This window comes from Kribbella alba, assembly GCF_039529635.1.
Classification (GTDB): domain Bacteria; phylum Actinomycetota; class Actinomycetes; order Propionibacteriales; family Kribbellaceae; genus Kribbella; species Kribbella alba.
In genome coordinates this window covers 1,240,344-1,297,024 of sequence record NZ_BAAANE010000004.1, presented here as the reverse complement: position 1 = coordinate 1,297,024, position 56,681 = coordinate 1,240,344, and the positions used below count along the sequence as shown (strand labels likewise).

The 56,681-nt window shown below is 68.4% G+C and carries 53 protein-coding genes and 1 riboswitch (2 of these 54 cut by a window edge); of the genes, 33 read left to right on the top strand and 20 right to left on the bottom strand.

Annotated features, from left to right (window positions below; translation table 11 throughout):
* The 3 genes in view from ABD210_RS12965 to ABD210_RS12955 are tightly spaced (at most 2 nt apart) and all read left to right on the top strand, a layout consistent with a single transcriptional unit that may run on beyond the window.
* On the top strand, window positions 1-220 hold the 3' end of the coding sequence (locus ABD210_RS12965; protein ID WP_344111433.1) for a thiamine pyrophosphate-dependent enzyme. It extends 869 nt beyond the left edge of the window; only the last 220 of its 1,089 coding nucleotides appear in the window; its start codon lies off the left edge, out of view; it ends in the stop codon at window positions 218-220.
* A 2-nt stretch (window positions 221-222) separates the two neighbouring features.
* Entirely contained in the window at window positions 223-1,209 is a 987-nt protein-coding gene (locus tag ABD210_RS12960; protein WP_344111432.1) for an alpha-ketoacid dehydrogenase subunit beta, read from the top strand.
* Window positions 1,206-2,747: a dihydrolipoamide acetyltransferase family protein gene (locus ABD210_RS12955; protein WP_344111431.1), complete on the top strand. Its 1,542-nt coding sequence runs from the start codon at window positions 1,206-1,208 to the stop codon at window positions 2,745-2,747. Before ABD210_RS12960 ends, ABD210_RS12955 begins: the two co-directional genes overlap by 4 nt.
* Window positions 2,748-3,639: 892 nt before the next feature.
* Here ABD210_RS12955 and ABD210_RS12950 read toward each other — a convergent pair.
* Both ABD210_RS12950 and ABD210_RS12945 read right to left on the bottom strand, forming a co-directional pair.
* The gene (locus ABD210_RS12950; RefSeq protein WP_344111429.1) at window positions 3,640-4,347 is read right to left on the bottom strand and encodes a TetR/AcrR family transcriptional regulator; all 708 of its coding nucleotides are present in this window, start codon (window positions 4,345-4,347) and stop codon (window positions 3,640-3,642) included.
* 222 nt (window positions 4,348-4,569) lie between these two features.
* Complete coding sequence (locus ABD210_RS12945; protein WP_344111428.1) at window positions 4,570-5,367, bottom strand: S1 family peptidase; 798 nt, start codon at window positions 5,365-5,367, stop codon at window positions 4,570-4,572.
* A 199-nt stretch (window positions 5,368-5,566) separates the two neighbouring features.
* On the opposite strand from ABD210_RS12945, the gene ABD210_RS12940 reads away from it, so the two are divergent.
* Both ABD210_RS12940 and ABD210_RS12935 read left to right on the top strand, forming a co-directional pair.
* Window positions 5,567-6,778 (top strand): glycoside hydrolase family 113 protein, encoded by a 1,212-nt coding sequence (locus ABD210_RS12940; RefSeq protein WP_344111427.1) that lies wholly within the window; start codon window positions 5,567-5,569, stop codon window positions 6,776-6,778.
* A 191-nt stretch (window positions 6,779-6,969) separates the two neighbouring features.
* The gene (locus ABD210_RS12935; RefSeq protein ID WP_344111426.1) at window positions 6,970-7,152 is read left to right on the top strand and encodes a DUF3099 domain-containing protein; all 183 of its coding nucleotides are present in this window, start codon (window positions 6,970-6,972) and stop codon (window positions 7,150-7,152) included.
* A 3-nt stretch (window positions 7,153-7,155) separates the two neighbouring features.
* Here ABD210_RS12935 and ABD210_RS12930 read toward each other — a convergent pair whose 3' ends face one another.
* The gene (locus ABD210_RS12930; protein ID WP_344111425.1) at window positions 7,156-8,118 is read right to left on the bottom strand and encodes a cation diffusion facilitator family transporter; all 963 of its coding nucleotides are present in this window, start codon (window positions 8,116-8,118) and stop codon (window positions 7,156-7,158) included.
* 255 nt (window positions 8,119-8,373) lie between these two features.
* On the opposite strand from ABD210_RS12930, the gene ABD210_RS12925 reads away from it, so the two are divergent.
* The 5 genes from ABD210_RS12925 (at window position 8,374) to ABD210_RS12905 (ending at window position 13,978) form a co-directional block, all read left to right on the top strand.
* Window positions 8,374-8,943 carry a helix-turn-helix domain-containing protein gene (locus tag ABD210_RS12925; RefSeq protein WP_344111423.1) on the top strand — a complete coding sequence of 190 codons (570 nt, stop codon included), beginning with the start codon at window positions 8,374-8,376 and terminating at the stop codon, window positions 8,941-8,943.
* Window positions 8,944-9,025: 82 nt separating this feature from the next.
* Window positions 9,026-10,234, top strand: coding sequence for an NAD(P)/FAD-dependent oxidoreductase (locus ABD210_RS12920; RefSeq protein WP_344111422.1), 1,209 nt, complete (start codon window positions 9,026-9,028; stop codon window positions 10,232-10,234).
* The gene (locus tag ABD210_RS12915) at window positions 10,231-12,081 is read left to right on the top strand and encodes an FAD-dependent oxidoreductase (RefSeq protein WP_344111420.1); all 1,851 of its coding nucleotides are present in this window, start codon (window positions 10,231-10,233) and stop codon (window positions 12,079-12,081) included. Before ABD210_RS12920 ends, ABD210_RS12915 begins: the two co-directional genes overlap by 4 nt.
* Window positions 12,078-12,980: a dihydrodipicolinate synthase family protein gene (locus ABD210_RS12910; protein WP_344111418.1), complete on the top strand. Its 903-nt coding sequence runs from the start codon at window positions 12,078-12,080 to the stop codon at window positions 12,978-12,980. The genes ABD210_RS12915 and ABD210_RS12910 overlap by 4 nt, the downstream gene beginning before the upstream one ends.
* Window positions 12,977-13,978, top strand: a complete 1,002-nt coding sequence (locus tag ABD210_RS12905; protein WP_344111417.1) for a proline racemase family protein — start codon at window positions 12,977-12,979, stop codon at window positions 13,976-13,978. The genes ABD210_RS12910 and ABD210_RS12905 overlap by 4 nt, the downstream gene beginning before the upstream one ends.
* Window positions 13,979-14,025: 47 nt before the next feature.
* Here the strand turns inward: ABD210_RS12905 and ABD210_RS12900 are convergent, their stop codons facing one another.
* From ABD210_RS12900 to ABD210_RS12880, 5 genes are read right to left on the bottom strand one after another with little or no spacing between them, the layout of a single operon-like run.
* Entirely contained in the window at window positions 14,026-14,865 is an 840-nt protein-coding gene (locus tag ABD210_RS12900; RefSeq protein WP_344111416.1) for a 5-oxoprolinase subunit C family protein, read from the bottom strand.
* Window positions 14,862-15,476, bottom strand: coding sequence for a 5-oxoprolinase subunit B family protein (locus ABD210_RS12895; protein WP_344111415.1), 615 nt, complete (start codon window positions 15,474-15,476; stop codon window positions 14,862-14,864). The genes ABD210_RS12900 and ABD210_RS12895 overlap by 4 nt, the downstream gene beginning before the upstream one ends.
* A complete protein-coding gene (locus ABD210_RS12890) occupies window positions 15,476-16,237 on the bottom strand; it encodes a LamB/YcsF family protein (protein ID WP_344111413.1) in 762 nt (253 codons plus the stop codon). The genes ABD210_RS12895 and ABD210_RS12890 overlap by 1 nt, the downstream gene beginning before the upstream one ends.
* 25 nt (window positions 16,238-16,262) lie before the next feature.
* The gene (locus ABD210_RS12885) at window positions 16,263-17,591 is read right to left on the bottom strand and encodes an NRAMP family divalent metal transporter (RefSeq protein WP_344111411.1); all 1,329 of its coding nucleotides are present in this window, start codon (window positions 17,589-17,591) and stop codon (window positions 16,263-16,265) included.
* A gap of 43 nt (window positions 17,592-17,634) precedes the next feature.
* Entirely contained in the window at window positions 17,635-18,975 is a 1,341-nt protein-coding gene (locus ABD210_RS12880) for a hypothetical protein (protein WP_344111409.1), read from the bottom strand.
* Between the two features lie 149 nt (window positions 18,976-19,124).
* Here ABD210_RS12880 and ABD210_RS12875 point away from each other — a divergent pair, with 149 nt between their 5' ends.
* The 10 genes from ABD210_RS12875 (at window position 19,125) to ABD210_RS12830 (ending at window position 29,421) form a co-directional block, all read left to right on the top strand.
* The gene (locus ABD210_RS12875) at window positions 19,125-19,856 is read left to right on the top strand and encodes a GntR family transcriptional regulator (RefSeq protein ID WP_344111408.1); all 732 of its coding nucleotides are present in this window, start codon (window positions 19,125-19,127) and stop codon (window positions 19,854-19,856) included.
* A gap of 33 nt (window positions 19,857-19,889) precedes the next feature.
* Window positions 19,890-20,897 (top strand): LLM class flavin-dependent oxidoreductase, encoded by a 1,008-nt coding sequence (locus tag ABD210_RS12870; protein WP_344111407.1) that lies wholly within the window; start codon window positions 19,890-19,892, stop codon window positions 20,895-20,897.
* A gap of 32 nt (window positions 20,898-20,929) precedes the next feature.
* Window positions 20,930-21,718 carry a putative hydro-lyase gene (locus ABD210_RS12865; protein ID WP_344111406.1) on the top strand — a complete coding sequence of 263 codons (789 nt, stop codon included), beginning with the start codon at window positions 20,930-20,932 and terminating at the stop codon, window positions 21,716-21,718.
* Between the two features lie 26 nt (window positions 21,719-21,744).
* Window positions 21,745-23,166 (top strand): aminopeptidase P family protein, encoded by a 1,422-nt coding sequence (locus ABD210_RS12860; protein ID WP_344111405.1) that lies wholly within the window; start codon window positions 21,745-21,747, stop codon window positions 23,164-23,166.
* Window positions 23,167-23,386: 220 nt separating this feature from the next.
* The gene (locus ABD210_RS12855; RefSeq protein WP_344111404.1) at window positions 23,387-23,611 is read left to right on the top strand and encodes a hypothetical protein; all 225 of its coding nucleotides are present in this window, start codon (window positions 23,387-23,389) and stop codon (window positions 23,609-23,611) included.
* A gap of 182 nt (window positions 23,612-23,793) precedes the next feature.
* Entirely contained in the window at window positions 23,794-24,126 is a 333-nt protein-coding gene (locus ABD210_RS12850) for a DUF3817 domain-containing protein (RefSeq protein WP_344111403.1), read from the top strand.
* A 126-nt stretch (window positions 24,127-24,252) separates the two neighbouring features.
* A complete protein-coding gene (locus ABD210_RS12845; RefSeq protein ID WP_344111402.1) occupies window positions 24,253-26,259 on the top strand; it encodes an erythromycin esterase family protein in 2,007 nt (668 codons plus the stop codon).
* Between the two features lie 18 nt (window positions 26,260-26,277).
* A complete protein-coding gene (locus tag ABD210_RS12840) occupies window positions 26,278-26,937 on the top strand; it encodes a dienelactone hydrolase family protein (RefSeq protein WP_344111401.1) in 660 nt (219 codons plus the stop codon).
* A 188-nt stretch (window positions 26,938-27,125) separates the two neighbouring features.
* Window positions 27,126-27,218: riboswitch (glycine riboswitch) on the top strand.
* A 75-nt stretch (window positions 27,219-27,293) separates the two neighbouring features.
* Window positions 27,294-28,667 (top strand): L-serine ammonia-lyase, encoded by a 1,374-nt coding sequence (locus ABD210_RS12835; RefSeq protein ID WP_344111400.1) that lies wholly within the window; start codon window positions 27,294-27,296, stop codon window positions 28,665-28,667.
* A 139-nt stretch (window positions 28,668-28,806) separates the two neighbouring features.
* Window positions 28,807-29,421: a hypothetical protein gene (locus ABD210_RS12830; protein ID WP_344111399.1), complete on the top strand. Its 615-nt coding sequence runs from the start codon at window positions 28,807-28,809 to the stop codon at window positions 29,419-29,421.
* A 32-nt stretch (window positions 29,422-29,453) separates the two neighbouring features.
* Here ABD210_RS12830 and lysX read toward each other — a convergent pair whose 3' ends face one another.
* Window positions 29,454-32,807 (bottom strand): bifunctional lysylphosphatidylglycerol synthetase/lysine--tRNA ligase LysX, encoded by a 3,354-nt coding sequence (lysX, locus tag ABD210_RS12825; protein ID WP_344111398.1) that lies wholly within the window; start codon window positions 32,805-32,807, stop codon window positions 29,454-29,456.
* 59 nt (window positions 32,808-32,866) lie between these two features.
* Between lysX and ABD210_RS12820 the strand changes: the two genes are divergently transcribed.
* Window positions 32,867-33,691, top strand: coding sequence for an alpha/beta fold hydrolase (locus ABD210_RS12820; protein WP_344111397.1), 825 nt, complete (start codon window positions 32,867-32,869; stop codon window positions 33,689-33,691).
* 103 nt (window positions 33,692-33,794) lie between these two features.
* On the opposite strand, the gene ABD210_RS12815 is transcribed toward ABD210_RS12820, so the two are convergent.
* The gene (locus tag ABD210_RS12815; RefSeq protein ID WP_344111396.1) at window positions 33,795-35,024 is read right to left on the bottom strand and encodes an ROK family transcriptional regulator; all 1,230 of its coding nucleotides are present in this window, start codon (window positions 35,022-35,024) and stop codon (window positions 33,795-33,797) included.
* A gap of 158 nt (window positions 35,025-35,182) precedes the next feature.
* Window positions 35,183-35,476, bottom strand: a complete 294-nt coding sequence (locus tag ABD210_RS12810; RefSeq protein ID WP_344111394.1) for a helix-turn-helix transcriptional regulator — start codon at window positions 35,474-35,476, stop codon at window positions 35,183-35,185.
* Here ABD210_RS12810 and ABD210_RS12805 point away from each other — a divergent pair.
* From ABD210_RS12805 to ABD210_RS12785, 5 genes are all read left to right on the top strand, one after another.
* Window positions 35,454-36,914 carry an NAD-dependent succinate-semialdehyde dehydrogenase gene (locus tag ABD210_RS12805; protein WP_344111393.1) on the top strand — a complete coding sequence of 487 codons (1,461 nt, stop codon included), beginning with the start codon at window positions 35,454-35,456 and terminating at the stop codon, window positions 36,912-36,914. The genes ABD210_RS12810 and ABD210_RS12805 overlap by 23 nt on opposite strands.
* 120 nt (window positions 36,915-37,034) lie before the next feature.
* Window positions 37,035-37,802 (top strand): 3D domain-containing protein, encoded by a 768-nt coding sequence (locus ABD210_RS12800; protein WP_344111392.1) that lies wholly within the window; start codon window positions 37,035-37,037, stop codon window positions 37,800-37,802.
* Between the two features lie 151 nt (window positions 37,803-37,953).
* Window positions 37,954-39,312 (top strand): APC family permease, encoded by a 1,359-nt coding sequence (locus tag ABD210_RS12795; RefSeq protein WP_344111391.1) that lies wholly within the window; start codon window positions 37,954-37,956, stop codon window positions 39,310-39,312.
* Window positions 39,309-39,728, top strand: a complete 420-nt coding sequence (locus ABD210_RS12790) for a hypothetical protein (protein WP_344111390.1) — start codon at window positions 39,309-39,311, stop codon at window positions 39,726-39,728. The genes ABD210_RS12795 and ABD210_RS12790 overlap by 4 nt, the downstream gene beginning before the upstream one ends.
* A complete protein-coding gene (locus tag ABD210_RS12785) occupies window positions 39,728-40,954 on the top strand; it encodes a glutathionylspermidine synthase family protein (RefSeq protein ID WP_344111389.1) in 1,227 nt (408 codons plus the stop codon). Before ABD210_RS12790 ends, ABD210_RS12785 begins: the two co-directional genes overlap by 1 nt.
* Window positions 40,955-41,023: 69 nt before the next feature.
* Here the strand turns inward: ABD210_RS12785 and ABD210_RS12780 are convergent, their stop codons facing one another.
* The 7 genes from ABD210_RS12780 to ABD210_RS12750 all read right to left on the bottom strand — a co-directional run bounded on the left by ABD210_RS12780 (window position 41,024) and on the right by ABD210_RS12750 (window position 50,401).
* Window positions 41,024-41,485: a hypothetical protein gene (locus tag ABD210_RS12780; RefSeq protein WP_344111388.1), complete on the bottom strand. Its 462-nt coding sequence runs from the start codon at window positions 41,483-41,485 to the stop codon at window positions 41,024-41,026.
* A 260-nt stretch (window positions 41,486-41,745) separates the two neighbouring features.
* A complete protein-coding gene (locus ABD210_RS12775; protein WP_344111386.1) occupies window positions 41,746-44,223 on the bottom strand; it encodes a glycoside hydrolase family 2 protein in 2,478 nt (825 codons plus the stop codon).
* Window positions 44,224-44,333: 110 nt separating this feature from the next.
* Window positions 44,334-46,346 carry a glycoside hydrolase family 36 protein gene (locus tag ABD210_RS12770; protein ID WP_344111384.1) on the bottom strand — a complete coding sequence of 671 codons (2,013 nt, stop codon included), beginning with the start codon at window positions 46,344-46,346 and terminating at the stop codon, window positions 44,334-44,336.
* The gene (locus ABD210_RS12765; protein WP_344111383.1) at window positions 46,346-46,954 is read right to left on the bottom strand and encodes an SGNH/GDSL hydrolase family protein; all 609 of its coding nucleotides are present in this window, start codon (window positions 46,952-46,954) and stop codon (window positions 46,346-46,348) included. The genes ABD210_RS12770 and ABD210_RS12765 overlap by 1 nt, the downstream gene beginning before the upstream one ends.
* Window positions 46,951-48,048 (bottom strand): Gfo/Idh/MocA family protein, encoded by a 1,098-nt coding sequence (locus ABD210_RS12760; RefSeq protein WP_344111382.1) that lies wholly within the window; start codon window positions 48,046-48,048, stop codon window positions 46,951-46,953. Before ABD210_RS12760 ends, ABD210_RS12765 begins: the two co-directional genes overlap by 4 nt.
* Window positions 48,045-48,791: a sugar phosphate isomerase/epimerase family protein gene (locus ABD210_RS12755; RefSeq protein ID WP_344111381.1), complete on the bottom strand. Its 747-nt coding sequence runs from the start codon at window positions 48,789-48,791 to the stop codon at window positions 48,045-48,047. Before ABD210_RS12755 ends, ABD210_RS12760 begins: the two co-directional genes overlap by 4 nt.
* Window positions 48,792-48,997: 206 nt before the next feature.
* Window positions 48,998-50,401, bottom strand: coding sequence for an NAD(P)-binding domain-containing protein (locus tag ABD210_RS12750; RefSeq protein WP_344111379.1), 1,404 nt, complete (start codon window positions 50,399-50,401; stop codon window positions 48,998-49,000).
* Between the two features lie 89 nt (window positions 50,402-50,490).
* On the opposite strand from ABD210_RS12750, the gene ABD210_RS12745 reads away from it, so the two are divergent.
* From ABD210_RS12745 to ABD210_RS12725, 5 genes are read left to right on the top strand one after another with little or no spacing between them, the layout of a single operon-like run.
* Entirely contained in the window at window positions 50,491-50,853 is a 363-nt protein-coding gene (locus tag ABD210_RS12745; protein WP_344111377.1) for an ArsR/SmtB family transcription factor, read from the top strand.
* A gap of 48 nt (window positions 50,854-50,901) precedes the next feature.
* A complete protein-coding gene (locus ABD210_RS12740; RefSeq protein ID WP_344111376.1) occupies window positions 50,902-51,597 on the top strand; it encodes an arsenate reductase/protein-tyrosine-phosphatase family protein in 696 nt (231 codons plus the stop codon).
* 9 nt (window positions 51,598-51,606) lie between these two features.
* Window positions 51,607-52,281, top strand: a complete 675-nt coding sequence (locus ABD210_RS12735; RefSeq protein ID WP_344111375.1) for an arsenate reductase ArsC — start codon at window positions 51,607-51,609, stop codon at window positions 52,279-52,281.
* Complete coding sequence (locus tag ABD210_RS12730) at window positions 52,278-53,039, top strand: aquaporin (protein WP_344111374.1); 762 nt, start codon at window positions 52,278-52,280, stop codon at window positions 53,037-53,039. The genes ABD210_RS12735 and ABD210_RS12730 overlap by 4 nt, the downstream gene beginning before the upstream one ends.
* The gene (locus ABD210_RS12725; RefSeq protein ID WP_344111372.1) at window positions 53,036-53,437 is read left to right on the top strand and encodes an arsenate reductase ArsC; all 402 of its coding nucleotides are present in this window, start codon (window positions 53,036-53,038) and stop codon (window positions 53,435-53,437) included. The genes ABD210_RS12730 and ABD210_RS12725 overlap by 4 nt, the downstream gene beginning before the upstream one ends.
* A 675-nt stretch (window positions 53,438-54,112) precedes the next feature.
* Here the strand turns inward: ABD210_RS12725 and ABD210_RS12720 are convergent.
* Complete coding sequence (locus ABD210_RS12720) at window positions 54,113-54,607, bottom strand: hypothetical protein (protein ID WP_344111370.1); 495 nt, start codon at window positions 54,605-54,607, stop codon at window positions 54,113-54,115.
* Between ABD210_RS12720 and ABD210_RS12715 the strand changes: the two genes are divergently transcribed.
* Together ABD210_RS12715 and ABD210_RS12710 are read left to right on the top strand one after the other, a co-directional pair.
* Window positions 54,588-55,028 carry a hypothetical protein gene (locus tag ABD210_RS12715; RefSeq protein ID WP_344111368.1) on the top strand — a complete coding sequence of 147 codons (441 nt, stop codon included), beginning with the start codon at window positions 54,588-54,590 and terminating at the stop codon, window positions 55,026-55,028. The two genes, ABD210_RS12720 and ABD210_RS12715, sit on opposite strands and share 20 nt — an antisense overlap.
* Window positions 55,029-55,261: 233 nt before the next feature.
* Window positions 55,262-56,278: a LacI family DNA-binding transcriptional regulator gene (locus tag ABD210_RS12710; RefSeq protein ID WP_344111366.1), complete on the top strand. Its 1,017-nt coding sequence runs from the start codon at window positions 55,262-55,264 to the stop codon at window positions 56,276-56,278.
* Here ABD210_RS12710 and ABD210_RS12705 read toward each other — a convergent pair.
* Window positions 56,268-56,681 carry the 3' end of a molybdopterin-dependent oxidoreductase gene (locus ABD210_RS12705; protein ID WP_344111364.1) on the bottom strand. The gene runs 1,692 nt beyond the window's last position, so the window shows 414 of its 2,106 coding nt (coding positions 1,693-2,106); its start codon lies beyond the right edge, outside the window; it ends in the stop codon at window positions 56,268-56,270. The two genes, ABD210_RS12710 and ABD210_RS12705, sit on opposite strands and share 11 nt — an antisense overlap.

Sequence of the window (56,681 nt, the reverse complement as noted above, 5' to 3'; positions counted from 1 at the left end):
TGAGGCCTACCTCGTCCAGCGGGGTCTTCTCGATGATGCGCAGAAGCAGGCCGCAGCGGCTGCTGCGGACGAGGCCGCCGAGGAACTACGGATCGGCCTGATGCAGGAGGTCCAGCCTGATCCGGCGGAGCTCTTCGAGCATCTGTACGCGGAGAAGACGCCGCAGTTGAAGGAGCAGGCCGCGTTCCTGCAGGACGAGCTGACGCGAGAGGAGGCCTGATCATGACGCACGTGAAACTCACGATGGCGCAAGCGCTGAACCAGGCGTTGCGCGATGCGATGAAGGCCGACGACACCGTGCTGATGTTCGGCGAGGACGTCGGCGCTCTCGGCGGGGTCTTCCGGATCACCGACGGGTTGACCGCGGAGTTCGGCGAGGAGCGTTGTTTCGACACTCCGTTGGCCGAGTCCGGCATCGTCGGGATGGCCGTCGGCCTCGCGATGAACGGAATGCGCCCTGTCGTGGAGATGCAGTTCGACGCGTTCGGCTACCCGGCCTTCGAGCAGGTGGTCAGCCACGTCGCGAAGATGCGGAACCGCACCCGCGGCAAGGTCACGCTGCCGATGGTGATCAGGATGCCGTACGCCGGTGGTATCGGCGGGGTGGAACACCACTGCGACTCGTCCGAGAGCTACTACGCGCACACACCGGGCCTGACCGTGGTCGCGCCGGCCACCGTGGCGGACGCGTACACCTTGTTGCGCAGGGCAATCGAGTTCCCCGACCCGGTGATCTTCCTGGAGCCGAAGAAGCTGTACTGGGCCAAGGAAGAGGTCGACCTGACCGTCGACGAGGCCGGGATCGGGAAGGCCGTCGTACGCCGGACAGGAAGCGATGCGACGCTGATCGCGTATGGCCCGTCTGTGCCGATCGCGCTGGAAGCCGCCGAGGTGGCTGCCGCTGAAGGACGCCGGCTGCAGGTGGTCGACCTGCGTTCGATCGTGCCGTTCGACGACGAGACCGTCTGCGCGGCGGTCCGCAGTACGGGCCGGGCCGTGGTGGTCGCCGAGGCGAGCGGGTTCGCGAGCGTGTCCTCCGAGATCGTTGCCCGGGTCACCGAACGGTGCTTCCACTCGCTGGCGGCGCCGATCCGCCGGGTGACCGGGTTCGACATTCCGTACCCGCCGCCGAAGCTGGAGCGCCACCAGTTGCCGGGCGTGGATCGCATCCTCGACGCGGTGGACGATCTGCAGTGGGAGGACTCGTGACGACCCAGACCTTCCTGCTGCCCGATCTGGGTGAAGGCCTGACCGAGGCCGAGATCGTCCGCTGGCTGGTTGCCGTGGGCGACGTTGTTGCCGTTGACGCGCCGGTCGCCGAGGTCGAGACCGCCAAGTCGATCGTCGAGGTTCCCTCTCCGTATGCGGGCGTGGTCGCTGAGCTGCACGGTGTCGAGGGCGGCACAGTCGATGTCGGGAAACCTCTCATCACGATCGCCGCTGAGCCTGTCCCCGCGGCGGAGACCTACCGCCAGGAGGAGAAGGCCGGCTCAGGCAACGTCCTGATCGGCTATGGAACCCCACAAGCGGGTGGTGTGGCGCGGCGACGGAGATCTCGCGGTGTGAACGGTTCCGTGGGATTGGCCGAGACGGTTGTCGCCGAGCCCGTGCGGCCCGCGGTTCCGTTGGTGATTTCACCGCTGGTACGGCGACTGGCCCGCGACGCGAAGGTGGATCTGCATGCGTTGACAGGGTCCGGCGCCGGCGGGGTGATCACCCGACGCGACGTCGAGGCGGCGATCACCTTGAACGAGCCGGCATCAGCGACGGCTCCGGCTGAGGCCGCGCCGTCGACTGCTCCGGCGCATGCCGAGGCGGCAATTGCTCCCGCGCAGGCCGTGCCGGTAACTGGTCCCGCGCAGGCCGTGCCGGTAGCTGGTCGTGCCGAGGCCGTGCCGGCAACTGCTCCCGCGCGGGCGGAGCCGGCAACTGGTCGTGCTGAGGCCGTGCCGGCGACTCGTCGGACTGAGGCCGCGGTGGATGCGCTGGCGGCTGGGGCTGCGGTGGTTGCGGCGTCCGGTGGCGCTGCGGGGGCGGATTTGCGGACTGGGTTGGGTGAGCTGCGGCGGATTCCGATGAGTGGGTTCCGGAAGGCTGTGGCTGCGACTCTGAGCCGGAGTCGGGCTGAGATTCCCGAGGCGACCACCTGGGTGGACGTGGACGCGACCGAGCTGATGGAGCTGCGGGAGTCCTTGCGTACGGCAACCGATCCGGGACCCGGTCTGCTGGCGTTGATGGCTCGGTTTGTGGTGGCCGGGCTGCAGAAGTACCCGGAGCTGAACGGTTTCGTCGACACCGAGCATGAGGAGCTGGTCCAGTACGACGGAATCAACCTCGGCCTGGCGGCGCAGACCGAGCGCGGACTCGTAGTACCGGCTGTTGCTGGTGCGCACGCGATGACCACGCGCGGGTTGGACGCGGAGATCCGGCGGTTGACGGCGTCGGCGCGGGACGGGCGGCTGACGGCTCGGGAGTTGTCGTGCGGCACGTTCACGCTGAACAACTACGGCAGTTTCGGCGTCGACGGCAGCGCGGCGATCATCAACCACCCGCAGGTCGCGATCCTCGGCGTCGGTCGCATCATCGACCGGCCCTGGGTCGTCAACGGCGAGATCACCGTCCGCAAACTCACCCAGCTCTCCCTCGTCTTCGACCACCGAGTCTGCGACGGCGGCCTGGCCGCAGCGTTCCTCCGTTTCGTAGCCGACGCCTTCGAACACCCCACCTCAGCCTTCGCCGACCTCTGACACAAACACCTCCCACACCGGTCCGGATGCCAGTTCCCGCCTCGACTTGCTGTGGGCGCGGCCAGTTCCCGGGTCGACCCGCCCTCGGCGCGGCCTGTTCCCGGCTTGGCTCGCTCGGATCCGCGACTTCCCGGTTCGACTTGCCGTGGGTGCGGCCTGTTGCCGGGTCGACCCGCCCTCGGCGCGGCCACTTCCCGGCTCGACCCGCCCGGATCCGCTCACTACCCGGATGGACCCGCCGAATTTCCTCGGTCGGTACGGCGCGTCGGTCCGGTAGGTGGAGACCTGGAGGCGTGTCGAGCCGGGAAGTGGAAGCCGGTCTGGCCGGTGGAGCCGGGGACCGGGGTGCGCCTACTCGTCTGCCCGGTGGGCCTCAACCCGGCTGTGCGGTCGTTAAGATCCGTGCTCGTCCATACGGCTCGGGAGTCTGCCTTCGACCGCACGAGCCGCGGGAGTGGGTCACTTTGTGCACCGCCCAGTCAAGGGCGTGCAACTGACTGAGCCGTGGCCCAAAGTGGCTCGGCCCTGGCTCTAGGCGCCCGACCGCAGTCTTGGACGCCGGACCTCGGCCCTCGGCCCTCGGACCGTAGTCCTCCTCGGACGGCGGATCTCGCACCTCGTGCCTCGCCCTCGGCCCTCGTGCCTCGGCCTTCGACGCCGGCCCTCGCTCCTCGGCCTTCGACGCCGGCCCCCCTCTCGGATCTCGGACCTCGGCGCCGGCCCTCGACCTCGGCCCTCGGCCCTTGGGGCCTCGGATCTCGGCCCGCAGCCCCCGCCCCCCGGGCGTCGACCCTGACCCCCGGCCGTCGACGCCGGACCCCAGCCCTCGCATCTCGGCCCCCGCCCCCGGGGCCGAGGGTCGGTAGTCGCTCGTCGTACCTGGGTAAGCGGGTCAGGAGAGTTGGCGGGGGCGGAGGCCGATGAGGATGGCTCGTAGGCCGGCGGCGAAGCGGGCTTGCGGGCCTGAGAGGTCTTCGCGGTTGAGGTAGGCGGCGAGAGTGGCCGCGCCTACGCCCAGCTGGTCGCCGGCGGCGGATGTCCATTGGCGTTCGGTCAGGCCGCTGCGGCGCACTGTCGCGGTCCAGGCGGCGTCCGTGACAGCTGCGCCGACCACATAGTGGAAGACGGCCGACACCGCAGCGTCCAGGTGGACGCCTCTGAAGCGAGCCGCGCTCAAGATGGTCAGGATTCGCTCGGCATACGCCTGGTAGTTCGGCCCCAGCCCGGCGTGGCTCGCCAGCAACTGCGGTGCCCACGCGTGCTCAGCTAGCACCTCGTACGCCGCCAGCGCCAGGACCGTCAGCTGGTCGCGCCAATCGCCGTCGTCAGCCGGTACGAGGGCTTCGCCGATCACCGCGTCGACCGCTAGCTCGAGCAGGTCGTTCTTGTTTGCCACCCGCCAGTACAGCGCGGACGTCGCGGCCGTGCCGAGCTCCGCCGCCATCCGGCGCATCGACAGCTTCTCCAGGCCATCTCGATCAAGGATCCCGATCGCCGCCCGGACGATGTCGTCCCGGCTCAGCGGCGCTCGCGTCTCCGTCGCCTCGGCGCGCAGCCAGACCGATCCCAGCACCGTCTTCTCGTCTGCTTCACGCGCCACACAGCGAAACAATACAGTGTTCCACACTTTAAAACGCTGTATCAGCTCCTTGCGTCCGAGGAAGTCGAGGGCCTGCCCGCCAGTCGTTCGGACGCAAGCGGTGAGGGAGGAGGCGGTGAGGGAGGAGGCGGTGAGGGCGCAGGCGGGGAGGGCGCAGGCGGTGGGGGCGCAGGCGGTGGGGGAGGAGGCCGGTCCCCGTGGGACCGGCCTCCTCGGCGGGAGTCAGCTGTTGATCTGCGTCTGCAGGGCTGTCGCGTACGTCGCGACCTCGGCGTACACGCCCGGGTTCCCGGCGTCGGCGCAGCCGATACCCCACGAGACGACGCCGAACAGCCGGCCGTTCAGGACGAGCGGGCCGCCCGAGTCGCCCTGGCAGGAGTCCTTGCCGCCCTGCTTGTACCCGGCGCAGATCTCGCCATTCGCCACGTAGCCCTCGCTGGCGTACACCTGACCGCAGTACGAGTCGCCGAGCACGGGGACGAGCACCTTCTGGAAGCGATCCGCCGGACCGGTGCCCTCGGTATCGCCCCAGCCGTACACCGTCGACTGGGCGCCGACTGCATCCGCTGCGCGGCTCGTCTCGAGCGGGAGAGTGGCGACGCCGGTGAACGGCGTGGTCAGCGTCAGTACTGCGACGTCGTGGCCGCCGACCTGGCCGTACTGCGGGTCCTTCCAGATCTTGGAGATCTTCGAGGTCTTGCCAGTCGTCGTGTTCAGGTTGTCCCGGCCCTGGATCGCCGTGTACGTGCTGATCGGCTGGGTGACGCAGTGTGCTGCGGTGACCAGTTTGTTCGCCTTCACCAGGGTGGCGCCGCAGTACTGGCCGCTCGGGACCGGGGACCGGCTGTTGTTCAGCGCGATCGCCCACGGCGCCTGCGCGGTGCTGGCCAGCGAACCGCCGACGATGTTCGTCGAGGGTGGTGGCGTCCGGGCCTCGGCCGTGCCGACGGCGCCGGCCGAAGCCACGGCGACGACGGCGGCGACCAGAGCCGCGCGGGCGAACTTGAGTTTTCCTGTCATGCCTCACACTCCAGGGTGATCTCGGGCTGCTCGGGCGAAGCAGCCTCTGACGCAGAAGAGTCACTCGTGCACGCTGGGTAGCGCAAGCGATTGATTGGGCACATCGGTGACGGCGCAGTGCTGTGTCACCGACTTAAGTCGCACGAGCCGGGACCTCGGAACGATGAATCGCCCGCCGCGACGCCGAAAACTCGTGCCCATGACCGAAGACAGCAGCACTCCCACGTCCTCCGGGCGGATCAACCGGACCCAGTTCCTGCAACGAGCAGCCGCCCTCGGCCTGCTCACGACCGTCGGTTCATCCCTGCCCGCCGCCGCCACCCGTGGCCCGGCCTCCGGAACCGCCGCGGCAGAGCCCGCAGTACAAGCGAGAGGCGCGGCGCAAGGGCCGGTACTGCGGGGGCTCGGGTTCAAGGGGGTTGCGTATGACACCGGCACCGGGTTCATCGGTGATGACAGCCGCGTGCTCTGGCGGACGAGCATCATGCGCGGCGAGATCAGAGCGATCCGCGAGCGGCTGCACGCGAACTGGGTGAGTATCTACGGCAGCGACGTCAAGCGAATGACCGAGACCGCGACCGAGGCGCTCCGGCAGGGCCTGAAGGTGTCGATTCAGCCCAGGTCGTTCGACGAGCCGCAGGAGGCCGCGCTGGAGAAGTTGCGTCAGACGGCTGTCGTGGCAGAGCGGCTGCGGCGTCGCCACGGACCCGAGGTGATCCTCGTCATCGGCTGCGAGTTCATGCTGTTCACGCCGGACATCGTGCCGGGGGCGAACTTCTTCGAGCGGGTGGAGTACCTGACCAAGGGCGAATTCGACCTGAGAGAGTTGCAGCGGAAACTCCTTGCCTACACGGCAAAAGCGGTCTCCGTTGCCCGGGGCAACTTTCGTGGGCGGATCACCTACGGTGCGGCTTCTGACCTTGAGCAGATCGACTGGTCGCTGTTCGACATCGTGGGCCTGGACTACTACTCCTACCACGAGGATCGGGCGGACCACTCGAAGGAACTGGCGCCGTTCCGGCGGTGGGGAAAGCCGATCCTGATCCTGGAGTTCGGCTGCTGCACCTTCACGGGTGCGCCCGAGCTGGGTGGGATGGGCTGGGAGATCGTCGACTACGAGGTGGACCCGCCGCAGATCAAGGACGGGTATGTCCGGGACGAGCAGGCGCAGGCCGACCACCTGCGCACCATGCTCGAGGTCTTCGAAGCCGAAGGGTTCCTGGGCGCCTCGCCGTACACGTTCATCTCACCCGACGCCCCGCATCGGCCAGAGCGGAAGTACGACGAGGACATCGCCGCTTTCAGTCTGTGCAAGGTGATCCGGCGACGCTCGGACGATCCGGCCTCGTCTTACCGGTGGGAGCTGAAAGAGTCGTTCACTGCCGTGAGTGGGTTCTACTCCAGGAGGTGAGACCTCAGGCGATGAAGGTGTTCGGGTGGGTCCCGGTGCGTTGGTCGGGGTCGGGGGTGGCGATCGAAGCGAGGTCTAGTACTGCGTCCAGGTAGTCGGCGACCTCGTCGCGGTTTCGGGCGAGCCGGCAGTTGGGTCCGGGTGGTCGTGCGGGAGGAGGACACTGGGATCAACGCGACAGGGGGTGCCTGATGGCACGAAGACGCAACAACCGGAAGGCCTACTTCTGGCTGATGGGGACCTGTATCGGGTTGATCGCCATCGCCTGGTTCGTGGTCCGGTTGTTCTCGATCCCGGTCGCGATCGGGATGAGCGCGGTGGCCGCTGTGATCCCGCCCGTCGCAGTCGTGGTCGCCAACCGCCCGGAGGACTGAGAATCAGGGCTGGGAGAGGCGGTCCGCTGGGGTGGGGTCCAGGAAGAGATGGCGGACGATGGGGAATTCCTGCCGGAGCTGCTGATCGATCTGCTCGGCGAGTAGTTCGACCGTGGCCGCGGAAGCGGAGTCGTCCAGGTCGACCTGGGCCACCACGAGTACCTGGTCGGGGCCAAGTCGCATGGTGAGGACATCGAGGACCTCGTCGATACCGGGACTCTTGGCGATCTCGGCGCGGATCCGCTCCACCAACTCGTCCGGCAGTCCCTTGCCGATCAGCATCGTCATGTTGTCGCGGCCGAGCACGAAGGCGATCACGATCAGCAGGACGCCGATGGCGATCGAGGCGGCGCCGTCGAAGTACTCCACGCCGGTGACCGCGCTGAGGGTGACCCCGATGGCGGCCAGCACCAGGCCGATCAGCGCCGCCGTGTCCTCGAAGGCGACCGTCTTGACGGCTGGTTCGGCGTCCTCTCGCAGGTGTTGGAGCGTCGGGACCCGGCGGGCCGCGGCCTCCCGGCGTAGCTGCCGAAACGCTTTGAGCCAGGAGATGCCTTCGAAGACGAACGAGACGCCGAGGACGGCGTAAACGATCACCAGTTCCGCGATCGGTTCAGGGTGGACGAGCGCGCGGATGCCTTCGATCATCGAGAAGCCGGCGCCGAGGACGAAGATGCCGACCGCGGCCAGCAACGACCAGAAGTACCGCTCCTTGCCGTAGCCGAAGGGATGGCGTGCATCGGCCGGTCGCCGGCTCCGCCTCAGCGCGGCCAGCAGAAAGACTTGGTTGAGAGTGTCTGCCACCGAGTGCGCGGCCTCAGCGAGCAGGGCCGTCGAACCAGAGAGCAGCCCGGCGATGGCCTTGGAGATCGCTATCGCCAGATTGGCCGCGCCGGCCAGCAGTACAGTGCCCTCGGATTCGTCAGCCATCAACCCGTCGCAGTGCCCGATCAGCTCGTCGCCCAAACTGCCGTGTCGTCCTGAACTCGATGAATGGGGTGGCAAGAGGATCCGGCGCGGCACGCGTGGTCGGGGTCAGCATCCGGCCGACGGTGGATCTGCATGGCAACACGTGCCCGTCGCGCCGGACCGCGATCATCCCCTGACGTTTGTGGCATGCTCCGGGCTGTGTCAGGTCAAGGATCGGTTCGCGGGCCGTCGGGTCGAGGGGCGGCAGGTCAAGGGGCGTCGGGTCCGGCGGCAGGTCAGGGCGCGGGCCGGGTGCTCGGGGCGAACCTGCGCGCGCGGCGGGACGAGCAGGGCATCTCGCTGTCGGAACTGGCGCGCAGGTCCGGGATCGCCAAGGGCACGCTGTCTCAGTTGGAGTCCGGAGCGGGCAATCCCACCATCGAGACGGTGTTCAGTCTGTCGAACGCTCTCGGCGTCCCGGTGTCCTCTCTGCTGAACGAGCCGCCGGCATCTGACCTGGTCGTCGTCCGCTCGGCCGAGGTCGACGTGCTGAGCGGCGACGCGGTCGATCTGCGCATGCTGCGCCGGCTGGAGCACCCGGGCAGTCTGTTCGAGATCTACGACCAGCGGATCCGGCCGGGCGCCATCCAGCACTCGACGGGTCACCCCGGCACCGAACACCACGTCGTACTGTCTGGCCGGTTGCGGCTCATGAGTCGCGGGCGGACACACGAGATCGGGCCGGGAGACTACTTGGCGTTCCGGGCTGACGGGCCGCATGAATACGAGGCCCTGGACGGCCTGGTCGCCTCGGTGCTGTTGCTCGAGTACCCCTCTGACCTGACCACCCCCGCGCTCACCGCGATCCATCCACCGGCCTGAAGTCCTGAACCCATTGACCGCGGGACCCGGGCGAGCCTACGCTCGAAGCGTTCATTTTACTGAACGCTAGCGAGGTGCCCGGATGTCCCTGTCGATCGACGCCGACGTGGTTGTCGTCGGCGCGGGCATCGTCGGCGCCGCCTGTGCCGAGGCCCTGTCGGCGGCAGGCGTGCGGGTGGTCGTGGTCGACCGTGGCGCCCCGGCCGGTGGAACCACCGCGGCCGGCGAGGGCAACATCCTCGTCTCCGACAAGGAACCAGGTCCCGAACTCGACCTGGCGATCGCGTCCCGCCGCGAGTGGCCCGCAGTACTGGCTCGGCTGCCGGAGACGGTCGCGGATGTGGAGTGGGAGTCCAAGGGTGGGCTGGTCGTGGCGACCACCGACCCCCAGCCGCTCGAGGACTTCGCCGCTGCCCAGCGAGAGGCGGGCGTCGATGCCCAGGTGATCACGCCGGCGGATGCCTTCGAGCTTGAACCTCTGCTCACTCGTGCGGTGACGGCCGGCGTCTACTACCCCGAAGACGCTCAGCTTCAACCAGTGCTCGCGGCCACGGCTCTGCTGGCCGCAGTACGGGCTGGTGGCGGCGAGGTGCGGGCTGGCGTCACCGCTTTGTCCGTACGCCGGTCCGCGGCGGGGCGGGTGATCGGGTTGGAGACGAATGCCGGCGTGATCCGCTGTTCGGCGGTGCTGAATGCGTGTGGACCCTGGGCTGGTTCGTTCAGCAAGTCGGCCGGCGGTCCGATCCAGGTGCTGCCGCGGCGGGGGATGATCCTCGTGACCGCGCCGCTGCCCGAATGCGTACGGCACAAGGTCTACGACGCGGACTATGTGGGCGCGGTCGGCAGCGGTGAGGCAGACCTGCAGACCTCGACGGTGGTGGAATCCACCCGGGGCGGCACAGTCCTGATCGGGTCTAGCCGGGAGCGGATCGGGTTCGACGACACCATCAGGGTTCGGGTGCTTCGAGAGTTGGCGCGCAAGGCGATCGGCCTGTTCCCGTTCCTCGGCGATGTGCCGGTGATGCGTGCGTATGGGGGATTTCGGCCGTATGCGCCGGACCACCTACCGGTGATCGGGCCGGATCCCCGCATCGAAGGACTCTGGCACGCGACAGGCCACGAGGGTGCGGGCATCGGCCTGGCGGCATCCACCGGCCGGCTGATCACCGAACTCTTCCTCGGCCTTCATCCTCATGTCGACCCCAAGCCCTTCCGGGTGGACCGCCCAGCCGTCCTCTCGCCCGCGCCCGCGGAACCGGTCGCCGCGCGGACCTCCGGCGGGACCTCATGAGCCCGTTTCTCCGGTCCCCGGAAGGCGATCCGGCCCAGCCGCACCCGGAGGACGCCGTACGGATCGTTGTCGACGGCGAGCCGGTCGACGCCCTTCCCGGCCAAACCGTCGCAGCAGCCTTGATGGCGACCGGCCGCGACTCCTGGCGAACGACCCGTACTACGGGCCGCCCGCGCGGCGTCTTCTGCGGTATCGGCGCCTGCTTCGACTGCCTGGTCGTCGTCAACGGAATCCCCGACGTCCGAGCCTGCCAACGAACCATCACCCCCGCCGACGCCATCACCACCCAACCCGGCGCGATCCTTCCCCACCCAACCCTTGCGTCCGAACAACCGCGGGGCGGGACCCTCACCCCTTCGGACGCAAGCGGTGGCGGCGTGGTGGTCGTCGTGGGGGCGGGGCCTGCTGGGATGAGCGCTGCGCGGGCGGCTGCTGATGCCGGGGTCGAGGTGTTGTTGGTGGACTCCGGAACCCAGGTGGGCGGACAGTTCCATCGGCAGTTGCCGCAGGAGTTCCACGCGGCGCGACCCGAACGCCTTCAACACAACTGGACCACCTTCACCCGCCAACGCGACCGTATCGCCACCCACAACCGAATCACCCACCTCGCTGAGACTTCGGTCTGGGCGATCGAACCGGGAACCGCCCGCGAGGGGGATGGCACGCTGCGGTTGTGGTTGCAGACCGGGGCTGCGGATGCGCCCGGTCGGCGAGTTCAGGCTGTCGAAGCCGAGGCTGTGGTGCTGGCGGCGGGTGCGTATGACCGGGTGCTGCCCTTCCCCGGCTGGGACCTGCCGGGCGTCTACAGCGCGGGTGCGGCGCAAGCTCTCGCGAAAGGCCAACGGATCGGGATCGGCAACCGGGTTGTCATCGCCGGCACCGGACCGTTCTTGCTGCCGGTCGCGGAATCGCTGCTGAGCGTTGGTGCAGAGGTCGTTGGGCTGCTGGAGGCCAACAGGCTGCCGACGATCCTCAAGGGCTGGCTGACCGACCCGCTCGTTGCCTTGAGCAAGCTCAGAGAAGCGTTCGCCTACGCCGCACTGCTCGGCCGCCGCGGCATACCTCTTCATCATGGGCGAGCCGTGATCGCCGCTCACGGACAAGACCGGGTGGAAGCCGTCACCACTGCCAAGCTCGACCGGACCTGGCGGGCGATCCCCGGCACCGAGCAACAGCTGGAAGTCGACGCCGTGTGCGTCGGTTTCGGCTTCACCGCTCAACTCGAACTGGCGGTCGCGGCGGGTTGCAACCTCGGCGCCGGACCCGACGGAGGTCCAGCGGTCGTTGTCGACGCCAACCAGCAGACCTCTATCCCCGGAGTCTTCGCCGCCGGAGAACTCACCGGCATCGGCGGAGCAGACCTGGCGGCTGCCGAGGGCCAAGTCGCGGGCGCATCCGCTGCAGCACTCCTAATGACCTCACGTCAAGCTGTAGCGGGCGACGGCAGGTCGCGTCCAGCCGCAGCGGAGCGGACGGAGTCGAAAGCAGCTGTTGCGGCCCGGCGGAAAGTTGCCAAGGGCAAGAGGTTTGCGGTTGCGCTGGCGAAGGCGTATCCGGTTCAGTCGGACTGGCAGAGCTGGAGCGACGAATCCACGGTGGTCTGTCGCTGCGAGGAAGTCCGCCGGGGTGAGATCGAGGACGCTCTGGACCAGCGGGATGTCAACGGAATGCGCAGCCTCAAGCTGACCACCCGCGTCGGGCTGGGGCTGTGCCAGGGCCGCGTCTGCTCCCGCACCGCCGCAGACCTCGCCGCTACGCGCCAGGCCGTAGTGCGGGCTGACTACAGCAGGCCGGTTGCCCAGCCGGTTCGGCTCAGGGATTTGGCCGATATTCAGGAGGAAATGTGAGCGAGAAGCTTGATGGCGTGATTGTGGCGACCGCACTGCCGTATGCGGAGGATGCGGGGGCGCCTGCGGGCTTGCGGCCTGACTTTGATCGGTATGCGGAGCACTGTCGGTGGTTGATCGAGAGCGGCTGTCGTGGCGTCGGGCCGAACGGATCGTTGGGCGAGTACAGCTCGTTGACCGATGACGAGCGGCGGCAGGTTGCCAGGACTGCGATCGAGGCTGTCGGCAACGACGGGATCGTCGTGGTCGGCGTGCACGGTGCCGGGGCTCACCAGGCGCGGAGCTGGGCGGAGAAGGCGGCTGAGGATGGGGCTGACGGCGTGCTGTGCCTGCCGCCGACGATGTACCGGGCGAACCGGTCCGAGGTGATCCACCACTACACCGAAGTCGCCAAGGCCGGTTTGCCGGTGATGATTTACAACAACCCCCACGACACCAAGGTCGACCTGACGCCGGAGCTGCTCGGCGAGCTCGCGCAGATCGAGAACCTCGTTGCCGTGAAGGAGTTCTCCGGCGATGTCCGGCGCATCCTCGAGATCCGCGAACTGGCGCCGAGCCTCACCGTCGTCGCGGGCGCCGACGACCTGACCTTGGAGGCGCTGCTGATGGGCGCGACCGGTTGGTTCGCGGGATTCCCGAACGTGTTCCCCGCGGAGTCCGTCCGGCTCTTCGACCTCGCAGTACAAGGGGACTTGCCGGCAGCAAGGGCGCTCTATGAGCCGCTGGTCGCTGCATTCCGGTGGGACTCGCGCGTCGAGTTCGTCCAGGCGATCAAGTTCGGCATGGACTACATCGGCCGGTACGGCGGTCCGTGCCGCCCGCCGCGCGGGCCGCTCGTGCCCGAGCATCTCGCCCAGTTGGAGCAGGACATGAAAATGGCAGTGGAGTCACTGGCATGAGGTCCATCCGCACCCTGAGCGCGATCGACTCCCACACCGAGGGCATGCCGACCCGCGTCATCACCGGCGGCGTCGGCGTCATCCCCGGTACGACGATGGCCGAGCGGCGCGAGTACTTCCTCGCGCACGACGACGACCTCCGCTTGTTCCTGATGAACGAACCGCGCGGGCACTCGGCGATGAGCGGCGCGATCCTGCAGCCCCCGACCCGGCCCGATGCCGATTGGGGTGTGCTCTACATCGAGGTGTCCGGGTGCCTGCCGATGTGTGGGCACGGCACGATCGGGGTCGCCACCGTGCTGGTCGAGTCCGGCATGGTCAAGGTCACCGAGCCGATCACCCAGGTCCGGCTGGACACCCCGGCCGGGCTGGTCGTCGCGGAGGTTGCTGTGAGCAACGGTCGGGCCGAGCACGTGACGATCCAGAACGTGCCGGCCTACTCGCATGCGCTGGATGCCACGGTCAAGGTCGACGGCCTGGGGGAGATCACCTACGACCTGGCCTACGGCGGCAACTTCTACGCGATCCTGCCCTTGGAGCAGCTCGGCATCCCGTTCGACCGGGCGGAGAAGGATCGCATCCTGCAGGCGGGGCTGGACATCATGGACGCCATCAACGCGACCGACCGGCCGGTGCACCCACTGGATCCGGGGATCAGCGGTTGCAAGCACGTCCAGTTCACCGCGCCGGGGGAGGATGGCAGCCACTCTCGCAACGCGATGGCAATCCATCCCGGCTGGTTCGACCGGTCGCCGTGCGGCACCGGGACCTGCGCGCGGATGGCGCAACTGCACGCCCGTGGTCAGCTCGGCCTGGACCAGGACTTCGTCAACGAGTCCTTCATCGGCACGCGCTTCACCGGCCGCCTGCTGTCGGAGATCGAGGTCGGCGACCGGCCGGGCGTCGTCCCCACGGTGACCGGGCGTGCTTGGATCACCGGCATGGGCCAGTACCTCCTAGACCCCACTGACCCGTTCCCCACCGGCTTCGTGCTCTGAACCAGAACGACCAGTGCCCCGCTTCCAGCGTCCTTTGACGCTCGGCACTAGCCGACGAACCGCAACGACTGACCGGGGCGGAGCTGGCCGCAGGCGTCGAGGTCCGCGCCGGCGACATAGGCGATGACGGGATAGCCGCCGGTGACCGGGTGATCGGCGAGGAACAGGACCGGCAGACCGGACGGCGGCATCTGCAGCGCGCCGAGTTCCATCCCCTCGCTCGGCAGCTCACCGTCGCGGGCACGTTCCAGCGGCACACCCTCGAGCCGTACGCCGATGCGGTTGCTGTCGCTGCTGACGGTGTAGGGCTGGCTGGTCAGCGAGTTCCATCCTGCCTCGGTGAACCAGTTCTGCCTGGGCCCGGGCAGAACCCGCACCCTGACCTCGCCGCCCGGTGGATCAGCGACCGGTGCGAGGTCGACGCCGGGCATCGGGCCGTGCTCCTTGCCGGCGGTCAGCACGGTCCCGGCTTTCAGTGGTTCGGGACCCAGTCCGGAGAGGAGATCGGTGGACCGTGAGCCGAGCACTGGTTCCACGTCCACCCCGCCGCGGATCGCGACGTACGTCCTCAGGCCGGTCCGTGGGACGCCGAGCTGCAGGGTCTGACCGGCTCGCAGGCTGGCCGGGGCATTGAGGGGAACGCCCGGGCAGGGAGCGCCGGTGACCGCGAAGACCAGGTCTGATCGGGCCTCGAGAGCGAGACCGCCGAAGGTGACCTCCAGAACGGCCGCGTCCTCACTGTTGCCGACGAGCCTGTTCGCCAGCCGGTATGAGGCTTGGTCACAGGCACCAGAGCGGCCGATGCCGAGAGCTGCCTGACCGACCCGCCCGGCATCCTGCACCGTCGTCAGCGGACCTGTTCGGACTACTACGAAGCGCGGCGTCATCTGGGGCCTACGTCGACGAAGCGGACGCGTCGCCCGGGTTGCAGGAGCGCGGCGGGGTCACGGTGCAGGTCGAACACAGCGACCTCCGTCCGGCCGAGGAGCTGCCAGCCGCCCGGGGACTCGCGGGGGTAGACGCCGCTGAACTCGCCGGCCAGCGCCACGGACCCGGCCGGCACCTTGGTCCGGGGAGACTCGCGCCGCGGCACGTCCCAGTGGGACTGGCCGGTGAGATAGCCGAATCCGGGTGCGAACCCGCAGAACGCCACCATCCACTCGTCGGCCGTGTGCCGCCGGATCACCTCGGGAACGTCGCACCCGAGCAGTCTGGCGACGTCCTCCAGGTCGGCGCCGTCGTACACGACAGGGATCTCGATCAGCTCGCCGCTGGCCCGGCGGTCCCTGCGCGGCACCGTGTCGCGCAGGAACCGCTCGAGCCGCACCAGGTCGGTGCGCTCTGGGTCCGTCACCACCATGACGGTCCGGGCCGCCGGCACGATGTCGACGACACCGTCCGGCGGCTCGGCCAGCAGTGCCGCGTAGTAGCCGAGGACCTCGTCGAGGTCGTCGAGCTCGACGAGGAGCGCGGTACTGCCGCAGGGCAACAGTCGCATCAGGCGGCGAACGGGGTCAGCTCAACACCCGCGTCCCAGAGGCTCTGCCGGACCTGCTGGGCGATCTGTACCGCGCCGGGCGTGTCCCCGTGCACGCAGATGGACCCCGGCTGCAGCTTCAGCTCGCCACCTTCGACGTCCGCGATCGGTGCGCCCGTCGCCATCGCCACACAGCGCCGGGCGATCTCGGAGCCGTCGTGCAGCACCGATCCGGGCAGCCGGCGGGACACCAACGTCCCCTCCGGCGTGTACGCGCGGTCGGCGAAGGCCTCGTGTACGACGGTCAGCCCGGCCTCCTCGGCGAGCCGGAGCCAGGTCGCGCCGGGCAGACCCAGCACCGGCAGGGTGCGGTCGTAGTCGGCGATCGCCCCGACGACCGCCGCGGCCTGCTCCTCGTGGTGCCCGATCGTGTTGTACAACGCTCCGTGCGGTTTCACGTACCGGACCTCCGACCCGGCGATCCGGGCGAACGCGTCCAGCGCGGCGATCTGGTAGATCACCTCGTCCCGTAGCGCCGCCGGTTCGATGTCGATGAACCGGCGACCGAAGCCCGGCTTGTCGGCATACCCGACGTGAGCACCGATCGCCACGTCGCGATCGGCCGCCCGCCGGCAGACCGCCCGCATGATGGACGGGTCACCGGCGTGGAAACCGCAGGCGACATTGGCGCTGGTGACGACGTCGAGCAGGGCGTTGTCGTCGCCCATCGCCCAGCTGCCGAAGCCTTCGCCGAGATCGGCGTTCAGATCGACGGTGTTCATGAGGTTCTCCAGGCGTCCGGGATCGTTAGCTGAACAAGTCGATGACGGGGCGGACCGAGCGCACCGCCAGGTAGATGGTGAGCAGCCAGGCCGCGGCGCCGATGCCGAGCAGCCAGGCCGGGTATTTGTACCCGTTGAGCAGGTCCTTGCGCCGCCATGCCACCCAGAGAAGCACACCGATCCCCACCGGCAGCAGCAGGCCGTTGAAGGCGCCCGCGAAGACGAGCAGGGTGGTCGGTGCGGTGCCGACGGACAGGTAGATCACCGTGGTGACGATGATGAAGCCGACCACCAACGCGGTCCGGACCCGGTCGCTCGTCTTCGTCCGGGAGGTGATGAAGGAGACCGTCGTGTAGGACGCGCCGATCACGCTGGTGATGGCGGCGGCCCACAACACGATGCCGAAGACGCGCAGCCCCACCTCGCCGGCGGCATGCTGGAACGCCGACGCGGCCGGGCTCTTGGGGTCCAGTGTCGCGCCACCGGCCACCACCCCGAGGATCGCCAGGAACAGCACGATCCGCATCACCCCGGTGATCAGGATGCCGGTGACCGAGCCGCGGGTGATGTCCCGGATGTGCTCGGGCCCGGTGATGCCGGAGTCCAGCAGCCGGTGCGCACCGGCGTACACGATGTAGCCGCCGATGGTGCCGCCGATCAGCGTGGTGATGGCGAGGAACTCGACCCGCTCGGGCATCACCACGTTCTTCAGCGCCTCGCCGACCGGCGGGCCGGACGTGATGGCGATGTAGGTGGTCAGCAGGATCATCAGCGCGCCGAGCACGAAGACGACCCGGTCCATCGCCAGGCCGGCCCGCTTCGAGACGAAGATGCCGATGGCAACGAGTGCGGACAGTGCGCCGCCGAGCTTGGGGTCCAGGCCGAGCATCGCGTCGGTGCCGAGACCGGAGCCGGACACGTTGCCGACGTTGAAGACCAGGCCACCCGCGAACAGCAGCGCCGCCATCACCCAGCCGAGCCCGGGAGCGACCAGGTTGCCGAGCTCCTGCGCCCGTCGCCCGGAGACACCGATCACCCGCCAGACGTTCAGCTGCAGGGCGATGTCGACCAGGATCGACGCGGCGATGGCGAAGGCGAACGCGGCACCGAGCTGCACTGTGAACGTCGTCGTCTGGGTGATGAAGCCCGGCCCGATGGCGGAGGTGGCCATCAGGAACATCGCGCCGATCAGCGTCGACCGCGTGCTGGCCTTCATCGCCGAGCCGGCCGCCGGGGGCTGAGTGGTAGGTCGGCCGGACCGGCGGACCGGACGTTGGCTGGTGGGCCTGGTCTGCGGCCTGGTTTGCGGCCTGGTTTGCGACTTGGTCGGCGGCTTGGAGGGTGGCTTGGCCATAGTGCTCTCCTGATCTCAGCGGGCGGGAGGAGGGACCGCGGCGTCAGCGCCGGACGGCCTTACCGGCGGCCTCGGCGAGTGCGACGGTCTGATCCACGACAGCCTTGCGATCAGCCTCGAACTCTGGGCTGGTCAGTGCGCTCTGGTCGGTCGGGTACACCAGCGAGGAGATGTGCAGGTGGCCGCCAGGGAGGTTTTGGTGGCCGGTGCCCAGCCGGAGCCGATTCGTGCGATACATGGACTCGTTGGACAGGTAGTTGCCGCCCGGTGCGCTGGCAGCGTGCGACCCCGGCGACGGGTCCGGAGCGGTCCGCAGCGCGGCGGGGTCGGGGTAGGTGCCGGCGGGCCACTCGGTGATCCCCGGGTTCAGCTTGACCGGCCACGGACCGGTGCCGGCGTCGATCATCGCCTGGTAGGGCAGGGTGGTCCGGATGAACTGCGGGGACGGCTGCGGTTGCGGCCAGAGCGCCGCCGCCGAGGTGGGTCCCCAGTTCAGCGACCGGTTGTTGTCGGGCGAGCCGCCGCGGAAACCGCCGGCCCACTTCTCGATGTTCATCTGACCGCGGCCGGTCTGGCTGATCGTCATCAGCGCATCGATCGAGCCCTGGTACCGCGGGTCCTTGCGATCCACCAGCCACGGGCCGAAGGCGTCCTCCACGATGCCCTGGTCGAAGTCGGTCCAGTTCACCGGGAACACGACGGACTGCAGTGTGACGAGGCCGTGTTTGGTCTGCACCGTGCGCCCGTCGAGCTGGAGCGCGGAGGCTCCGGACGGGTTGGAGTTCCGCAGGCTGTCGTCGAGGCTGTAGGTGTCGAAGCCGCTGACCAGCATCCGGGTGCCGTTCTTGGGGAACGAGACCTGATCGATGCCGCGCGAGGCGTAGCTGAACTGCCGCAGGATCGCCTGCCGCTGCAGACTGGTGATCGCGAAGCCGGGCCGCCATTCGCGGACCGCGCGGCTCATGGAGGTCCGCGCCCAGTAGAGCGGGCGGTCGTCGTAGCGGTCGATGGTGCCGGAGGTCAGCCGTCCCTGCGCCCGGTCCACAGCCGTGCGCCAGAGCGAGGCTCCGGCGGCCTTGATGGCGGCACTTGCTTCGCTCACGCTCTGGTAGCCGCAGAGCCGGTCGGCGAAGCCGTCGACGATGCCCTCGAAGCCCGCCGCCTCGATGAAGTCGCGGGCGACCGGGGTGGTCCGGCCGGGCAGGCTGAAGGTGGTCCGCTGCTCCTCGACGGTCAACACCGCGCCGGGCGCGACGCAGGCGGAGGACGGTCGGGCGGACTGGGGTTGGGACACGGTGTTGTTTCCTCCGGTGCTCGCAAGGGCGGCCACGGTAGCGACGTTCAGGGCGAGCAGCGCGGCCGGGAAGAGCCTTTTGCGGATCATTCGCACGTCTCCAGGGGGTGGATGGCTGCAGTCTGTGGGCGATCGACCGCAGCTCGTGACTCCCGAGCGTAGATATTGTTCAACAATCCTGCAAGACTTCTGTTCAACGCAGTTTCGCTCCGGCGCAGTGATTGGGTGATGATGCGAGGGTGTCCAGCTTCAGTGAGATCCGACCGCCCGCCGAACACGGAACGGACACGTCCTGGCTCCGCGAAGTCGCAGGTGATGCCGCGCTCTTCGAGCGCAGCAGCTCCGCGGAGCGGGTCGCCGACGTGCTTCGCCGCCGGATCACCGAAGGCGCCCTGCCGCCCGGCACCCAGCTGTCCGAAGAGCTCCTCAAGGAAGCGCTCCAGGTCAGCCGGAACACGTTGCGCGAGGCTTTCCGCCTGCTCACCCACGAAGGTCTGCTGGTGCACAAGATGCACCGCGGCGTCTTCGTCCCCGAGCTCACCGAGGTGGACGTGGTCGACCTCTACCGCCTCCGCCGGGTGCTGGAGTGCGACGTGGTCCGGTCTCTGGTGGACAGCCACCCTGACAGGCTGGATCCACTGCGCGGCGACGTCGAGGCGAGTGAGTCAGCCGCTCTGGTGGGTGACTGGATCGCGGTCGGTACTGCGAACATGCGGTTCCACCAGCACCTCGTCGGCCTGGCGGACAGCACCCGGCTCGACGAGATCACCGGCCGCTTGCTCGCCGAGCTCCGGCTGCTCTTCCACGTCATCGCCACACCGCAAGCGCTGCACGAGCCCTACATCGGCCGGAACCGAGCCCTCCTCGAGCTGCTCGAAGAGGGGCAGTACCAGCGAGCCGCCGATCAGCTCAACCAGTACATGCTCGACTCCGAAGCGGGCCTGCTCGCTGCCTTCCGCGGTCGAGGTTGAGCTCAGCGGAGCCGGTGACTCCCGGAGCGACCGATGACCGGCCTCCAGGTGGACATCCGCGTTCCGGTCGGCCGCCCGCTGCCCGAGCTCGCCGAGTTCGCGGCCTACACCGAAGCCGCCGGGCTCGACGGCATCGGCGTACCTGATCACCATCACACCGGGCGGGACGCCTACCTGGTGCTGGCGGCGATGGCGCTGCGGACCGAGCGGCTGTCGCTCTACCCGGCCACCTCGAACGTGGTGACCCGGCACCCGCTCGTCTCTGCGGCCCTGACCAATTCGCTGGACGAGCTGGCACCGGGCCGGGCGATGATCACCGTCGCGCCCGGATTCCTGTCGGTGGAGAAGGCCGGTGAACCGAAGGCCCGGCGGGCGCGACTGGGCGAGATCGTGCTGGCTTTGCGCGGCCTGCTCGGTGAGGGCAGGACGCGGTTCGACGGGCACGAGCTCGAGCTCTTCCACCGGCCGCAGTCGGGTTCGCGGGTGATCGTGCTCGCCTCGGGGCCCAAGCTGCTGGAGCTGGCTGGTGAGGTCGCGGACGGCGTGATGATGCTGGTCGGTCTGCACCCCGGCAGCGTCGAGGCCGCTCGGCGGCATGTCCGCATCGGCGCCGAGCGGGCCGGTCGGGATCCGAAGTCGATCGAAGAAATCTTGATCGTGCCGTTCGGGCTCGGCGATGCCGCGACGGTGCGCGCTTGGCCGCGCGGGTGGTTCCGTCCGGGACAGCCTTGGTTGCGCTACCCGAGCGCGTCCAACCTGACCTGGCTGCGGCACGCCGGCATCGAGGTTCCGGACGGACCACCTGAGGACCTCGACGACGACCTGGCCGATCGGATCTGCACGGCGTACGGGTTGTTCGGTACCGCCGAGCGGTGCGCCGATCGGCTCGTGCAAGCCCACGCCGAGCTCGGGATGAGCCGCGTCTTCCTCTTTCCCGCCCACAGCTGGGACACGACGTACGACCTGCCCCGTGCGGAGGTGGACGCGTTCGGCAAGACCATCGCTCCGGCCCTGAGGGCGGCCGGCCTGTCCGCCCCGTGAACCGTCCATCCGCGAACCCTGAGGAGAAACCGATGACCGCTCTCGTCGACGCCGCCAGCCCCGTCGGGGCGCGCCGGCTCTACCGTGACGGCCTGGTGGTCCCGACCACCGGCCATGCGCCGGGCTTCACTCAGGCCAACCTGGTGATGCTCCCGCAGGACTGGGCCTACGACATGCTGCTGTTCGGCCAGCGCAACCCCCAGCCCGTCCCGCTGCTGGACGTCACCGACGCGGGATCCTTCCGTACTGCGCTGGCGCCCGACGCTGATCTCCGGACGGATCTACCGCGTTATCGCGTCTGGCGGGACGGGGAACTCGTCGACGAACCCACGGACGTGGTGGACCTGTGGCGGGACGACCTCGTCACGTTCCTGATCGGATGCAGCTTCAGCTTCGAGACGGCACTTCTCGAGGCGGGGGTCCCGGTCCGGAACCTCGAGCAGGGGCGCAACGTGTCGATGTTCAGCACGCGGGTCCAGTGCCGTCCGGCCGGGCGTCTGAACGGTCCACTGGTCGTCTCGATGCGGCCGGTTCCCGCCGCACTGGTGGCGACCGCAGTACAGGTGACCGGGCGGATGCCGCAGGTCCACGGGGCGCCGGTGCACGTCGGTTCGCCGGGGGAGTTGGGGATCGCTGACGTGGCTCGGCCGGACTTCGGGGAGCCGGTGGAGTTCGAACCGGGGGACGTGCCGGTTTTTTGGGCTTGCGGAGTGACGCCACAAGCTGCGTTGATGTCTTCACGGCCCCCGTTCGCGATTACCCATGCCCCCGGGCACATGTTCGTGACCGACGTGCCGGACAGCGCCTATCGAATGCCATGACCACCAGGCTCTAGGGGGAGCAGCGGATGAGTGACGACCGGACCGAGGAACAGCGCAAGTCGTACCGACCCATCGATGCGGTCGGGTTCCGCGAGTCGATCAGCCGGAACTGGGGACCCGTGGACCGGTCGGTGGTGGTGCCAAAAGGTCTGGCGGAGGCCGCGGGCGAACATCGGCGGCGGCTGACCGAGGCCCTGCCCGGTCGCCGGATCGCGCTCGGCGCCGGCCGCGCCCCGGTCCGCTCGAACGACACCGACTTCGGCTTCCGCGCGGACAGCGACTTCGTCTGGCTCACCGGCTGTCAGGCCGAAGGGGCCGTGCTGGTGATCTCGGGCGACGGCGACTCGACGCTCTACCTGCGTGAGACCGCCGGCCCGGACGAGGTCGACTTCTTCGCGAACGCGCGCGACGGCGAACTGTGGATCGGCCCGGTGCCGGGGCTGAAGGACTGGTCCGACGCGCTGCAGATCCCCTGCCGGCCGATCGAGGAACTCCCCTCGGCCGTGCGTGGCGCCGTACCGTTCATGCTGGCGACGTACGGCGTGGAGCCGATGCTCGACGCGCTCGTCCAGACCTCGCCGACCGACGGCAACGCGTTGCGGCAGACGCTGGCCGAGCTGCGCCGGATCAAGGACGACTGGGAGATCGACCAGTTGCGCGAGGCGGTCGCCGCGAGCGTGCTGGCGTTCGCGGACGTGGCCCGGGAGCTGCCCGAGGCGGTCCGTGGTGGCGGCGAGCGGTGGCTGCAGGGCACGTTCGACCGGCGTGCGCGAACCGCCGGCAACGGTCCCGGCTACGCGTCCATCGTTGCTGCCGGCAACCACGCGCCGGTGTTGCACTGGGTGCGGAACGACGGGGCCGTTCGCGAGGGTGACGTCATCCTGCTCGATGCCGGGGTGGAGACGCGCACTCTGTACACGGCCGATGTCACCCGGACCTTCCCCGTGACGGGCGAGTTCAGCCCGGCCCAGCGGCAGGTGCACGACCTGGTCCACGCCGCACATGTCGCCGCACTGGACGCGGTCCGCCCGGGTGCGCCATACAGGGCCTTTCAGTACGAGGCGATGCGGGTGCTGGTGGATGGGCTGCGCGACTGGGGCGTGCTCGACGTGTCGCTGGACGAGGCGCTCGGGCCGGATGGGCAGCAGCACCGGCGATATGTCGTCTGTGGGCTCGGCCATTACATCGGGCTCGATGTGCACGACTGCGACGCCGCCCGCCCGGAGACCTATTTCGCGGCCGACCTCGAAGTAGGCATGGCGATGGCGGTCGAGCCGGGTCTCTACTTCCACCCGAACGACGAGACGCTGCCCCCTGAACTGCGCGGCATCGGCGTACGGATCGAGGACAACGTGGTGGTTCATGCCGACCGCACCGAGATCCTCACAGCCGACCTCCCGATCACCACGGACGGCCTCGAACAGTGGGTCCGAACTCAACTACGCTGACCGCGACAGCGTGACTACCTTCCGAAGTGAAGCGATCACTTAAAATAATCTGGTCACAAGCAGTAACACTTCTGGGTTCGCCCACGATGTAGCGAGCGGGGGAGGGTCGAACTCGGCCCGGCGCGTGGCAGTGGGGGGCCGCGGCTACGCGCCGGCCGGGCCGACCCCGACTGGGACCCGGGGGGGACCCAGGTGGTCCCAGGCACGGGGGAGTTTTCCGATGAACTTGCGAGTGCGAGTGGTGCATCATGCGTGCGCCGGCCAGTATCACTGGTACGCCGACATCGACGACGCGGACGATCCGCAGCCCGACGATCCCTTCTGGTACGTCGATCGCTGCCTGAGCCAGACCGAAGCCTTGGAGACAGCCTGCGCTCAGCTGCTGTCGCTGGCGGAGGACGACTCTCTGACCAGGGTCCAGGAAGCCAACCTCGTCCACGTCTGACTCTGCGCTGACACACCACAGGCTGGAGACCGTGGTGTGCCAGCGCAGTTGCTTGGGAGTCAGCCGATCGGCTGTACTGCGGGACAGGCGGTCCCGCGCGCGGGCACCTTCCCAGGCACATCGCGGGCTGACCTCTTGCCGGTCCCTCGGGCTCCTTGGGGGACTTGTTAAGGTCTCGAGTGATGACTGAGACGACGACCGTTGTTGAGAGCCCGGCCGGATCGAAGCAGGCGAGGTGGTTCCAGGCAGTGGCGATCGCCGAGGCGATCTCGTGGACCGGGCTGCTGATCGGCATGCTGTTCAAGTACGTGCTGTCAGACAACGAGATCGGCGTGAAGGTCTTCGGGCCGATCCACGGCACGATCTTCATCGCCTACGTGATCACCGTGGCCGTGGTGCGCAAGCCGCTGCGCTGGACGTGGTCCACCACGCTCCTGGCTTTGGCCGCGAGCATCCCGCCCCTCTTCACCTGGTTCTTCGAGCTCTGGGCTCAGCGCACCGGCCGGCTCAGCTGACCTCGAGCACCGCAGGATCACCGACCCAGGCGGTCTTGCGATTCCGCGCCATTGCGGCGTTTGCACTCGTGCGTGTCCGGGAACCACGGCCGGAAGCAAGCATCCGAGGGTGAGCAGGTGGCAGACATGGTCGACCGTGTCTTCCGTGACCGCAGGGACGCCGGGCGAGTCCTGGCCAAGCTCCTGGAGCACCACAGAGACAAGCCCGACGTGGTGGTCCTCGCTCTGCCTCGGGGAGGCGTACCGGTGGGGTACGAGGTCGCCACAGCACTCGGCGCACCGCTCGACGTGTTCCTCGTCCGCAAGCTGGGCGTGCCGGGCCGCGAGGAAGTGGCGATGGGGGCGATCGCCAGCGGTGGGATCGTGGTCATCAACGACGACGTCGTGCGCGGCCTGCGGATCGGCGCCGAACAGCTCCAGCAGATCGCCGAACGAGAGGCTCGCGAGTTGCTGCGCCGGGAGGCGGTCTACCGCGACGGGCGGCCGGCGCCCGACCTCAGCGGGAAGACCGCGATCCTGGTCGACGACGGCCTCGCGACCGGCGCAAGCATGCACGCAGCGGTAGAGGCCTTGCGAGAGCGACTGCCCGCCCGCATCGTCGTGGCGGTGCCCGCGGCGCCGGAGTCCAGCTGCCGCGAACTCGAACGAATGGTGGACGAGGTTGTCTGTGCCAGCACCCCGACGCCGTTCCTCGCCGTCGGGGAGTCCTACTGGGACTTCACCCAGACCACCGACGAGGAGGTGCGCGAGCTGCTGCAGGCGGCGGTGGCGCCGTCGCCGGAACGGTCGGGCGCAGCGGAGCCGTCGCCCGCAGCGTTGGTTCGCGCACAGGCCCGGCCGGTCGCGGAGGGCGTGCCTGCTACGGACACGTTGATGTCCATCGTGGGCGACGCCCAGTTCGTCCTGATCGGCGAGGCCTCACACGGCACGCAGGAGTTCTACGAAGCCCGGGCGGCCATCACCCGGCGACTGATCGAGGAGAAGGGGTTCAACGCGGTGGCGGCTGAGGCGGACTGGCCGGACGCGTATCGAGTGAACAGGTACGTCCGCGGGCGGTCCGACGACGCGGCGGCCGAGGAGGCGCTCCGCGACTTCTCCCGCTTCCCCACCTGGATGTGGCGGAACACCGCCGTGCTCGACTTCGTCGGCTGGCTGCGCGAGTACAACGACCACCTCGAGGAAGGCGCCATGGCGGGCTTCTACGGGCTGGACCTGTACAGCCTTCGCCGATCGATGGAGGAGGTTGTCGCCTACCTGGAAGAGGTGGACCCCGCCGCCGCGGCCCGGGCCAGGGAGCGGTACTCCTGCTTCGATCACTCCTCTGGGGACGACGGCCAGTCGTACGGTTACGCGGCGGCATACGGAGCGGGTGAGTCGTGCGAGGAGCAGGCTGTCGCACAACTCGTCGAGCTGCAGCGGCTCGGGAACGACACCCGCGGCGAAGACGCGCTGCTCCCCGAGGACGAGCTCTTCTACGCCCAGCAGAACGCCACGGTCGTGCGGGACGCCGAGGTGTACTACCGGACGATGTTCGGCGGGCGGTCGAGCTCCTGGAACCTTCGCGACCGCCACATGGTCGACACACTGGACGGCCTCACCCGTCACCTGTCCGGGCAGCGGGGTGGGACGGCCAAGATCGTCGTGTGGGCGCACAACTCCCACGTCGGGGACGCCCGGGTCACCGAGTCCGGGATGCGGGGCGAGGTCACCGTCGGCCAACTGATGCGCGAACGCCATCCTGACGCCTGTCGGCTGATCGGGTTCACCACCCACACGGGCACGGTGACCGCGGCCGACGACTGGGGCGGACCGGCCGAGCGCAAGTGGGTGCGGCCGGCGCTTCCCGACAGCGTCGAAGACCTGTTCCACGAGACCGGCGAGAAGGAGTTCCTACTCGCCTTCCAGGTCGCGCCGAAGGCCGCCGAGCTGCTGAGCGCGGCCAGGCTCGAGCGCGCGATCGGTGTCATCTACCGGCCCGAGACGGAGCGGCAGAGCCACTACTTCCGGTGTCGCGTCTCCCATCAGTTCGACGCGGTCATCCACATCGACGAGACGCGAGCGGTCGAGCCGCTGGAGCGGACGGCCCGCTGGGAGACCGGCGAACTGCCCGAGACGTATCCGTTCGCCGTGTAATCCCTAGGAGTCCTGGCGATGCCGACCGTGGAACAAAGTGTGCAGATACCGGTCGCGGGTGTCGAACTCGATGCCGACGTCACCGTGCCGGAGCAGGCCCGCGGTGTTGTCGTGTTCGCGCACGGCAGCGGCAGCAGCCGCCACAGCCCGCGCAACCGGTATGTCGCCGAGCAACTCCGCAATGCCGGCCTGGCCACTGTCCTGGCCGACCTGCTCACCCGTGAGGAGGAGGAGATCGACGCCCGTACTGCGGAGGTCCGGTTCGACATCGACCGTCTGGCGGTCCGAACCAGCGCACTGGCTGACTGGGTGACCGAGCAGGAGACCACCGCGGGGCTCAGCATCGGCCTGTTCGGCGCCAGCACCGGTGCCGCAGCCGCCCTGGTGGCCGCTGCGGCGCGACCGGAGGAAATTGGTGCCGTGGTCTCGCGCGGGGGCCGTCCTGACCTGGCCGGTGAGTGGCTACGGCTGGTACGCCAACCCACTTTGCTGATCGTGGGAGAACTCGACGCCAAGGTCATCCAGCTGAACCAGCGCGCCCGGGAGAAGCTCAGCGGCCTCAGCCGGCTGATGATCGTCCCGCACGCGTCCCATCTCTTCGAGGAGCCGGGAACCCTCGAGAAGGTCGCCCAGTTGGCTTCGGCCTGGTTCGTCGAGCACCTGGCCGGACGCGACTGAGTACGGCGCGCCGGCCGGTTTCGGACGTCGGTAGTACGCGCGGTGGTTGTCAGGCGAGCAGCGTCCGCTGCGGCGCGGCATCCCGGATCCATCGCTGGAGGGAAGCGGCTCCACCGTCGGATTGACGCGCGCGGCGGGCTCGCCGTACGGTCACGGCGTCCGACAACCCAAACTGCACAGCAGCCGCATGAACCCGTGCGGGAGAGACCTGGGCTCGACCCAGGCGCCGTAGGAGCAACTCTCCCCAAGAATCTCTCAGGCACCCTCACCGCACGGGCGAGGCACCTCTGGAAGGCAGCAGCCTGACAGAGCGGGGAGGCATACCGACCGGTCGATGACGACCAGGAGGCCTCCACATGGCGATCAGCGTGTTCGACCTGTTCAGCATCGGGATCGGCCCGTCGAGCTCCCACACCGTGGGTCCGATGCGCGCCGCCCGCACCTTCGCTCTCGGCCTTGCCGCCGACGGCCTGCTCACCCGTACTGCGGCCGTCGAGTCCCAGCTGTTCGGCTCGCTCGGCGCGACCGGGCACGGGCACGGCAGTAACAAGGCGGTCCTGCTCGGTCTGGAAGGGGAGGACCCGGAAACGGTCGACACCTGCTCGGTCGAGGACCGGGTCGCGGCGATCCGGACGGCGGGCCGGCTGCGGCTCGCGGGTGAGCACGAGATCGCGTTCGACGAGAACAGCCAGCTCGTCATGCACCGGCGCAAGTCGCTGCCGTACCACCCGAACGGGATGACCTTCGTCGCGCGGGATGGCGCTGGTGAGGTGCTGCGCGAGCGGACGTACTACTCGGTCGGCGGTGGGTTTGTCGTCGATGAGAACGCCGCGGCCGGCGACCGGATCGTGCTGGATCGGACGCCGCTGAAGTATCCGTTCCGGTCCGGGGCCCAACTGCTCGACCGGTGCCGTGAGTCGCAACTGCCGATCAGTGAGGTGATGCTCGCGAACGAGCTGGCCTGGCGGGCCGAGCCCGAGATTCGCGACGGGCTACTGCACCTCTGGCAGGTCATGCAGGACTGCGTGCAGGAAGGCTGCGGCACCGAGGGCATCCTGCCGGGCGGTCTCAAGGTTCCGCGCCGGGCGCACGCGCTGCACCAGAAGCTGACCCAGGATCCGTGGTCGGTGGATCCGCTGAAGGTGTTGGACTGGGTGAGCCTGTTCGCGCTGGCCGTCAACGAGCAGAACGCGTCCGGCGGCCGGATCGTCACCGCGCCGACGAACGGTGCCGCGGGCATCATTCCGGCGGTGCTGCACTACTACCGGCGATTCGTGCCCGGTGCCACCGAAGACGGGGTGATCCGGTTCCTGCTGACGGCCGGCGCGATCGGCGTGCTCTACAAGGAGAACGCGTCCATCTCCGGTGCCGAGGTCGGGTGCCAGGGTGAGGTCGGATCGGCCTGCTCGATGGCGGCGGCCGGCTTGTGCGAGGTTCTCGGCGGGACTCCGGAGCAGGTGGAGAACGCGGCCGAGATCGCGATGGAGCACAACCTCGGCCTGACCTGCGACCCGGTCGGCGGCCTGGTCCAGATCCCCTGCATCGAGCGCAACGCGATGGCCTCGGTGAAGGCGATCAACGCGGCCCGGATGGCGATGCACGGCGACGGCGTCCACGTCGTCACCCTCGACAAGGTGATCAAGACGATGCGCGAGACCGGCGCGGACATGAAGGTCAAGTACAAGGAGACCTCCCGCGGCGGCCTCGCCGTCAACGTCATCGAATGCTAGCGACCGGACCAATTAGCTGACTCTTTGCGACGGAGTGGTCGCACTGTGGTGATAACGATGGCGAATGTGGTGTCGCGACCGGGAAATAGTTCCAAAGGGCTGTTTGAAACGCTTCTTCAACCGCTACTGTGCGGGACTTGTGAAGCCGTTCTCCGAGGAAGAACAGGCAGACCGCCGCCGGCCCTGGCAGAAGCGTGAGGGGTTTCGCCGGATCGCCGTTCTCATCGCCGCCCCGACGGGCGTCTATGCCCTGTTGGTGGTCATCAGCTTGCTGGGCGGGCCGCGGATCGGGGCGCCGCTGATCCTGCTGCCGGACCCTGGTGGTGCGGACGCGGTCAACCCGCTCGCCGGACCGCCGTCGAGTGGGCTGCCCGCGAAGGTCTTCCCTGCGATTCCGCCGGAGACCCCGACGGCGATCCCGGTGCCGACACCGGTGCCGACGGCCGAACCATCCGGGCAGCCGACCGAACCGCCCAGCGCAAAACCGGCAGACAAGGCAGCCACCTCGACGACCAAGCCCCAGGCGCCGCAGACAGTCGGCGAAGCGGTCGCGCGGCCGACAACCGGCGACAGGCCCACGCCAACCAGGCCGCCGACCGTCACGACTCCACCTCCGCGGCCCACGCATCCCACGCCGCCTCCGACCACGCCTCCTCCCACCACACCCAGCGATCCGCCAGGTCGGCCGGACCACCCGCAGCCGCCGACCCTCGCGGACATCCTGCGCGGCCTGATCGGCGAAGTCGGCCTGTAGCTCCTCCGCGCACGAACGGCAACCCTGTGCGGTCAGGGGCGAGGGGCGGGGCGGACGAAGGGAAAGGCGAGGGTGGAGCGGATGTTCTGGCCGGTGAGCATCATCATCACCCGGTCGATGCCGATGCCGAGCCCGCCCGTCGGCGGCATCGCGTACTCCAGCGCGCTCAGGAAATCCTCGTCCAGCGACATCGCCTCGGGATCTCCCGCGGCCGCCTTCAGCGACTGCTCGGTCAACCTGCGCCGCTGTTCGACCGGATCCACCAGCTCGGAGTACGCCGTACCGATCTCGGCGCCGAAAGCGACCAGGTCCCAGCGCTCGGCGAGTCTCGGGTCGGACCGGTGCGTGCGGGTCAGCGGCGACGTCTCCAGCGGGAAGTCCGTGTAGAAGGTCGGCGTCGTGGTCTGCGGCTCGACCAGTTCGTCGTACAGCTCGAGGACCAGTTCGCCGGCCGACAGGTCGAACGCGACGTGCACGCCGTGTTCCGCGCAGAGGCACCGCAACCTCTCGACCGACGTACCAGCGTCGATCTCGACGCCGACCGCTCGGCTGACCGCGTCGTGCACACTGATGACGGGCCAGTCGCCGGAGATGTCGATCTCGCCGTCCGGGCGCTTCACCAGGGGCTTGCCGAACACCGCGGTGGCGGTCTCGATCAGCAGTTCGCGGGTGAGTTCGCGCATCACGATGTAGTCGGCGTACGGCTGATAGGCCTCGACCGAGGTGAACTCCGGGTTGTGGGTCGCGTCGGCGCCCTCGTTGCGGAAGTTCCGGTTCAGCTCGAACACCTTGCCGAGCCCGCCGACGCTCAACCGCTTGAGGAACAGCTCGGGCGCGATCCGCAGGAACAGTTCGGTGTCGTAGGCATTGATGTGGGTCACGAAAGGACGCGCGTTCGCGCCGCCGTGCACGGCCTGCAACATCGGGGTCTCGACCTCGATGAAGCCGCGCGCCTCGAACCCGTTCCGCAACGCCCGTACTGCGGTACTGCGGTGCTGCATCATCTGCAGCGACTCGGGGTTCATCACCAGGTCGAGATGGCGCTGCCGGACCCGGGCCTCCGGATCAGTGAAGCCCTTCCGCTTGTCCGGCAAAGGGTGCAGGCACTTGGCCGCCATCACCCAGCCGGTCGCCGCGATCGAGAGTTCGCCGCGGCGACTCGTCACCACCTCACCCGTGACGCTGACGTGGTCGCCGATGTCGACGAGCTTGCGCCAGTGCTCGAGCGCCTCGTCACCACAGGCCTCGGCGGTCAGCATCACCTGCAGGTCGGCAAGTCCGTCCTGCAACTGAGCGAACGACAGCCCGCCGTGGTTCCGCATCCGCATCACCCGACCTGTGACCGACACCTCCTGGCCGGTGTGGTGGTCCGCGGGCAGGTTCTGGTGGAGGGCCCGGATCCGTTCCAGCGTTTCCGTCCGGGGGACTGAGACCGGATACGGTTCGATTCCAGCGGCGACGAGTCCAGCCAGCTTGGCGCGGCGGATCTGCTCCTGCTCGGTGAGTCGCCGATCCGGCACTGCGGGCCGCAGCAACTCCTCCTCCTGCTCGCGAACAGCCGCCGCGAACCGGCCGCCGTCCGCCGCCATGATCGCGTGCCGCTCGGCCGTCTCCGCGGTGTCCACGCGGGTCCACGGCCGCGGCGCGGGCAGGAAGCCCTCGGCTGTGCCGGCCGCGAGCAATACCTGTGCGAGTGAGGCGCCGCGCGAGTAGCAGATCAGTCTGGGCGACCAGCGCGGCAGGTACTTCTCGTTCGACTGGTAGAGGCTCTCCAACTGCCAGAACCGGGAGGCGGCGGTCAGCAGCGCGTTCGTGATCCGCAGGACCGGACCGGCGCCGATTCGCTCGGCGTCGCTGAAGATCTCGCGGAACATCGCGAAGTTCAGCGAGATGTGGTGGACGCCGAGGTCGCCGCAGGCATCCACCAGCGAGGCGACCATGAACTCCATCAGTCCGTTCACCGACTCGGGATCGCGCCGCATCAGGTCCAGCGAGACGCCCCGGACACCCCACGGGACGAACGACAACAACCCTCGTACCGCGCCGTCGGAGTCGCGCGCGATCACCATCACGCAGCGCGCGTCGGCGGGATCCCCGAGACGGCCCAGGGCCATGGAGAAGCCGCGCTCGGTCTGCCCTCCACGCCATTGCTCGGCGAGCCTCACGTACTCATGGAGGACGTCAGGCGACAGATCCCCGTGTCGCCTGACCTCGGCGTGGTACCCGGCTCGATGGGCTCGGGTGACAGCCTGGCGGACCGGCCGCATCGTCCGGCCTTCCAGGGTGAAGTCGGCGACGTCGATGATCGCCTCGTCGCCCATCGCCAGTGCACGAAGACCAGCGGCGGCATAGGCTTGCGCGGCTTCCTCGCTGGCGGACAGGACCGCGGGGGACCAGCCGTAGGTGCGCGCCTCGGCGAGCCAGCGCTGGATCGCCCCGGGCCAGGCCGCGGGATCACCCAGCGGATCGCCGCTGGCGAGGCTGACCCCGTTGACGACCCGATAGGCGATCGCGGCGTTGTTGTCCGGAGAGAACACCACGGCCTTGTCGCGCCGGGTGGCGAAGTACCCGAGCGAGTCGCGTTCGCCGTACTCGAGCAGCAGGCGCCGGACCTGCAGCTCCTCGACCTGGCTCAGGTAGCGGACCCGTTGCACGGATCGCAGGAAGATCGCGAACGCGATCACCAGGGAGGCCGCGGAGATGAACCCGACGGTCAGGCCGACCCAGCCGTGGCCCTCGTGGTCGGCGCCCATCCGGGTCCGGCTCTGGCCGAGGGCGGCGACGATCCCCCAGCCGATCTTCTCCCGCTGACCGCGCAGGGTGTGCGGGAAGACCTGCGTCAGGGTGATGCTGATGGCTATCGAGATCACCAGGCCCGTGATCAGCGCGCCGATCGCGAGCCGTCTGGTGCCGGGCGCGAGCCGGGCCGGGAAGCTGCTCCGGATCGTCCACAACAGCCCGATCATCAAGATCGGCACGATCACCTGGGCGATGCTCAGCTCGAGATCACCGAAGGAGGCCGGGCCGAACTTGGCGTTCAGCTCCGGATCGTTCGGGTTGGCGATCTGGACGCTGATGAAGCCCAGGTTGGCGATCTGTTCGAGCAGCCACAGCCCCTCGAACACCCACAGCACCCAGAGCAGCGCCGCCCGCTTGCCCCGCAGCAGGGCGCTGCCGACGACGGCGAGATAGACCGCGGACAGGAAGGTGTGACCGGCCGGGATACCGAAGAATTCGATGACGCCCTCGGCGTCCTTCACGAACTCCGGCGCGAACAGATGCAGCGGTACCGCGATGAACGAGCAGACAGCGGCGAACAAGACGGCGCGACCGACCCATACGGCGGCCCGCTGCTGCCACTTCGGGATCACCTGTTCCGATGACACCTGACTGATCATCCCATTCACTCCGAATGCACTTGGACCCATGTGCGACTCTGGCCAACATGGCGGCAATCCCCGACCGGTTGATGCGCGACGCGATGGCGACTGATGCCCAGTCTGAGGCAAGCCCCCAACCGCTGAGCGAGACCTGGATCGTGCTGCCCGGTCTGGCCGAGACTCCCGACGAGTTCGGCCGGGTCCTGGAGCTGCTGCCCGGCCTGGATGTTCGCGTCGTCGATCCCTGGCTTACTCCGGTGACCTCGCCGCCGGAGGAGTTGCGCTCGGCAAGTGGTGCCGGTACGCCGGTACGCCTGGTCGGGCACTCCATCGGGGGCCTCGCGGCGCTGCGGTGGATGCTCACGTACCCGGGAGAGGTGGAGCGCCTGGTCCTGGTCGACACGAGCCTCCCGTCGGAGACCGGCTGGCGGTGGTTCTACCCGGGGGCGCGCGGCGACCGGCTGATCCGCTCGGTGCTGAGGGTTCTCGGCCGGATAGGCACACCGCAGCTCTTCGGCCCCGGCGTGCGTCGCCTCCTGATCTGGGTGGGCAGCACCGCCAACCGGGATCTCTTGCCGAAGGCAACCGCTCGAAGCCGGTACGGCGCAGCCGACTCGTGGCTCCGCTTCTGGCACGAACTGACGTGGAGCTGGCTTCTGGCCGCAGAAGTGGCAACTCTGCTTGCCCGACCGGGGCTAGCCATTCCGCCCACGGCGTTGCTGGTAGCAACCGGCGGCAGCTCCCGCTTCACCGCCGCGCGTTGGCTGGCCGGCCAGCAATCCCTCGCCGCCGCGCTCAACGCCACCATCCAGGTCTACCCCGACTCCGCCCACCTCCTCCACCTGGACCGCCCCGACGCGATCGCCCACGCCATCACCCCTCCCCGCTGACAGCTCAGCAATCGCAGCGGCCTCAACAACGGCAATGCGATGACCGTTCAGTGCTGCGGGGGACACGTGGTACCCCGCGACCCGAACCGTCCACGAGTTGGAGTCAGGCAGGGGTGGTGAGGGCGGGGGTGGGGAGCTTGCGTTGCCAGACCTCGTCGAGGGCCATGCGCATGGCGCCGGTGACTACGGCGTCTTCGGCGAGGGCTGAGAGCTCCAGCTTCGGATGGTTGAGGGTGAGCAGGCGGAGCTGGTCAGCGATGGCGTCCAGCAGTACTGCGCCCGCTCGTGCCACACCGCCACCGATCACCACGGCCGTCGGGTCGAGGACCAGTACTGCGGGGGCCAGGGCCCGGGCGAAGTCCCGCGCAACCTGCTGCACAACCGCCTGAGCCACAGGGTCCCGCTCTGCCGCAGCAGCGAACACGTCGGCGGTGTCCAGCTGGTCCCGGCCGAGCTCTGCCAGCCGCGACTCCGGATTGTCGAGCACAGCCTGTCGCCCGAGTGCAGCGATCGCCTCTGAGCCGACTGCACGCTCCAGCGGACCGCGGCTGTCCTCGGGGTTGATCACATCGTCCGGGCCGGTTGCGATGAAGCCGATCTCACCGGCGGCACCAGTACCGCGGTGGAGTCTGCCGTCGATCACGATGCCGGCGCCGAGCCGCTCACCCCACTGAACGGCCAGCAGAGTCCCGGTGCCACCCCGCGCCGCGGCGATGGCCAGCGCAGCCAGGTTGGCGTCGTTGTCGAGCATCACCGGGCAGTCGAGCAGGCTACGGACATGCTTGGTCAGGTCGATCGCGGACCAGCCGGGCACACTCGGGACCAGCTGAACCCGGCCGATGTGCTCGTCCACGATGCCGGGGCTTGCCGCGACTGCCGCCGCGATGTCCTCGGCAGGCACCTCTGCCTCGGCCAGCGCCTCGGTGATCACCTCGCTGATGACTCCGAGCAGCTCCTGGGCGGTCCACCCGGGCCCGGACCGGCGTACCAGGGACAGCTTGCGGCCGGCCAGGTCGGAGACTCCGACGGTGACGCGGTGGGGGCCGACGTCCAGGCCCAGCACCGGCGCGGCGCGACCGCGCAGCGAGACGCGGATGGCCGGGCGACCGAGCGAGCGGTCCGCGGAATCGGGGCCGTGCTGCTGCAGCCAGCCGGCATCGAGCAGCTCGTCGACTGCCTGCGCCACGGTCGGTCTGGCCAGGCCGGTGCGTTCCACCAGCTCGGCGACTCTCAGCGGTGCCGGTGCCGAGCGGCGGACCGCGTCCAGCACAGCTGCCACGTTGATCCGCCGCAGCATCGTCGTACCGCCGCCGCCGACCGTTCCCTTGCTCATGTCCGACCCCTTGCCTGCCACTCGCCCATCTTATATATAAAGCGAGCGTTCATAAATTAGCCAGCGACTTGCGCGTGCCGCCGGGCGAACCGGGGACACACGGTGAACGCCGGGAGGCGGGCGGTCATCCCGGAAATCCGTGAGTCGACAACTATCACTCACCAGTCCTCCTGCTGCCCAGTACACGCACGCCACCAGGGATCAGTCCTGCAACACAGTCCGGGCGAAGCTGCTGAGCGCCTCCCGTCGGGTTGCTGGGTCTTGGTCATCAGGCTGGCGACATGCTTCTCCACCGTGCGCGGCGAGATCTGCAGCCGGGACGCGATCGACTTGTTCCCGATCCGGACGACGAGTAACCGGCACAACTCGTACTCGCGGGATCGAGGCGGCCTAATGTGGGTACTGCTCACCCACGGAAGGCAGGGGCTGATGTCGTTAGAGCAGGAAGTCATCCAGGCGTGTCCGGCAGAGCTGTTCATCGGAGGCAAGTGGCGATCGGCTGAGGGCGGCAAGACTCTCGCGGTCGAGGACCCGGCCACCGGTACGACGCTGTGCGACGTGGCCGATGCCAGTCCGGCCGACGGGATGGCCGCGCTGGATGCGGCCGTCGCTGCCCAGGCCGAGTGGGCGGCGACTGCACCTAGGGACCGCGGCGAGATCTTGCGTCGTACGTATGAGCTGATGACCGAGCGTGCCGACGAGTTGGCTCTGCTGATGACGTTGGAGATGGGCAAACCGGTCGCGGAGTCGAAGGGCGAGATCGCCTACGCGGCCGAGTTCTTCCGCTGGTTCTCCGAGGAGGCCGTGCGGATTGACGGCGGCTACCAGCCCGCGCCGAACGGCAAGGGCCGCTTCCTGGTGATGCGGCAGCCGGTCGGGCCTTGCCTGCTGATCACACCGTGGAACTTCCCGGCCGCGATGGGCGCCCGCAAGATCGGCCCGGCGGTCGCCGCCGGCTGCACGATGGTGATCAAGCCGGCCGCGCAGACGCCGCTGTCGATGCTCAAACTGGCCGAGCTGATGACAGAGGCCGGCCTGCCGCCCGGCGTGCTCAACGTCATCACCACCAGCCACTCCGGCGGGGTGATGGAGCCGCTGATCCGGGACGGTCGCGCCCGCAAGCTGTCGTTCACCGGCTCCACCGAGGTCGGCCGCAAGCTGATCGAGCAGGCCGCGGACAAGGTGCTGCGGACGAGCATGGAGCTTGGTGGGAATGCGCCGTTGCTCGTCTTCTCCGACGCCGACCTGGATCAGGCAGTCGAGGGCGCGATGCTGGCGAAGATGCGCAACGGGGGCGAGGCCTGCACGGCCGCGAACCGGATCTACGTGCACTCGTCGCTGATGGACGACTTCGCCGCGAAGCTGACCGAGCGGATGTCCGCGCTCAAGGTCGGTCGCGGCACCGAGGAAGGTGTCGCCCTCGGTCCGCTGATCGACGCGAAGCAGCGGGACAAGGTGGCCGAGCTGGTCGAAGACGCCGTGGCTCGTGGTGCCAGGGTGCTGACCGGCGGATCGGTTGCTGAGGGCAACGGATATTTCTACCCGCCCACCGTGCTGGCCGACGTGCCCCTCGATGCCCGGGTGCAGAAGGAGGAGATCTTCGGCCCGGTCGCGCCGCTGACGGCCTTCGACGACGAGGACGAGGCGGTCCGGATGGCTAACGACACCGAGTTCGGCCTGGTCTCCTACCTGTTCACCAAGGACCTCAACCGCGCTCTCCGGGTCAGCGAGAACCTCGAGACCGGCATGGTGGGCCTCAACCAGGGCATCGTCTCCAACCCGGCCGCACCCTTCGGTGGCGTCAAACAATCCGGCCTCGGCCGCGAGGGCGGATCCGTCGGCATCGACGAGTACCTCGAGATCAAGTACGTCGCGGTCGCCCTCGACTGACGAACCGGCAATTATGTCGAGACCTTGACTAAGTGACCGGGTGGGCCCTTACTGGGTGCTGACGATTCTTCACTTCAGCTCGCCTCATGGTCCCCGCCCCGTCCTGGAGGTCTCCCCGTCATGCCCAGAAACGTGCGCAGCTCACGTCTGTTCCAGGCCGCCTCGCTGGCCCTTCTGAGTGTTGCCGCTCTGGTCGTCGCGCCGACGACGGCGTCGGCCGCCTTGCCGGCATGCCAGCACTTCTACACCGGGCCGATTCCCGACCGGCCCATCTCCGGAGGTCACGGCAACGGCACCACAGCCCCGGCGTACGACGTCAGTGGCCGGTTGCCGGCGCCGACCGGGATCAGCGGTGGGCTCGGTGCTGACGGCAAGGTGACGTTCACGTTCAATCGAGTCGCCGGGGCGAAGGCCTACCGCGCGTTCAAGAACGGGCAGGCGCTGCAATGGATCAGCGACTGGGGTCAACCGACGCTGCAGGTCGCGGATGCGAGCCCCTGTGCCGGTGCGCACTACCAGGTCTACGCGATGTCGGCGGAGGATACGGCGGCCTCTTCGATCGGGCAGATCACCACGTCGTTCCGTCTCAACTCCTCGAACCGGTTGGCCGCCTTCAGGTTGGCTGCGGGGACCACTCTCAACTACCGCGTCTCGGCGTACAACGACGTCGCGCAAACGGCTCTCGGCTACAACGCGGGCACCGGAATCTGCGCGGTCGACGCGCGCATCATCCCGTGGGGGACGAGGTTGTGGGTCCCCGGCTACGGCCATTGCTATGCGGCTGACATCGGCAGTTGGATCATGGACGACATCGTCGACGTCTGGTTCCCGCCAGGCCCGGCCGCCGACAACTGGGGTATCCAACGCCTCAACCTCGTCGTCGAGTAGTGGCGTTGCCAGCTCCTACGCAGGAGTGACGACCCTGGCCGGCGGCATACTGGCCGATCGTGAAGGCCAGCGAGCCCGCGGCTATGAATTCACCGTCAGCCGGCTGATGAAGTCGTGAAGGGGTCCGTCCCCATGGCACCCTGGTTGACCAATGACCACCATTGACTCGCGTTCGCGCGGCCGGAGCCTGCGGCGGGGTGCGCTCGGACTCGGGGCGTCGACCACGATCGGGATCGCCTCGACCGCCCCGGCATACTCGCTGGCGGTATCCCTGGGCCTGCTCGCCGGGTACGTCGGCGCGGCCGCTCCTGTGCTGCTCGCACTCAGCGCGATCCCGGTCGTCCTGGTCGCGCTGTGCTTCCGGGAACTGAACGCGGACGATCCCGACTGTGGCACCACCTTCCGCTGGACCGAGAAGGCGTTCGGGAGAGGGATCGGCCGGATGGCCGGCTGGACCACGGTGATGGCCTGCGTGCTCGTCATGAGCAACCTCGCCCAGGTCGCCTCGGTCTATACCTTCGTCCTGCTCGGCCTGGACGGCGCGGCTGGTTCGCGGCTGGCCCAAGCCGGCCTGGGGGCCGTGCTCATCCTCGGTATGGCAGTGCTCGCCTATCGCGGCATCCGCGTCGCCGCGTGGACCCAGTTGCTCCTGCTCACGGCGGAGATCTTCGCCCTCCTGTGGTTCGCGCTGAACGCGCTCTGGGAGGCGGAGTCGTTCAGTCTTCCGCTGTTCTCGTCGACCGGCCGAGGCGCCTGGGCCACAGGCATCCTGGTCGCGGTGTTCCTCTACTGGGGGTGGGACTCGTCGTTCAGCGTCAACGAGGAGACCCGCGAGCCGCGCAGTACTCCAGGAGTCGCCGCCCTGCTCGCGAACGTCTTCCTGATCATCCTGTATGTCCTGGTCGCGTGGGCGGCGCTCACCTATGCCGGGGTCGACACGCTCGCGGAGATCTCCGACGACGACTTCTTCGCGGCGCTGTCCAGGGATCTCCTCGGTTCGGTCGGCGGCAAGATCCTGATCGGTGCCGTGCTGGTGTCCGCGCTGGCTTCGACCCAGACCACGATCCTGCCGACGGCCAGGACGATGTTGTCGATGGCCCGGCGGGACGCGTTCCCCGGGCAGTTCGCGCGGATCTCGACCCGCTATGCCACCCCGAGCGTGGCCACCTGGGTTTTCGCCGGAGCCAGCGTGCTGATCTACGTGTCACTCGTGCTCACGTCGGACGCAGTACTGGCCGATTCCGTCGCAGCGGTTTCCGTGCTGGTTTCGCTGTACTACGTAGCGACGGCTGCCGCAGTACCGGTGTATTTCAGTGGGGCGATCCGCGGACGGGTACTGCAGCGGGCGGTCGTGCCGCTGTTGGCAGCGGCGGCGTTCGTCAGCGTGCTGGTGCTGGCGGTCTCGGAGGTCGGCACGGGGCCGCTGGTTGTCGTGGGTGTCACGATGGTGGTGGGCGCGCTGATCATGTTCTCGATGAAGCCGCCCGCCGAGGGGGAGGGAAGGCCGTGACAGAACCACGCCGACGGATGCGCAGCGCGGGGATCACGCTCGGCCTGACCGCGCTGGTTGCGGCCTCCCTGAGCGGCTGCTCGAACGACGACCAGCCGGACTATGCGGCGATCTGCGTCGACCCGCAGACCGAGCAGCGCACGGACGACGGCAACTGCAAGGACGATCGCGAGTACCACGGGTCCGGGGCCGGGTTCTTCTGGTTCTACATGGCGACCCGGGGTGGCGGGCTCGTGCCGCCGATCGGTGGGCGGTACAACACGGCCGGCGGGACCTACACCACTCCCAGCCAGCGGCCCGGCGGAACCGGCTCGCCGACGATCAAGCGCGGCGGCCTCGACACCAAGGGCGGGGATATCGGCACGATCACCCGCGGCGGGTTCGGCAAGTCGGGCAAGGGGAGCTCTGGCGGCTGATGTGGCGCCACTCGATCAAGCCACGCCCGGGCTGGCGCGACAAGGTCGTCGAGCAGGGGCTGGTCTTCCCGATGACGGACCTGCCCGACGGCAGCGAGCGACCTTACTGGAACGAGAGCGCGTGGTACGAGGTGACGATGGACGAGGTGCTGCACCTCGAACGCGTCACCGAGGAGCTCTATGAGATGTGCAAGCATGCCGCCGCCGTGATGGCGACAGGTGACCGGTTCAACGACGCGCAGCTCGGGCTGGCCTCGGGAACGCTTGCACTGGTCCAGGAGTCGCTGAAGCGCGAAGACCGATCTGTCTACGCCCGGTTCGACCTGGCCTGGAACGGCGTCGAGCCGAAGATGCTGGAGATCAACGGCGACACCCCGACGGGGCTGCTGGAGTCCGCGGTGATCCAGTGGAACTGGCTCGAGGACGTCTTCCCGGACGCGGACCAGTGGAACTCCGTGCACGACCGGCTGGTCAAGTGGTGGAGCGAGCAACGCGCCGCCGGGGCGTTCCCGGGGAACGAGGCGCACTTCTTCAACTCGGGCGCCGAGACCACCGGCGAAGAGGCGATGACGGTGGCCTACCTGCGAGACACCGCGGCGATGGCGGGACTGGCGACGTACGGGCATGAGATCGAGGACCTCGGCTGGGAGTCGTCGCAGCGCGCGTTCGTGGACTGGGGCGGTCGGCAGATCCGGACCGCGTTCAAGCTCTACCCGTGGGAGGACATGCTCGACGACGAGTTCGGCCGGTACATCCTGGCCGGCGTGGAGCGCGAACCCGTCCAGTGGATCGAGCCGATCTGGAAGACGATGCTGTCCACCAAGGCGATCCTGCCGGTGCTGTGGGAGCTGTACCCCGACCACCCGAACCTGCTGCCGGCGTACTTCGGGTCGCCGGGCGACCTGCTCGAATGGGTGGCCAAACCCCTGCACGGGCGGGAGGGCGGCAACATCCGGATCCACACCATCAGCTCGGTCGACGACCACGTGCAGGACGGCCCGTACGACACCGACACGATGGTCTACCAGGAGTGGTACCCGCTCCCCTCGTACGAAGGGAACCGCGCGGTGATCGGCAGCTGGGTCGTCGACGGCGTCGCCGCCGGGATGATGGTCCGCGAGTCAGACGGCCCGATCACCGACTACTACGCCCGCTTCGTCCCGCACGCCATCGGCAGCGAACCCCGCCCCAACCCCGACACCATCCAGACCTGGCTGAACGAATAGGGCCCCAACGCCGCGCCCACCCCTGCTCGCTCGCCCGACCCCCGGAACTGTCGATTGCTGAACGAGTGGCTAAGCACCCGGATGGTCCGCGACTACGTCGAGCGGCTGTACGACCTGCCGTGGAGTTCTGACCTTGCGAACGTTGCTCTTGTTCTTGGCGTGACCAGTGGCGAGCTGTGAAACCCGTCCAGGTGAGACCTTGAGAATCGTGGCGGTGTCGCGCACGGAGATGCCGTCGCCACGGAGTCGGCGGACCACCTGGCGCATGTCGTCGGCAGCCGCGTCGACCGCAGCTTGAGCGTCGACCATCCGCTTGCGTGCGGCTTCGACTTCACGTTCGGCACCATCGAGGTCATGGTGGATGTCGACGACATAGCTCTCAGGCTCACCGCCGAGCTCGGTGGCAAGGTAGTCCCGAGCCATCCGGTCCGCGTCCGCAAGCGGTCCGCACTGGGTGACCCCGACCCCGTCGACGTGCAACTCCCAGCCGCGCTCCCACCGCCGGGCCGTCACGCGATGTGTCTTCGTCATTTCAACCACCCTTCTGGCAGGCGCTGAATCGTCTGACGGACCAGCCGCGGCGAGATATCCCTGGTCTGGGTGAGAACTGCTCGATGGTTCGCGCCGCACCCGCAGGTCCAAACCTCGTGGTCACCCCTACCCTGTCGCACCACACAGCCGTTCCGTCGCAACGCGGCTGCCATCTCACGGTACTTCGCCGCCTTCACCGTGCAGCGTAATTTACCCCGGCTAAAACAGCAATGTATAGCCGGGGTAAAACGCGTGGATCGTCAGGTCAGCAGTTCGTTGGCGGAGCGGAGGACTGGTTTGCCGATCGGGCCGGCGGGAGCGGAGGCGCAACAGGTGACGTGGAAGGTGTGTTTCTCGCCTGCGTTGAGGGTGATCAGGCAGGAGTCGACGCGGGCCGAGGGCTCCAGGCGGTCCGGGAAGAGAGCGAGGTCCTTGGCGAGTGCTGTTGCGGTGACGACCACGTCGTAGCCGTTGGCAGTCGGGACCACCTCGGCCGTGTAGGCGTCGGCGGCCAGCTGTAGTGCGGTGTCCTCGACGAAGTACCAGTACGCCGTGCTGCCGTCTGCGGCGCGAACCTCCACGTACTCGGCCGAGGGATCGCCGGCGGTAGCGACTGAAGCAGGCAGCGAGTTGAGGACTGCCGAGCGAGCCGGAACCTCCAGTGCGAAGGTCTCCCCGGCCAGCACCTCACCACCAGTGCCGGTGCTCCGGCGCGACACCGTCACCTCGGTGCTCCAGGTAACGTCCGTGTCGTTGTGGGCGGCAACCACCGGGCCGTCCTCGCGGGGCTGAACGGTCAGCAGGCGATCGGCGTACACGCGCCGCAGGGCGTACCACAGCGGTTTACGAACGCCGTGTCCATCGACGGCCGCCCACGAGACGACGGGCCAGTTGTCGTTCAGCTGCCAGACGATCGCGCCGGTGTTCAGCGGGAACAGGCTGCGGAAGTGCTCGATGCCGTAGGCAACCGCCCGTGCCTGGTTCAGTTGGGTCGTCCAGTGCCAGTCCTGGATGTCCTTCCACTTCGGCAGGTGCTCGCCGAGTCCACGCTCGAGCTTGAGGTTGCCCTCGAACGCCTTCTGGTGCACGAGCATCTGCTCGCCGTACGGATCGAGCGGCTCGTCGTGCACCACCGACGTCAGCGTCGACCAGGCCGGCGGCCCCTGGAACCCGAACTCCGAGACGAAACGGGGTTTGTAGGACCGGTACGTCGAGTAGTCCACCTGGTTCCATACGTCCCAGATGTGCATGGTGCCGTTACGTTCGTCGTTCGGGTGGATGTAGCGGTCGTACGAGAAGGGGCTGCCCTGCGAGTACGGCGTCCGCGGGTCGAGCTCGGCGACGATCCCCGGCAGCAGGTCGAAGTAGTAGCCCTCGCCCCAGGTGCGCCCGCCCAGCGGAGCGCGCCAGCCCCACTCGACGTACCCCCAGATGTTCTCGTTGTTGCCGTTCCACAGCGCGAGGCTCGCGTGCTGGCTCAGCCGGGTGACGGCCTGCCGGGCCTCGGCCTCCACCTCGCTGCGGAGCGGCTCCTCCTCGGAGTACGCGGCGCAGGCGAAGAGGAAATCCTGCCAGACGAGCACGCCGAGCTCGTCGCACACGTCGTAGAAGTCGTCGCTCTCGTAGATGCCGCCGCCCCAGACGCGGAGCAGGTTCATTCCTCCGTCGATCGCGTCGCGGATGCTGCGCTCGTAGGTCTCGCGGTTGAGCCTGGTGACGAACGCGTCGTCGGGGATCCAGTTCGCGCCGCGCACGTAGATCTGCCGGTCGTTGACGGACAGGATGAACGGACCACCGTGCTCATCCGGCGCCACGTTCATGGTGACCGTGCGGAAGCCGACCCGCCCCTGCCAGGTGTCCGTCTGCCCTCCGGCCTGCAGCGACACCTGTACGTCGTACAGCGGCTGGTCGCCGTACCCGCGTGGCCACCACCGGTCGACCGCGTCGATCGTCGAGGTGACACCGGCCCCGGGTGTTCCCGCCGGGACCGTCATCTCGGTGGTGGTCCCGCCGACCTCGACCGTCACGGTCGCGTCGTCGGTGAAGCCGTCCTGCCAGGCGAGCGCGATCCGGCTGTCGAGCACGCCGCGATCCCGGTCCAGTCCGGCGAGCGGCCGGACCGAGTCGATCCGCACCCCGCTCCACGACTCGATCCGGATCGGACGCCAGATGCCGACCGTCGCGACGTCCGGTCCCCAGTCCCAGCCGAAGTTGCTCGCCATCTTGCGGATCGCGTTGTAGGGATGGTGGTTCGTGTGCGGCCAGAGCCCGGACTCCTCCGACAACCGGTTCGCGGTCGCCACCGGCGACGCGAACTCGACCACCAGTTCGTTGCGCTCGGCAACAAGCAGGCTGGTGACATCGAAACGGTAAGCGCGGTGCTGGTTCCAGGTCCGGCCGAGTTCCGTGCCGTTCAGGGTGACCCGCGCCGCTGTGTCGAGACCTTCGGCGACCAGCTCCTGCATCGCGTGCCCGTCGGACTCCCAGTCGAACACCGTCCGGTAGCTCCAGCTGGACCGGCCGATCCAGGCGAGCTTGCTCTCGTTGTCGCCGTCGAACGGGTCAGGGATGACGCCGGCCGAGAGGAGGTCGGTGTGCACCTCGCCCGGGACCGTCGCCGTGACGGGGGCAGCCAGCAAGGCGCTGTGCCGGTCCGGCACCGGCCCGTCGATCGCGCGCACGGTCCAGGCGGCACCGCCCTCGGTGGTCAGTGGGACGGCTCGCAGGGAGCCGTTCAAGGAGGTCGAAGGAAGCGCGGAATTCACAGGCGGTTCTCTCTTCCGGAGAGGTGGACTACTACTTGACCGGTTCAGCAAGACTACGTGAAGACATCGGTGCCAGGTCCTGCTCAGTTCGTCAGGGTGATCACCCGAGCGGACGGCTCGGCCACGTCGGTCGCGACTGTCAGTCCAGCCGCGGTCCGGTGATAGCTCCAGCCGCCGGCGCCCAGGGGGAAGAAGTCGGCCACCGCGCCGTCGGGAAGCGGCACGACGACCTCAGCCGGGCCGGCCGCCCGATGCCACACGGTCAGGTAGGACCTCGTCGGCCCGGCCAGGCCCAGCACGACCCACTCGTCGGTCCACCCAGGTAGTCCGAGCGGCCAGAAGGGCGTCAGTTGGTCCAGCTCGGCGAGCACGTCTCGGTGCGCCGCAAGGGCGTCGCGGATCAGGTCGAGCTCGTCCGCGGTCATCTCGTTCAGATGCCCGGACAGATAGAGCCGGCCGAGGACCCCGTTGACCAGGCAGAACGTGAACCGCTCGGTCGACGTGCCGGTCTGCGGATAAGCCCAATGCCCAGCCTGCTCCGGTACTACGGACGCCGGTGCGGCAGCAGCGATCGGTGCGTAGAGCAAGGGATCCTGCTGATCGGAGGTCGACTGCAGATGGAGCCGGGACAGCATCGCGTAGTCCATCCGCATCGCACCGGACGCGCAGTTCTCCAACAACAGGTCAGGATGCCGCGCCTGCAAATCATCGAGCCATTCCAGCTGAGCCCGGTTGTGCTCGAGCAGTCCTTGCCCGGGTGATTGCCCGTCGGAATCCGTGCCGGGCCCGGTCATCGTGTTGTAGTCCAGCTTGAAGAAGCCGATCCCGAAGTCCGCGATCAATCGGTCGACCGTGTCGTCCAGATGCTTGCGGGCGTCGGGATTGCGCAGGTCCAGCAGATGCCGTCCGTGTTCGGAGACCCGAATGCCGCGCCTGCTGAAGAACGCCTCATCAGGGAGCTCCGCGGCCAGTGGCGAGTCGACGCCGACCACCTCGGGCTCGAGCCAGAGCCCAGCAACCATGCCGCGCGCGTGGATCCGGTCGATCACCTCGGCGAAGCCGTCGGGGAATCTGCTCCTCGACGGTTTCCACTCACCGACCGTGCTCCACCAGTCGCCCTCGGCGTACCAGCCGGCGTCGATACAGAAGTAGTCGGCCCCGACCTCGGCGGCCGCATCGATCAACGGCAGCAGCTTCTCGGTGGTCGGGTCACCCATCAGGGTGTTCATGTAGTCGTTGAAGACGATCGGCTGCCGATCGTCCGCCGCCCGGAGCTGCCGGATCGCACGGCGTTGGCGGGTCAACGCGGCGAAGGCCTCGTCGTGACCGGGGGCAGTGACGATCGAGACCGGTACCGTGCGGAACGACCGGGTCGCGGAGATCCTGGCCGTCCACTGGTGCTCCTGGTCGGTGGGACCGCTCAGCAGTAGATAGCCGCCTCGCCGCGTCTCGCCGATCTCGTAGTGCCACGGTCCGTTGTGCTCGATCTGCCACCCGAGCGCGGCGCCCGTAGTACGGGAGATGAGCACGCCGGTCGGCAGATGCTCACCGGTGGACCAGGAGCCGTGGCAGGTCACGGCGCAGCGGCTTCGTGGGCCTGGGTAGTGCGGATCGCGCTGGATCTGCGGAAGACCGATCTCTCGCAGCGGGCGGCGGGTCCAGCGGCTCTCCGCCATCCAGTCGTTGTCACCGGCAACAAGATCGAGCTCGTCGATGCCGTCGATGCCGAGCACCGCGGAGGAGAGGAAGTCCAGCTCCAACTCGCCGGGACCGGTCAGCCGCGCCTCGGTCCAGGTCTGGAATCCGGCGGACGATGCCTTGAAGAAGCTGGTCACCTGGAGGCCAGTTGCCGCATCCTCCTGCAGGATGCTCAGACTGTTGGGTCCGGCTTCGTGGGAGACATAGCGAAGCGCCTTGCCGAGATCGGTGTCGACATGGCGGAAGGTGCCGGGGGAGCGGCCGTGGCCGAGCGCCGAAACCTCGACCAGCGGCTGCCCTTCGTTCTCGTGCCCCGGGTGGATCGACGCCAGCCGCACCGGGCCGTCGTCGATCCTGAACGCCAACCTCGCCGCCGGCGCCTCCCAGAGCAGTGCCATCAGCCTTCCAGCACCGTACGACGCCAGAGGTCGGCGAGCAGGCGATGGCCCGCGGTCGTCGGGTGGACGCCGTCATCGGCGAGCGTGGTCGCGCCGACGAGCGCCGCCTGCCGAGTGAACTCGACATCAGCCGGCACCAGGATCGCGTCGTACTCCGCCGCCAACCGACGGACCACCTCGATCTTGGCGTCCAGGTCCTCCCGCCAGGTGTGCTGCTCGTCCTTCACCGCCAGCAGGAACGGCTCGATCAGGACCAGCTTCGCCTGCAAGGGTTCGAGCAACGCCCGGTACGACGCCTCGAAGTCCTCGGTCGAGGTGGGATCGTCCTCGTCGTACCGCCGCCAGGTGTCGTTGATGCCGATCAGCACCGAGACCAGATCGGCCTGATGGGCGAGGACATCGGTCTGCCAGCGGGCTTCCAGGTCGACGGCCCGGTTCCCGCTGATGCCGACGTTCACGATCCGCGGCCGCTGCGGGCCGAGATCGTCGAAGAGGTTCCGGACATAGCCATCGCCCAGGCTCTCCGGGTCATCCCGGCGGCCGCGGTCGGTCACGGAGTCCCCGGCGAACACGATGGTTCGCCGGGGATCCAGGAAGGCGTTCGTCATAGCGTCGCGGCGTGCGCGTCCCAGTCGTCCGGAAGGACGGCAGGGACCTCGACGGTGCTGGTCACATCGACGAAGGCGCCGGTCTCGATCGACTCGGTGATGGAGGCCATCACGTCGACGACGTGGAACGCCAGCGCGCCGGTCGCCCGGTGCGGACGGTCCTCACGGATCGCCCGGGCCAGGTCCAGTACCCCGGTGCCGCGCTCGGCGGATGCCTCGGTGCTGGCGGCGACCTCCCAGTCCTCGCTGCCGCGGCGGCGGATCCTGATGTCACCGTCGAAGCGGTTCGGGTCCGGCAGGGCCAGGGTGGCGTCCGCGCCGGTGATCTCCACGAAGCCCTGCCGCGGCAGCGGCGAGTCGAAGCTGAAGATGCTCTGCGAGGACTGCCCCGACTCGAACCGGGCGATCGCGCTGACGTGGGTGGGAACCGTCACGTCGAAGTCCGTGCCCTTGAGTGGGCCGGACCCGATCGTGCGCTTCTCCCGCGACTTCGAGCCGAGCCCGGCGACTGCCGCGATCGGGCCGAAGGTCTGCACCAGCGTGGTCAGGTAGTAGGGACCGATGTCGTAGAGCGGGCCCGCGCCCTCCTGGAACAGGAAGGCCGGGTTCGGGTGCCACGACTCCGGACCCGGGGACTGCATCAGCGTCAGGGCGGTCAGCGGCTCGCCGATGTCGCCCTTCTCGATGATCCGCCGGGCGGTCTGCAGACCAGGGCCGAGGAACGTGTCCGGGGCGCACCCCAGCCGGAGCCCCGCGTCCTCGGCGGTGGCGAGCAGCTTCAGGCCGCTCTCCTGGTCGAGCGAGAACGGCTTCTCGCTCCACACATGCTTGCCTGCGGCAACTGCAGCCAGGGCCACCTCGACGTGCGCGATCGGGATGGTCAGGTTGACCACGATCTCCACGTCCGGGTGACTGAGCACGGCCTCGGGACCACCGTGGGTCTCGACGCCGAACTCCTCGGCCTTGGCCTTCGCGGCCTCGGGCCGCAGGTCGCCGATGGCGAGCACCTTGAGGTCCGGGAAGCTCTGCATGCTCTTCAGGTAGGCGTCGGAGATCACTCCGGCGCCGATCACACCTACGCCGACAGCGCTCATGCAATGTCCTCCCCGGTCAGGTAGGTGAAGCTCCCCGCGACGGCGTCGAAGATCTCGCCGCTGAAGTCGTCCAGCTCGACCACGCGCAGCGCGGTCGGTGCCGCGGCCAGGATGTCCTTCACCGCGATGATCCCGTCGCCGACCGCCACCTGGGCCTTGTTGTCCAGGGTGCCGTCGCCGTCCTTGACGTGGATCGCCTTCACCCGGTCGCCGAGCCGGCCGAGCAGAGCCGGTACGTCGGCGCCACCGACGGCGGCCCAGTAGGTGTCGACCTCGAGGATGACCTCGGGGGACAGGTTGTCGGCCAGGATCTCCAGCCCGTGCACGCCGTCGATCACGGACTCCAGCTCGAACTGGTGGTTGTGGTACCCGACGGTGATGCCGTGGTCCGCGGCTTCCACGGCGGCCTTGTTCAGCGCTTCCGCCGTCGCCTTGATGTCGTCGGCCGACTGCCAGCGCGCCACGTCGACGTGCGGGTCGATGACGGTGGTGATGCCCAGCTTCTTCGCGACCTCGAAGATCGGGCCGGACTCCTCACGCAGCAGCCCGGCATGCGTGGTGGGTGCCGACAGACCGTACTTGGGCAGCGCCTCGGCCAGCTTGTCCGCCAGCCCGACCACGCCGAAGGGCTCGACCTTCTTGTACCCGATCTCCGCGATCCGGGCCAGCGTGGCGTCGAAGTCCTCCTCCAGCTTGTACCGGACCGTGTAGAGCTGGAGGGACAGGTTGTCCACTGCGACCATGATTTCTCTCCTCGTCGCCGGAGCACCCGCCGCTGCCCGTGGCGGCCCTCCGGACTACTTGCCGAACCGGTTAAGTAACTCGCGGCAGCGTATCCCAGTTCGGCCGTCCAGGACCACCCTCAGATCACCAACTGAGCAACTCCCGGCACCTTCTCAGCAAACGTTTACCATGTACAGACTTTCTGGAGCCGCGGCACTGTGGTTCATCAGCCGCAGCAGCTCGACTGGGTTGTGGGCTTGTCGATAACGGTGAGCAGCCCGCCGCTGATACCGGTGGCCAGTCCTCGCCCTGTGCTGACCTGGATGGCTTGTGGGGCTGGACCGCAGCAGCCACCTGTCGTCTGGTCGCTCGAGTCGCCATAGGCCAGGTTCGATGAACAGACGCCCGTCTCGGGGAGGTCGAGCTGAACGTCGCGTGCCGCTGCCCAATCGCCGGCCAGTGCGGCAACGACGGAACGGGCCTGCTCGTAGCCGGTGGCTAGTAGGAAGGTCGGGGCGCGGCCGTACGACTTTGCGCCAACCGCGTAGTAGCCGGGCTCGGGGTGGGCGAGTTCGTCAACGCCGTGCGGGGGCACGGTGCCGCACGAGTGCTGATTCGGATCGATCAGTGCGGCGAGGGCCCGGGTCGACCCGAGGATCGGGTCGAGGTCGAGGCGTAGTTCGGCGACCATGTCATGATCCGGGCGGAAACCGGTCGAGTTCACCACCGTGTCGGCGGTGACCCGGCGCTCACCGGCCACAAGTTCTGCTTGCCCGTTCTTCAGGCCGGCTGATTCGATCCGGAAGCTGCTGACCAACTCGACCCGGCCCGACTGCACCAGCTGCTTCAGCCGGCTTCCCAGCGCGCCACGAGCTGGCAGCTCATCGGCTTCACCGCCGCCATAGGTCCGCGCCTGGTCCGTGCCGCGTACCACCCACACGATCTCCGTCCCCGGAACCTGCTCGGCGAGCTCGCCCAGCTCCAGCAGCGTTGTGGCGGCTGAGTGGCCCGCGCCTACAACCGCAGTACGGCGGCCTGCAAACCGCTCCCGGTCGCGGCCGAGTACGTCCGGCAGCGCCCGCGTGACGTGGCCATCGAGCTCGGCCTCGCCGCGAGCGGGGATGCCGGAGCCGCCGAGAACGTTCGGCTTGCGCCAGGTGCCTGCGGCATCGATCACCGCGGACGCGAGGATCTCCGTGCCGTCGGTCATCCGCACGAGGAATGGCGCCTGCTCGCGGCCGTTGGTCCGGATTCGGTCGAAGCCGACCCGGGTCACGGCGGCCACCTGCGCGCCGTACCGGATCCGGTCGTTCAGCTGTGGAGTCTTTGCCAGCGGAGCGAGATAGGAGTCGATCAGGTCGCCGCCGGTCGGCAGCTTGCCGAGCTCCGGCTCGACCCAGCCCGCCTGTTCCAGGAGCCGGCGGGCTGCGCTGTCGATGTCGTAGCGCCATGGACTGAACAGCTTGACGTGCCGCCACTCATCAATCGCCGCCGCCACTCCCGATCCAGCTTCCAGTACTACGAAATCCATGCCCCGCTCAGCCAGATGAGCTGCCGCCGCTAGTCCCACCGGCCCAGCCCCGACCACCACAACCGGACCCGCCGGTGCCCTGGTGTTCTGCTCGCTCACGGTCGATCGCCCGCCCTCGCTATGTAGAAGTTCATCTAATCAACGAGTCCTACCTTGCATCCTGTTTCGACAGACGTCAAGATAGACGCATGTCTAAACAGGAGATTGCCGTGCAGGCCGGCGGTGGATGCTGTCAGCCGATCTCGGAAGCGGCCCTGGACCCTAATCAGGCGGCCGAGGGTGCGACCGTCTTCAAGGCTCTCTCCGACCCCATCCGCCTGCGGCTGATGTCGATCATCGCCTCGGCCAACGGCGAGATCTGCGTCTGCGACTTGACCGGCCAGTTCGACGTGAGCGGCCCGACCATCTCCCATCACCTACGCGTCCTCCGCGAGGCCGGCTTGGTCGACTGCGAACGCCGCGGCACCTGGGTCTACTACTGGCCCGTCCCTGATCGCTTGCAATGGGTCTCAGCTCTGCTGTCAATCCCGGAGGTGGCCGCGACGCGCTGACCCACCCCCGGATTGACAGCGGGAGATAGCTCAGTAATTATTGAGGCAATGTCTACTGAGCGAAATTCTCTGCTGGAACGGGCCAAGGTTCACGCCGCACTAGGTGATGCGGCCCGGCTGGCGATCGTGGACACCCTTGTCGCGGGCGACGCCGCGCCTGGCGAGCTAGGTCAGGTGCTGGAGATGCCTACCAACCTCATTGCCCACCACCTGAAGGTCTTGCAGGACGCCGGCCTCGTAGTACGGGCCCGGTCCGAGGGTGACCATCGGCGTACCTATGTCCAACTGCTGCCGGAAGCGTTGGCTGTGATTGCTCAACCGTCGTTGTCCGACGTGCCGCGCGTGGTGTTCGTCTGCACGCAGAACTCGGCTCGCTCGCAGCTGGCTGCGGCGATCTGGTCTCGGCGAAGTCACGTCCCGGCAGTCTCGGCCGGCACTCAGCCCGCCGATCGGGTGCACCCCCGAGCTGTCCGGGTAGGACGCCGCCATGGCCTGAACCCGGAAACGTGGCGCACCGCGCAAATCGATGACGTTGTAGAGCACGACGACCTGATCATCGCCGTGTGCGACAACGCCCACGAGCACCTCCCGGCCGAGGCCCGCCCACGGCTGCACTGGTCGATCCCGGACCCCGCGCCGGTCGACACCGATGCCGCCTTCGAGTCCGCCTACACCGAGATCGCCGCCCGAATCGACAGGCTGGCACCCGCAGTTTCGCCCATCGAGGCAACCGAAACTCTCTAGGAGCAGACCATGTCCGACCTCGCGGGGTATCAACGGGAGAATCTGTCCATCGACCAGCAGCTCGCCTTGCACACTGCTTCGAGCAGGCTCGGTGAGGAGTTCGCCGGCGTCTACGGCCCGAAGACGATCGAGCGCTTCCTGCACTCCAGCTACGACCAGTTCGCTGCCGGCAGCACGGTGCCGAACTTCTTGCCACTGCTCGCCGAGCGGTTCGCCCGGCAACGGCTGACCGCCCTGGCCCGGGTCGAGGGTCACGGGGACGACGGGCGTCCGGTCGTGCTGTTCCTGTGCGTGCACAACGCCGGGCGAAGCCAGATGGCGCTCGGGTTCTTCGAGCACCTGGCCGGCGACAGCGCGATCGCCTGGTCCGGCGGCTCCGAGCCTGGGGTCGAGGTGAACCCGGCTGCGGTAGCGGCGATGGCCGAGCGAGGGATCGACATCTCCGCCGAATACCCCAAGCCCTGGACCGATGAGGTGGTCCGCGCCGCCGATGTCGTGGTCACCATGGGCTGCGGTGACGCTTGCCCGATCTTCCCCGGCAAACGCTATGAGAACTGGATCCTGGACGACCCGGACGGGCAGGATGTCACGCACGTCCGGCCGGTGCGTGACGAGATCGAGCGACGCGTCCGCCAACTCCTCGGCGAGTTGGCCGTCCCTGCCGCTCACTTGGGCCGCCAGTGAGCAGCGTCGCGCCGCTGTGGCGACGGTTGGTCGCGGAGACAGTGGGAACTGGGCTGCTCGTTACCGTTGTGGTCGGCTCGGGCATCGCGGCTGCATCGCTGTCCCCGAATGACGTCGGGCTGCAGTTGCTGGAGAACGCGTTCGCGACCGCGCTCGGCCTCGCGGTACTGATCCTCGCGCTCGGTCCGGTGTCCGGTGCGCACTTCAACCCGGTCGTGTCTGCCGTCGACTGGTGGCTGGGCCACAGGCCCGGCACGGGACTGACGCTGCGCGACCTGGCCGCTTACGTGCCAGCACAGATCGTCGGTGCGATCGCCGGCGCAGTGCTGGCCAACCTCATGTACGACAAGGCCGCGGTGTCGTGGTCGACCACCGACCGCTCGTCAGGACACCTTTGGCTGGGCGAAGTGGTCGCGACCGCCGGACTCGTCGTACTGATCTTCGCTCTCGGGTGCTCCGGCCGTGCCGCGGTCGCACCGGCTGCTGTCGGCGCGTACATCGGATCGGCGTACTGGTTCACCTCGTCGACCTCGTTCGCGAACCCGGCAGTGAGCATCGCTCGCGCGTTCAGCGACACCTTCGCCGGAATCGCGCCGGCCTCGCTGCCAGGCTTTGTGATCGCCCAGCTCTTCGGCGCAATTGTCGGCGTCGGGCTGCTAGCCCTGCTCTATCCTGACGCCGGGCAGGCCGCGGACGACATCGTGACCCCTCATACCGACACCACCTCTGAACCCACCACCACTGGAGTGCCTTCGTGAGCAAGCCTGTCGTCCTTTTCGTCTGTGTCCACAACGCGGGCCGGTCCCAGATGGCCGCGGGCTGGTTGCGGCACCTGGCCGGCGACACCGTCGAGGTCCGCTCCGCAGGATCCGCACCGCGCGACCAGATCAACCCGACAGCCGTCGAGGCGATGCGCGAGGTCGGCATCGACATCACCGGCGCCGTCCCGCAGTTGCTCGAGTACGACACGGCTCGCACGAGCGACGTGATCGTGACGATGGGCTGCGGCGACGCCTGCCCGATCTTCCCCGGCAAGCGCTACGAGGACTGGGAACTCACCGACCCGGCCGGACAGCCGATCGAGGTCGTTCGGCAGGTCCGCGACGACATCCGCGGCCGGATCGAGAAGCTCGTCGCCGAACTACAGCCCGGCTGATCGTCCGCGGGAAGCTCGATCGAAAGGAGATCGCAAATGCGGCTGGTGATCGTCGGCGGCAGCGACGCAGGTATCGCAGCGGGACTTCGGGCCCGCATGACCAAGTACCCCAACAGCATGTGGAACAGCAGTTGCCGATTGCTCCACCGTGTCCCCTCCGACGCCCTCCGCAGCTCCGCCTGACCAGGCTGCTCCACGAGTTGACGGAACACGGCGCGGGCCGCTCCAGCTCGTCATGCGTCAGCTTCCTGTCCACAGCTCATAGTCCCGTGTGCCCCGCACCGCCCCAAGGCCTCGGCCGGATTGCGCTTAGCGGGACCGTGGCACGCGAGTGACTTGGCGGGGTTCTAGGTGCAGGTGGTTGGCGTCCGGGGCTGTGGTGCTAATCGAAACTGCAGGTTCGACACAGCCGCGGGCAAAATCCCATCCTTGTGCACGGCCCAGCCGTTTCCCGCGCCGCGCAATGGCTGGGCCGCGCACAAGGACGCGGCTCGAGGCCGGTTTCGTGGTTTCCGCCGAAGGCAGACCCCTCGGGCAGAGTTCATCAGCGGTGATCGGCCGACAAGGGGCGATGGGTGGCAGGGCAAGGGCTCCGGCGAGGTGGTTGCCGGAGCCCTTGGGGACCTTCGGGTCGTGCCACGAGGTGGTGAAGGTCGCCTCGCCTTGTGGTGGGTGTCAGCTGGCGCCGAGGACCGTGTAGTCCTGGCTTACGAAGATGTGGTGCGGCCAGTTGACGCCGATGTAGTGGACCTCGTACTCGCCGTTGCTCAGCTTCACGACCCGGTCGACGACGCCGCCCGGGTAGGCGGCCAGTGCAGCCTCCGTCGCCTTGTTGGCGATCGTTCCGCTCTGAATCGTCCCCGACCCTTCGGTGTAGTTCGTCGGGACCTGGCCGACCGACTTCGCCGCGCTCGGCGCACCGCGCGTGAAGGGGACTACCCCTGCCGCGGTGGAAGCCGCGGTTCCGCCGCCGTCATTCGGTTCCACGGTGACCTGGGTGGCCGTGATGGTCGTTCCGCTGGTCGTCCCGAGGACGAGGACGGTTTCGCCCTTTGTGACGGCGCTAGCCGAGGCGGAGCTCGTCCCCTTCAGGTATGTCGTGGAGGACGCCTCCTTGATGGTCACTTGCTGACCCGCTGAGGTCGTCAGCGTGAAGCCCGACGTGGACACCGTGCCGACCGTGCCGGACGATCCGCCGGCGGCCGCACCAGACCGAGCGTTGGCTCCCCCGCCACCGGCTCCTGCGGCGCCGCCGCCGGGCCCGGGGCGCGCTGGTGCCGACGGAGAGGTGGACGTCGAGGGGGACGCAGATGTCGAGGGGGACGTGGACGCCGACGAGGTTGTCGAGCAACCGGCGACGAGTCCGGTCACCGCACCTGCCACCGCGACAGCCGCGATCCACTTGGTCTTCCTGTTCGACACGAATCGCCGTACCCGCGTCCGGTCTGCCGGCTTGTCCATGGTTGCCGAGGCCAACGGGTCCGGCGAAGGCGCCGGCGGGGAAGGCGGCACAGCGCCGGGGCCGCCTGCATTTCCAGCAACCGGCCCTGACGTCGCGTTCGAGACCGGGCGAGCGGAAAGGGTCTCGTGATCGCTTGTTGGGTCGTACTCATTCATGATGGCGCTCCTCTTGCTTAGGCATCTGCGTTTGAGCCTGCCAGCCGTTTATGTGAGGTCCCTGTAGGCGACCTGTGAGGTCACTGTGAGTGCCTCGAATCCTTGGGAGAGCGGTTACCTAGAGACGGCGAGTGCACGGGGGCCGCACAATGGGTGCCTTCCGGACCGCCCGTCACGGTTCGGACCGCCTGTCAGAAGGAGGCCGCCGTGCCCCGAATCACCATCAAGGAGATCGCCCGACGGGCCGGCGTCTCCAAAGGCGCGGTCTCGTATGCGCTGAACAACCAGCCGGGGGTCTCCGAGGCCACCCGGGCGCGCGTACTGAAGGTCGCCGAGGAGTTGGAATGGGTGCCGAACCGCGCCGCCCGGCAGCTCTCGGCCGCGCGGAGCGAGACCTTTGGGCTGGTCCTGGCGAGGTCTGCCAAGACCCTCAGCGAGGAACCCTTCTACATGGGCTTCGTCGGTGGCGTGGAGTCCGTGCTGAGTGACAAGTCGTATGCGCTCGCGCTGCAGGTCGTGCCGGACCTCGAGGCCGAGATGGCGACGTACCGGAAGTGGGCGGCCGAGCGGCGGGTGGACGGTGTGATCGTGGTCGATCTGCGGGTCGACGATCCACGGATCCCCTTGCTGCGGAAGCTGGAGCTGCCCGCGGTACTGGTCGGCGATCCTGCCTTGTCCGACGGGATGACGTGCATCTGGACCGACGGCACCACCGCGATGCATGCCGCGGTCGAGCATGTCGCCGAGCTCGGGCACCAGGCGATCGCGCGCGTGGCCGGGCCGCCCGAACACGGGCATGTGTGGATCCGGGACCAGGCCTTCGCCGCGATCAGCCGTGAGCTCGAGCTGGATGTGCGGGTCCTGCACACCGACTTCTCCGGTGAGGAAGGCGCCGCGGCCACTCGCGAGCTGATGGCGACCGAGGGCAGGCCGACCGCGATCATCTACGACAATGACCTGATGGCCGTCGCCGGTCTGTCAGTGGTGAACGGGCTCGGACTGAAGTCGCCCGACGACGTCACCCTGGTCGCCTGGGACGACTCGACGCTGTGCCGGTTGACCCATCCGACGCTGACCGCGATGAGCCACAACATCGTTGCCTATGGCGCCGAAGTCACGCACCGCCTGTTCGACCTGCTGGAGGGCGCCGGGCATGAGTCGCACCTCTTCTCGACCCCGGCGCTGGTCGTCCGCGAGAGTTCCGGCCCCCCACCTACAAGCTGACCGCTGCCGTCACCTTCACCGGTACGCCGTTCAGGGCGGCCGTACCGGCGAGGGTGTCCGTCAGCGCAGCATCCGTGACATCGTTCGCGCTGACGCCGGCGACCTCGTTCGCGACCGACAGGAGAGCGCCGGATCGGCCATGACCGAACCCGTGCGGCAGACTCACCACGCCTGGCATCATGTCCTTGCTGGCCGCAACTTCTACGTCGACCGACCCGGACGCCGAGCTGAGTTGGACCAGCTGACCGTCGGCGAGATCCCTGGCCTCGAGATCATCGGGGTGCATCAGCAGCTGATGACGCGGCTTACCCTTCACCAGCCGAGCCGAATTGTGCATCCAGGAGTTGTTGCTGCGCAGGTGTCGTCGGCCGATCAGCAACAGCCCATCGTCATTGCCAGCAGC

Bases quoted from the DNA above. Each gene is read 5' to 3' on its own strand.
- ABD210_RS12960 (WP_344111432.1), top strand. From the start codon at position 223: ATGACGCACGTGAAACTCACGATGGCGCAAGCGCTGAACCAGGCGTTG.
- ABD210_RS12945 (WP_344111428.1), bottom strand. From the start codon at position 5,367: ATGACAGGAAAACTCAAGTTCGCCCGCGCGGCTCTGGTCGCCGCCGTC.
- ABD210_RS12940 (WP_344111427.1), top strand. From the start codon at position 5,567: ATGACCGAAGACAGCAGCACTCCCACGTCCTCCGGGCGGATCAACCGG.
- ABD210_RS12935 (WP_344111426.1), top strand. From the start codon at position 6,970: ATGGCACGAAGACGCAACAACCGGAAGGCCTACTTCTGGCTGATGGGG.
- ABD210_RS12920 (WP_344111422.1), top strand. From the start codon at position 9,026: ATGTCCCTGTCGATCGACGCCGACGTGGTTGTCGTCGGCGCGGGCATC.
- ABD210_RS12915 (WP_344111420.1), top strand. From the start codon at position 10,231: ATGAGCCCGTTTCTCCGGTCCCCGGAAGGCGATCCGGCCCAGCCGCAC.
- ABD210_RS12905 (WP_344111417.1), top strand. From the start codon at position 12,977: ATGAGGTCCATCCGCACCCTGAGCGCGATCGACTCCCACACCGAGGGC.
- ABD210_RS12900 (WP_344111416.1), bottom strand. From the start codon at position 14,865: ATGACGCCGCGCTTCGTAGTAGTCCGAACAGGTCCGCTGACGACGGTG.
- ABD210_RS12895 (WP_344111415.1), bottom strand. From the start codon at position 15,476: ATGCGACTGTTGCCCTGCGGCAGTACCGCGCTCCTCGTCGAGCTCGAC.
- ABD210_RS12890 (WP_344111413.1), bottom strand. From the start codon at position 16,237: ATGAACACCGTCGATCTGAACGCCGATCTCGGCGAAGGCTTCGGCAGC.
- ABD210_RS12885 (WP_344111411.1), bottom strand. From the start codon at position 17,591: ATGGCCAAGCCACCCTCCAAGCCGCCGACCAAGTCGCAAACCAGGCCG.
- ABD210_RS12880 (WP_344111409.1), bottom strand. From the start codon at position 18,975: ATGATCCGCAAAAGGCTCTTCCCGGCCGCGCTGCTCGCCCTGAACGTC.
- ABD210_RS12870 (WP_344111407.1), top strand. From the start codon at position 19,890: ATGACCGGCCTCCAGGTGGACATCCGCGTTCCGGTCGGCCGCCCGCTG.
- ABD210_RS12865 (WP_344111406.1), top strand. From the start codon at position 20,930: ATGACCGCTCTCGTCGACGCCGCCAGCCCCGTCGGGGCGCGCCGGCTC.
- ABD210_RS12860 (WP_344111405.1), top strand. From the start codon at position 21,745: ATGAGTGACGACCGGACCGAGGAACAGCGCAAGTCGTACCGACCCATC.
- ABD210_RS12855 (WP_344111404.1), top strand. From the start codon at position 23,387: ATGAACTTGCGAGTGCGAGTGGTGCATCATGCGTGCGCCGGCCAGTAT.
- ABD210_RS12850 (WP_344111403.1), top strand. From the start codon at position 23,794: ATGACTGAGACGACGACCGTTGTTGAGAGCCCGGCCGGATCGAAGCAG.
- ABD210_RS12845 (WP_344111402.1), top strand. From the start codon at position 24,253: ATGGTCGACCGTGTCTTCCGTGACCGCAGGGACGCCGGGCGAGTCCTG.
- ABD210_RS12840 (WP_344111401.1), top strand. From the start codon at position 26,278: ATGCCGACCGTGGAACAAAGTGTGCAGATACCGGTCGCGGGTGTCGAA.
- ABD210_RS12835 (WP_344111400.1), top strand. From the start codon at position 27,294: ATGGCGATCAGCGTGTTCGACCTGTTCAGCATCGGGATCGGCCCGTCG.
- ABD210_RS12820 (WP_344111397.1), top strand. From the start codon at position 32,867: ATGGCGGCAATCCCCGACCGGTTGATGCGCGACGCGATGGCGACTGAT.
- ABD210_RS12815 (WP_344111396.1), bottom strand. From the start codon at position 35,024: ATGAGCAAGGGAACGGTCGGCGGCGGCGGTACGACGATGCTGCGGCGG.
- ABD210_RS12805 (WP_344111393.1), top strand. From the start codon at position 35,454: ATGTCGTTAGAGCAGGAAGTCATCCAGGCGTGTCCGGCAGAGCTGTTC.
- ABD210_RS12810 (WP_344111394.1), bottom strand. From the start codon at position 35,476: ATGACTTCCTGCTCTAACGACATCAGCCCCTGCCTTCCGTGGGTGAGC.
- ABD210_RS12800 (WP_344111392.1), top strand. From the start codon at position 37,035: ATGCCCAGAAACGTGCGCAGCTCACGTCTGTTCCAGGCCGCCTCGCTG.
- ABD210_RS12795 (WP_344111391.1), top strand. From the start codon at position 37,954: ATGACCACCATTGACTCGCGTTCGCGCGGCCGGAGCCTGCGGCGGGGT.
- ABD210_RS12785 (WP_344111389.1), top strand. From the start codon at position 39,728: ATGTGGCGCCACTCGATCAAGCCACGCCCGGGCTGGCGCGACAAGGTC.
- ABD210_RS12780 (WP_344111388.1), bottom strand. From the start codon at position 41,485: ATGACGAAGACACATCGCGTGACGGCCCGGCGGTGGGAGCGCGGCTGG.
- ABD210_RS12770 (WP_344111384.1), bottom strand. From the start codon at position 46,346: ATGGCACTGCTCTGGGAGGCGCCGGCGGCGAGGTTGGCGTTCAGGATC.
- ABD210_RS12765 (WP_344111383.1), bottom strand. From the start codon at position 46,954: ATGACGAACGCCTTCCTGGATCCCCGGCGAACCATCGTGTTCGCCGGG.
- ABD210_RS12760 (WP_344111382.1), bottom strand. From the start codon at position 48,048: ATGAGCGCTGTCGGCGTAGGTGTGATCGGCGCCGGAGTGATCTCCGAC.
- ABD210_RS12755 (WP_344111381.1), bottom strand. From the start codon at position 48,791: ATGGTCGCAGTGGACAACCTGTCCCTCCAGCTCTACACGGTCCGGTAC.
- ABD210_RS12745 (WP_344111377.1), top strand. From the start codon at position 50,491: ATGTCTAAACAGGAGATTGCCGTGCAGGCCGGCGGTGGATGCTGTCAG.
- ABD210_RS12740 (WP_344111376.1), top strand. From the start codon at position 50,902: ATGTCTACTGAGCGAAATTCTCTGCTGGAACGGGCCAAGGTTCACGCC.
- ABD210_RS12735 (WP_344111375.1), top strand. From the start codon at position 51,607: ATGTCCGACCTCGCGGGGTATCAACGGGAGAATCTGTCCATCGACCAG.